The sequence below is a fragment of the Kitasatospora sp. NPDC091207 genome, assembly GCF_044768625.1.
GTDB lineage: Bacteria > Actinomycetota > Actinomycetes > Streptomycetales > Streptomycetaceae > Kitasatospora.
On the sequence record NZ_JBIVVS010000002.1, the window covers coordinates 550654 to 606578 of the forward strand.

The 55925-nt window shown below is 72.2% G+C and carries 54 protein-coding genes and 1 pseudogene (1 of these 55 running past the window's edge); 24 read left to right on the top strand and 31 right to left on the bottom strand.

Annotated elements, in window-relative coordinates:
• Positions 1-47: 47 nt before the first annotated feature.
• Positions 48-1409 (bottom strand): glutamine synthetase family protein, encoded by a 1362-nt coding sequence (locus ACIQTO_RS07100; RefSeq protein WP_380576773.1) that lies wholly within the window; start codon positions 1407-1409, stop codon positions 48-50.
• Positions 1410-1560: 151 nt separating this feature from the next.
• Here ACIQTO_RS07100 and ACIQTO_RS07105 point away from each other — a divergent pair, with 151 nt between their 5' ends.
• A complete protein-coding gene (locus ACIQTO_RS07105; protein ID WP_402383962.1) occupies positions 1561-3315 on the top strand; it encodes an NAD+ synthase in 1755 nt (584 codons plus the stop codon).
• 53 nt (positions 3316-3368) lie between these two features.
• On the opposite strand, the gene ACIQTO_RS07110 is transcribed toward ACIQTO_RS07105, so the two are convergent.
• The 3 genes from ACIQTO_RS07110 to ACIQTO_RS07120 form a co-directional block, all read right to left on the bottom strand.
• Positions 3369-4508, bottom strand: a complete 1140-nt coding sequence (locus ACIQTO_RS07110) for an endonuclease/exonuclease/phosphatase family protein (RefSeq protein WP_402383965.1) — start codon at positions 4506-4508, stop codon at positions 3369-3371.
• A gap of 204 nt (positions 4509-4712) precedes the next feature.
• Entirely contained in the window at positions 4713-5354 is a 642-nt protein-coding gene (locus ACIQTO_RS07115; RefSeq protein WP_402383966.1) for a TetR/AcrR family transcriptional regulator, read from the bottom strand.
• A 182-nt stretch (positions 5355-5536) separates the two neighbouring features.
• Positions 5537-7198 carry an MFS transporter gene (locus ACIQTO_RS07120; RefSeq protein WP_402383968.1) on the bottom strand — a complete coding sequence of 554 codons (1662 nt, stop codon included), beginning with the start codon at positions 7196-7198 and terminating at the stop codon, positions 5537-5539.
• Between the two features lie 363 nt (positions 7199-7561).
• Here ACIQTO_RS07120 and panB point away from each other — a divergent pair, with 363 nt between their 5' ends.
• The 3 genes from panB to ACIQTO_RS07135 all read left to right on the top strand — a co-directional run bounded on the left by panB (position 7562) and on the right by ACIQTO_RS07135 (position 10442).
• The gene (gene panB / locus ACIQTO_RS07125; protein WP_402383970.1) at positions 7562-8431 is read left to right on the top strand and encodes a 3-methyl-2-oxobutanoate hydroxymethyltransferase; all 870 of its coding nucleotides are present in this window, start codon (positions 7562-7564) and stop codon (positions 8429-8431) included.
• Between the two features lie 179 nt (positions 8432-8610).
• Complete coding sequence (locus ACIQTO_RS07130) at positions 8611-9633, top strand: ATP-binding cassette domain-containing protein (protein ID WP_402383973.1); 1023 nt, start codon at positions 8611-8613, stop codon at positions 9631-9633.
• Positions 9630-10442, top strand: coding sequence for an ABC transporter permease (locus ACIQTO_RS07135; RefSeq protein WP_402383976.1), 813 nt, complete (start codon positions 9630-9632; stop codon positions 10440-10442). The genes ACIQTO_RS07130 and ACIQTO_RS07135 overlap by 4 nt, the downstream gene beginning before the upstream one ends.
• A 48-nt stretch (positions 10443-10490) precedes the next feature.
• On the opposite strand, the gene ACIQTO_RS07140 is transcribed toward ACIQTO_RS07135, so the two are convergent.
• Entirely contained in the window at positions 10491-13928 is a 3438-nt protein-coding gene (locus ACIQTO_RS07140) for an AfsR/SARP family transcriptional regulator (protein WP_402383978.1), read from the bottom strand.
• Between the two features lie 179 nt (positions 13929-14107).
• Between ACIQTO_RS07140 and ACIQTO_RS07145 the strand changes: the two genes are divergently transcribed.
• Entirely contained in the window at positions 14108-14923 is an 816-nt protein-coding gene (locus ACIQTO_RS07145; RefSeq protein ID WP_402383981.1) for a site-2 protease family protein, read from the top strand.
• Between the two features lie 13 nt (positions 14924-14936).
• On the opposite strand, the gene ACIQTO_RS07150 is transcribed toward ACIQTO_RS07145, so the two are convergent.
• Entirely contained in the window at positions 14937-15131 is a 195-nt protein-coding gene (locus tag ACIQTO_RS07150) for a hypothetical protein (protein WP_380576783.1), read from the bottom strand.
• A gap of 159 nt (positions 15132-15290) precedes the next feature.
• On the bottom strand, positions 15291-15983 hold the full coding sequence (gene npdG, locus ACIQTO_RS07155) for an NADPH-dependent F420 reductase (RefSeq protein ID WP_402383984.1): 693 nt from the start codon (positions 15981-15983) through the stop codon (positions 15291-15293).
• Positions 15984-16030: 47 nt separating this feature from the next.
• Between npdG and ACIQTO_RS07160 the strand changes: the two genes are divergently transcribed.
• The 3 genes from ACIQTO_RS07160 (at position 16031) to ACIQTO_RS07170 (ending at position 18880) form a co-directional block, all read left to right on the top strand.
• A complete protein-coding gene (locus ACIQTO_RS07160) occupies positions 16031-16630 on the top strand; it encodes a hypothetical protein (RefSeq protein ID WP_402383987.1) in 600 nt (199 codons plus the stop codon).
• 149 nt (positions 16631-16779) lie between these two features.
• Positions 16780-18111 carry an MFS transporter gene (locus ACIQTO_RS07165; protein WP_402383989.1) on the top strand — a complete coding sequence of 444 codons (1332 nt, stop codon included), beginning with the start codon at positions 16780-16782 and terminating at the stop codon, positions 18109-18111.
• A gap of 100 nt (positions 18112-18211) precedes the next feature.
• On the top strand, positions 18212-18880 hold the full coding sequence (locus tag ACIQTO_RS07170) for a GNAT family N-acetyltransferase (protein ID WP_402383992.1): 669 nt from the start codon (positions 18212-18214) through the stop codon (positions 18878-18880).
• 65 nt (positions 18881-18945) lie between these two features.
• Here the strand turns inward: ACIQTO_RS07170 and ACIQTO_RS07175 are convergent, their stop codons facing one another.
• Entirely contained in the window at positions 18946-19179 is a 234-nt protein-coding gene (locus ACIQTO_RS07175) for a hypothetical protein (RefSeq protein WP_402383994.1), read from the bottom strand.
• 105 nt (positions 19180-19284) lie between these two features.
• On the opposite strand from ACIQTO_RS07175, the gene map reads away from it, so the two are divergent.
• Positions 19285-20130: a type I methionyl aminopeptidase gene (gene map, locus ACIQTO_RS07180; RefSeq protein WP_402383997.1), complete on the top strand. Its 846-nt coding sequence runs from the start codon at positions 19285-19287 to the stop codon at positions 20128-20130.
• A 69-nt stretch (positions 20131-20199) separates the two neighbouring features.
• On the opposite strand, the gene ACIQTO_RS07185 is transcribed toward map, so the two are convergent.
• Complete coding sequence (locus ACIQTO_RS07185; RefSeq protein WP_402383999.1) at positions 20200-20901, bottom strand: bifunctional DNA primase/polymerase; 702 nt, start codon at positions 20899-20901, stop codon at positions 20200-20202.
• A 492-nt stretch (positions 20902-21393) separates the two neighbouring features.
• Between ACIQTO_RS07185 and ACIQTO_RS07190 the strand changes: the two genes are divergently transcribed.
• Together ACIQTO_RS07190 and ACIQTO_RS07195 are read left to right on the top strand one after the other, a co-directional pair.
• Positions 21394-21624 carry a hypothetical protein gene (locus tag ACIQTO_RS07190; RefSeq protein ID WP_402384002.1) on the top strand — a complete coding sequence of 77 codons (231 nt, stop codon included), beginning with the start codon at positions 21394-21396 and terminating at the stop codon, positions 21622-21624.
• A gap of 26 nt (positions 21625-21650) precedes the next feature.
• A complete protein-coding gene (locus tag ACIQTO_RS07195; RefSeq protein ID WP_402384004.1) occupies positions 21651-21851 on the top strand; it encodes a hypothetical protein in 201 nt (66 codons plus the stop codon).
• Between the two features lie 34 nt (positions 21852-21885).
• Here ACIQTO_RS07195 and ACIQTO_RS07200 read toward each other — a convergent pair whose 3' ends face one another.
• Complete coding sequence (locus ACIQTO_RS07200) at positions 21886-22557, bottom strand: PadR family transcriptional regulator (protein ID WP_402384007.1); 672 nt, start codon at positions 22555-22557, stop codon at positions 21886-21888.
• A gap of 268 nt (positions 22558-22825) precedes the next feature.
• On the opposite strand from ACIQTO_RS07200, the gene ACIQTO_RS07205 reads away from it, so the two are divergent.
• On the top strand, positions 22826-23302 hold the full coding sequence (locus tag ACIQTO_RS07205) for a DUF4265 domain-containing protein (protein WP_402384009.1): 477 nt from the start codon (positions 22826-22828) through the stop codon (positions 23300-23302).
• An 84-nt stretch (positions 23303-23386) separates the two neighbouring features.
• Positions 23387-24070: a hypothetical protein gene (locus ACIQTO_RS07210; RefSeq protein ID WP_402384011.1), complete on the top strand. Its 684-nt coding sequence runs from the start codon at positions 23387-23389 to the stop codon at positions 24068-24070.
• A 1066-nt stretch (positions 24071-25136) separates the two neighbouring features.
• Here the strand turns inward: ACIQTO_RS07210 and ACIQTO_RS07215 are convergent.
• Positions 25137-26156, bottom strand: a complete 1020-nt coding sequence (locus ACIQTO_RS07215; protein WP_402384013.1) for a TniB family NTP-binding protein — start codon at positions 26154-26156, stop codon at positions 25137-25139.
• A complete protein-coding gene (locus ACIQTO_RS07220; protein WP_402384016.1) occupies positions 26153-26809 on the bottom strand; it encodes a Mu transposase C-terminal domain-containing protein in 657 nt (218 codons plus the stop codon). Before ACIQTO_RS07220 ends, ACIQTO_RS07215 begins: the two co-directional genes overlap by 4 nt.
• Positions 26810-27016: 207 nt before the next feature.
• Here ACIQTO_RS07220 and ACIQTO_RS07225 point away from each other — a divergent pair, with 207 nt between their 5' ends.
• The 6 genes and pseudogenes from ACIQTO_RS07225 to ACIQTO_RS07250 form a co-directional block, all read left to right on the top strand.
• Positions 27017-28174, top strand: a complete 1158-nt coding sequence (locus ACIQTO_RS07225; protein ID WP_402384018.1) for an integrase — start codon at positions 27017-27019, stop codon at positions 28172-28174.
• Entirely contained in the window at positions 28171-30768 is a 2598-nt protein-coding gene (locus ACIQTO_RS07230) for a tyrosine-type recombinase/integrase (protein WP_402384021.1), read from the top strand. The genes ACIQTO_RS07225 and ACIQTO_RS07230 overlap by 4 nt, the downstream gene beginning before the upstream one ends.
• A complete protein-coding gene (locus ACIQTO_RS07235) occupies positions 30765-31361 on the top strand; it encodes a DUF6262 family protein (RefSeq protein ID WP_402384024.1) in 597 nt (198 codons plus the stop codon). The genes ACIQTO_RS07230 and ACIQTO_RS07235 overlap by 4 nt, the downstream gene beginning before the upstream one ends.
• Before the next feature lie 12 nt (positions 31362-31373).
• Positions 31374-31655 carry a hypothetical protein gene (locus ACIQTO_RS07240; protein ID WP_402384027.1) on the top strand — a complete coding sequence of 94 codons (282 nt, stop codon included), beginning with the start codon at positions 31374-31376 and terminating at the stop codon, positions 31653-31655.
• 5 nt (positions 31656-31660) lie between these two features.
• Entirely contained in the window at positions 31661-31846 is a 186-nt protein-coding gene (locus ACIQTO_RS07245) for a hypothetical protein (RefSeq protein WP_402384029.1), read from the top strand.
• A 14-nt stretch (positions 31847-31860) separates the two neighbouring features.
• A pseudogene (locus ACIQTO_RS07250) lies at positions 31861-31977 on the top strand (ATP-binding protein); the annotation flags it as partial.
• Positions 31978-32016: 39 nt separating this feature from the next.
• Here ACIQTO_RS07250 and ACIQTO_RS07255 read toward each other — a convergent pair.
• Complete coding sequence (locus tag ACIQTO_RS07255; protein ID WP_402384030.1) at positions 32017-32397, bottom strand: hypothetical protein; 381 nt, start codon at positions 32395-32397, stop codon at positions 32017-32019.
• A 210-nt stretch (positions 32398-32607) separates the two neighbouring features.
• On the opposite strand from ACIQTO_RS07255, the gene ACIQTO_RS07260 reads away from it, so the two are divergent.
• A complete protein-coding gene (locus ACIQTO_RS07260; protein WP_402384033.1) occupies positions 32608-33108 on the top strand; it encodes a hypothetical protein in 501 nt (166 codons plus the stop codon).
• Positions 33109-33269: 161 nt separating this feature from the next.
• On the opposite strand, the gene ACIQTO_RS07265 is transcribed toward ACIQTO_RS07260, so the two are convergent.
• The 3 genes from ACIQTO_RS07265 to ACIQTO_RS07275 are packed head-to-tail and all read right to left on the bottom strand — an operon-like array spanning position 33270 to position 36037.
• Positions 33270-34685 carry a transposase family protein gene (locus ACIQTO_RS07265; RefSeq protein WP_402384036.1) on the bottom strand — a complete coding sequence of 472 codons (1416 nt, stop codon included), beginning with the start codon at positions 34683-34685 and terminating at the stop codon, positions 33270-33272.
• Positions 34673-35416 (bottom strand): TnsA-like heteromeric transposase endonuclease subunit, encoded by a 744-nt coding sequence (locus tag ACIQTO_RS07270; protein WP_402384038.1) that lies wholly within the window; start codon positions 35414-35416, stop codon positions 34673-34675. The genes ACIQTO_RS07265 and ACIQTO_RS07270 overlap by 13 nt, the downstream gene beginning before the upstream one ends.
• 54 nt (positions 35417-35470) lie before the next feature.
• A complete protein-coding gene (locus tag ACIQTO_RS07275) occupies positions 35471-36037 on the bottom strand; it encodes a hypothetical protein (protein ID WP_402384041.1) in 567 nt (188 codons plus the stop codon).
• 221 nt (positions 36038-36258) lie between these two features.
• Between ACIQTO_RS07275 and ACIQTO_RS07280 the strand changes: the two genes are divergently transcribed.
• The 3 genes from ACIQTO_RS07280 to ACIQTO_RS07290 all read left to right on the top strand — a co-directional run bounded on the left by ACIQTO_RS07280 (position 36259) and on the right by ACIQTO_RS07290 (position 38388).
• Positions 36259-37554, top strand: coding sequence for a hypothetical protein (locus ACIQTO_RS07280; RefSeq protein WP_402384042.1), 1296 nt, complete (start codon positions 36259-36261; stop codon positions 37552-37554).
• A 77-nt stretch (positions 37555-37631) separates the two neighbouring features.
• Positions 37632-38030, top strand: coding sequence for an ACT domain-containing protein (locus ACIQTO_RS07285; protein WP_380576795.1), 399 nt, complete (start codon positions 37632-37634; stop codon positions 38028-38030).
• 100 nt (positions 38031-38130) lie between these two features.
• The gene (locus ACIQTO_RS07290; protein WP_380576796.1) at positions 38131-38388 is read left to right on the top strand and encodes a Prokaryotic metallothionein; all 258 of its coding nucleotides are present in this window, start codon (positions 38131-38133) and stop codon (positions 38386-38388) included.
• 6 nt (positions 38389-38394) lie between these two features.
• Here ACIQTO_RS07290 and ACIQTO_RS07295 read toward each other — a convergent pair whose 3' ends face one another.
• From ACIQTO_RS07295 to ACIQTO_RS07360, 14 genes are all read right to left on the bottom strand, one after another.
• Positions 38395-39636 (bottom strand): IS701 family transposase, encoded by a 1242-nt coding sequence (locus ACIQTO_RS07295; RefSeq protein ID WP_402384045.1) that lies wholly within the window; start codon positions 39634-39636, stop codon positions 38395-38397.
• A gap of 156 nt (positions 39637-39792) precedes the next feature.
• Positions 39793-41016, bottom strand: a complete 1224-nt coding sequence (locus ACIQTO_RS07300) for an MFS transporter (RefSeq protein ID WP_402384048.1) — start codon at positions 41014-41016, stop codon at positions 39793-39795.
• 44 nt (positions 41017-41060) lie between these two features.
• Entirely contained in the window at positions 41061-41864 is an 804-nt protein-coding gene (locus tag ACIQTO_RS07305) for a class I SAM-dependent methyltransferase (protein ID WP_402384049.1), read from the bottom strand.
• Between the two features lie 42 nt (positions 41865-41906).
• A complete protein-coding gene (locus ACIQTO_RS07310; protein ID WP_402384052.1) occupies positions 41907-42272 on the bottom strand; it encodes a YybH family protein in 366 nt (121 codons plus the stop codon).
• A 90-nt stretch (positions 42273-42362) separates the two neighbouring features.
• A complete protein-coding gene (locus ACIQTO_RS07315; protein WP_402384055.1) occupies positions 42363-42710 on the bottom strand; it encodes a nuclear transport factor 2 family protein in 348 nt (115 codons plus the stop codon).
• Between the two features lie 159 nt (positions 42711-42869).
• Complete coding sequence (gene phzG, locus ACIQTO_RS07320) at positions 42870-43505, bottom strand: phenazine biosynthesis FMN-dependent oxidase PhzG (RefSeq protein ID WP_402384058.1); 636 nt, start codon at positions 43503-43505, stop codon at positions 42870-42872.
• Positions 43506-43626: 121 nt separating this feature from the next.
• Positions 43627-44463 carry a PhzF family phenazine biosynthesis protein gene (locus ACIQTO_RS07325; RefSeq protein ID WP_402384061.1) on the bottom strand — a complete coding sequence of 279 codons (837 nt, stop codon included), beginning with the start codon at positions 44461-44463 and terminating at the stop codon, positions 43627-43629.
• A 90-nt stretch (positions 44464-44553) separates the two neighbouring features.
• A complete protein-coding gene (locus ACIQTO_RS07330) occupies positions 44554-46485 on the bottom strand; it encodes an anthranilate synthase family protein (RefSeq protein WP_402384064.1) in 1932 nt (643 codons plus the stop codon).
• Complete coding sequence (locus ACIQTO_RS07335; RefSeq protein ID WP_380576805.1) at positions 46482-47105, bottom strand: isochorismatase family protein; 624 nt, start codon at positions 47103-47105, stop codon at positions 46482-46484. Before ACIQTO_RS07335 ends, ACIQTO_RS07330 begins: the two co-directional genes overlap by 4 nt.
• A 54-nt stretch (positions 47106-47159) precedes the next feature.
• Positions 47160-48332, bottom strand: coding sequence for a 3-deoxy-7-phosphoheptulonate synthase (locus ACIQTO_RS07340; protein ID WP_402384067.1), 1173 nt, complete (start codon positions 48330-48332; stop codon positions 47160-47162).
• A gap of 28 nt (positions 48333-48360) precedes the next feature.
• Positions 48361-48849: a phenazine biosynthesis protein gene (locus ACIQTO_RS07345; RefSeq protein WP_380576807.1), complete on the bottom strand. Its 489-nt coding sequence runs from the start codon at positions 48847-48849 to the stop codon at positions 48361-48363.
• Between the two features lie 271 nt (positions 48850-49120).
• Positions 49121-50137 carry a ParB N-terminal domain-containing protein gene (locus tag ACIQTO_RS07350; RefSeq protein ID WP_402384070.1) on the bottom strand — a complete coding sequence of 339 codons (1017 nt, stop codon included), beginning with the start codon at positions 50135-50137 and terminating at the stop codon, positions 49121-49123.
• Between the two features lie 216 nt (positions 50138-50353).
• Complete coding sequence (gene pabB, locus ACIQTO_RS07355; RefSeq protein ID WP_402384073.1) at positions 50354-52468, bottom strand: aminodeoxychorismate synthase component I; 2115 nt, start codon at positions 52466-52468, stop codon at positions 50354-50356.
• 69 nt (positions 52469-52537) lie between these two features.
• Entirely contained in the window at positions 52538-53254 is a 717-nt protein-coding gene (locus tag ACIQTO_RS07360) for a 50S ribosomal protein L11 methyltransferase (RefSeq protein ID WP_402384077.1), read from the bottom strand.
• 226 nt (positions 53255-53480) lie between these two features.
• Here ACIQTO_RS07360 and ACIQTO_RS07365 point away from each other — a divergent pair, with 226 nt between their 5' ends.
• Positions 53481-55400 (top strand): helix-turn-helix domain-containing protein, encoded by a 1920-nt coding sequence (locus ACIQTO_RS07365; protein ID WP_402384078.1) that lies wholly within the window; start codon positions 53481-53483, stop codon positions 55398-55400.
• A 63-nt stretch (positions 55401-55463) separates the two neighbouring features.
• Here the strand turns inward: ACIQTO_RS07365 and ACIQTO_RS07370 are convergent, their stop codons facing one another.
• Positions 55464-55925 carry the end of an IS701 family transposase gene (locus ACIQTO_RS07370; protein WP_402384080.1) on the bottom strand. The gene runs 795 nt beyond the window's last position, so the window shows 462 of its 1257 coding nt (coding positions 796-1257); the start codon falls outside the window, past its right edge; the stop codon is at positions 55464-55466.

Below are 55925 nucleotides of genomic sequence, written 5' to 3' on the forward strand. Positions count from 1 at the left end.
CATTCGAACGACGGCGGGCCCGAAGGTCCTTGACGTGACGTCAGGCGTCAGAGCACCTGGAGGTTCTTCCGCAGCTCGAACGGGGTGACCTCGGAGCGGTACTCCTCCCACTCCTGGCGCTTGTTGCGCAGGAAGAAGTCGAACACGTGCTCGCCGAGGGTCTCGGCGACCAGCTCGCTGCGCTGCATCAGGTCGATCGCCTCGCCGAGGTTCTGCGGCATCGGCTGGATGCCGAGGGCGCGGCGCTCCGCGTCGGTGAGCGCCCAGACGTCGTCGTCCGCGCCGGGCGGGAGTTCGAGGCCCTCCTCGATGCCCTTGAGACCGGCCGCGAGGGTGACGGCGTAGGCGAGGTAGGGGTTGCAGCCGGTGTCCAGCGAGCGGACCTCGATCCGGGTGGAGCCCTGCTTGCCGGGCTTGTACATCGGGACGCGGATCAGGGCCGAGCGGTTGTTGTGGCCCCAGCAGATGTACGAGGGCGCCTCCCCGCCGGCGCCGGCGGTGCGCTGCGAGCCGCCCCAGATCCGCTTGTAGGAGTTCACCCACTGGTTGGTGACGGCGGCCGTCTCGGCGGCGTACTTCAGCAGGCCCGCGATGAAGGAGCGGCCGACCTTGGAGAGCTGGTACTCCGCGCCGGACTCGTGGAAGGCGTTGCGGTCGCCCTCGAAGAGCGAGAGGTGGGTGTGCATCCCGGAGCCCGGGTGGTCGGAGAACGGCTTCGGCATGAAGCTGGCGTGCACGCCCTGCTCCAGCGCGACCTCCTTCATGACCAGGCGGAAGGTCATGATGTTGTCGGCGGTGGACAGCGCGTCGGCGTAGCGCAGGTCGATCTCCTGCTGGCCGGGGGCGCCCTCGTGGTGGGAGAACTCGACCGAGATCCCCATCGACTCCAGCATGGTGATCGCCTGCCGGCGGAAGTCGTGGCCCACCCCGCGCGGGGTGTGGTCGAAGTAGCCGGACTGGTCGGCCGGGATCGGCGCGGTGCCGTCGCCGGGCAGGTTCTTCAGCAGGAAGAACTCGATCTCGGGGTGGGTGTAGAAGGTGAACCCGAGCTCGGAGGCCCGCTCCAGGGTGCGCTTCAGCACGAACCGCGGGTCGGCGAAGGACGGCGAGCCGTCCGGCATCAGGATGTCGCAGAACATCCGGGCCGTCCCGGGCGTCTCCGAACGCCACGGCAGGATCTGGAAGGTGGTCGGGTCCGGCTTGGCGATCATGTCCGACTCGTAGACGCGGGCGAAACCCTCGATCGCCGACCCGTCGAAGCCGATGCCCTCCTCGAAGGCCTGCTCCAGCTCCGCCGGTGCCACCGCGACCGACTTCAGGAACCCGAGCACGTCGGTGAACCACAGCCGGACGAAACGGATGTCACGCTCTTCGAGCGTCCGGAGCACGAACTCCTGCTGCTTGCCCATGGGGACAGTCTCACCTCTGCTCTTTACGTTCGTGTTACGCCCGGAAACCACCCCAAAGCGACTGTCCCCATCATGGCGGATCGCGGCCCCCGAGGGCAGTGGCAACCCCCTGGACGCGACATCGCGTCAGATCGACGATTAGACTCGTGGCATGCCCAATCTGCGTCTCGCCCTGTGCCAGACAGACCCCTGGGTCGGTGACCTCGCCCGCAACGCGGACGAGGTGGTGCGCCGGACGGCGCAGGCCGTCGGGGCCGGAGCCCAGCTGATCGCCTTCCCCGAGATGGCCCTGACCGGGTACCCGGTGGAGGACCTCGCGCTGCGCGGTTCGTTCGTCGAGGCGTCCCGGTCCGCGCTGGTCGCGCTGGCCGCGCGGCTGGCCGCGGAGGGGCTGGGCGGGGTACCGGTCGTGGTCGGCTACCTCGGCCGTTCCGACCGGGCCTCGCCGCGGTTCGGCCGGCCGGCCGGGTCGCCGCAGAACTGCGCCGCGGTGCTGCACCGCGGCGAGGTGGTCACCCGGTTCGCCAAGCACCACCTGCCCAACTACGGGGTGTTCGACGAGTACCGCTGGTTCGTCCCCGGCGACCAGTTGCCGGTGCTGCGGCTGCACGGGGTGGACGTGGCGCTCGCGATCTGCGAGGACATCTGGCAGGACGGCGGCCGGGTGAGCGCCGCCCGGGAGGCCGGCGCGGGCCTGTTGCTGGTGGTCAACGGCTCGCCGTACGAGCGGAACAAGGACGACGTCCGGCTGGAGCTGGTCCGGCGGCGCGCGGCCGAGGCGGGCTGCCCGCTGGCCTACGTCAACATGGTCGGCGGCCAGGACGAGCTGGTCTTCGACGGCGACTCGATCGTGGTCGGCGCGGACGGCGAGGTGCTGGGCCGCTCGCCGCAGTTCGAGGAGCACCTGCTCGTCCTGGACCTCGACCTGCCGGCCGCCAGCAGCGACCACACCGACGGGCTGCTGCTGGCCGACGGCCTGCACCTGGTCCGCCGCGAGCTGGGTGGCGAGCCGCTGCCCGCGCCGGCCGTGCCGCTCCGGGCAGCGGTGGCGCCCAGGATCTCGGACGAGGCCGAGATCTGGGCCGCGCTGGTCGCCGGCACCGCCGCGTACGTGCACAAGAACGGCTTCCGCTCGGTGCTGATCGGCCTCTCCGGCGGCATCGACTCCGCGCTGGTGGCGGCCATCGCGGTGGACGCGGTCGGCGCGGAGAACGTGCACTGCGTCTCGATGCCGAGCCGGTACTCCTCGCAGCACTCCCGGGACGACGCCGCCGAGCTGGCCCGCCGGACCGGGCTGCGCTTCCGGACGGTGTCGATCGCCCCGATGTTCGACGCCTATCTGGCGGCCACCGAGCTGACCGGCCTGGCCGAGGAGAACCTGCAGTCCCGACTGCGCGGCACGCTGCTGATGGCGATCTCCAACCAGGAGGGGCACCTCGTGCTCGCGCCGGGCAACAAGAGCGAGCTGGCGGTCGGCTACTCCACGCTGTACGGCGACTCGGTCGGCGCGTTCGGGCCGGTCAAGGACGTCTACAAGTCGCTGATCTTCCGGCTAGCCCGCTGGCGCAACGAGGAGGCCGGGCGGCGCGGCGAGCCGGCGCCGATCCCGGAGCACACCATCGACAAGCCGCCGTCCGCCGAGCTGCGGCCGGACCAGGTGGACACCGACTCGCTGCCCGACTACGACCTGCTGGACACCGTGCTGAGCCGGTACGTCGAGGGCGACCAGGGCCGGGACGCGATCGTGGCGGCCGGCTTCGACCCCGCGCTGGTCGACCGGGTCGTCCGGCTGGTCGACACCGCCGAGTACAAGCGCCGGCAGTACCCGCCGGGCCCGAAGATCTCCGCCAAGGGCTTCGGGCGGGACCGCCGGCTGCCGATCACCAACCGGTGGCACCGGGGCTGATCACCCACCGGTGGCACCGGCTGCCGATCACCCACCAGTGGCACCGGGGCCGGTCACCCCTGGTAGCGGTAGCCGGCGGCGATCGCGAGGTGGTCGCTGCCGTCCCGCTCCAGGGTGCGGGAGTCGGTGGGCTTGAGGCCGCCCTTGCTCATGATCTGGTCGATCCGGGCCATCGGGAATGAGGCCGGCCAGCTGAAGCCGAAGCCGTCGCCGGCCGCACCCTGGGCCGAGCGCATCTGCGAGGTGATCGGCGCCAGGCTCCGGTCGTTCATGGTGCCGTTGAGGTCGCCGAGCAGCAGCACCTTCTTCAACGGCTCGGCCTGGATCGCGTCACCGAGCGCCTGGGCGCTGGCGTCCCGCTGGTCGACGGTGAAACCGCCCTCGGCCTTCAGCCGGACGGACGGCAGGTGCGCGACGTACACCGCGACCGGGCCCTGCGGGGTGGTGACCTGGGCGCGGAAGGCCCTGGTCCAGCCCATCTTGATGCCCACCACCGAGACGCCGCTGATCGGGTACTTGGACCAGAGCCCGACCGTGCCCTCCACCGTGTGGTACGGGTAGCTGTCGGCCAGCCCGGACTCGATCACCCGCAGCGGCCGTCCGGCCAGCTCCTGGAGCGCGACGATCTGGGCGCCCGAGTCCTTCAGCAGCTTCACCGTGGACTCCGGGTCGGCGTTGAGGGCGGCCACGTTGTGGCTGACCACCGTCCAGTCGCCGGTGCCGCCGCTCTTGTCGCTGAGCAGCCCGCCGAACATGTTGAACCAGATCACCACCGGCAGCAGCAGCGCGATCAGCGCGGTGGCGGAGCGGCGCAGCAGCGCGGCCACCAGCAGGACCGGGACGGTCAGGCCGAGCCAGGGCAGGAAGGTCTCCAGCAGGCTGCCGAGGTTGCCGACGGTGTTGGGCACCTCGGCGTGGAAGGCCAGCAGGGCGGCGGTGAGCAGGGCGAGGACGGCGAGCAGCAGGCCGCGCCGCCAGGTGGTGGCGCCCCGGGCGTCCCGGCCCCAGCCGCGCAGCCCCAGGAAGCCGGCCCCCGGGCCACCGGACCCGCCCGGACCGCCGGAGCGGCCCGCGCCGTCCGGGCGGCCGAGGCCGGCGGAGCCGTCCGGGCCGGTGCCGGTACCCCCGGCGGTGGCCGGTGCGCCGCCCCCCGCCTCCGGTGCCGCCCGGTCCGTCCAGTCCGCCTGCGCCATCCTGTGGCTCCCGTTCGTTCGTGCCGTCTGCCGGTCCGACGCGCGACGCCGCCGGAGAGCGGGCACGGTGCCGGACTGGTGCCGGTTTGATCGGATTCCCGGCTCAGCCTATGCCGGGACAGACGCGGGCCCGGTGGAGCGGGTTCCGGCGTGGCCCGGTTTGGTGAGCCAGGCCACGCCGCGGCCGGACGGACGGGTGGCCGCTCAGGCCCGGGCCGGACGCCAGAGCGGACCACCGAGCCCCTGGAGCAGGGCGTCGACCATCCGGACCGGCAGCCCCGGGTCGTCCAGGTCGGAGTCCTCCCAGAGGACGGTGCGGGCCAGGATCGGGCCGAGCAGCAGGTCGGCGAGCAGTTCCTCGTCGAGGTCGGAGCGGAGTTCGCCCGCGGCGACACCCCGGCGGACCACCTCGCGGGCCATCATCCGGCGCGGCAGGATCACCCGCTCCCGGTAGGCGGCGTGCAGCTCGGGCCAGCTGTGCATCTGGCCGAGCGCGGCCCGCAGCACCCAGCGGGAGCGCTTGGCCAGGCCGCGGATGCGCATGTACTCGACCATCGCGATCAGGTCGTCCCGGACGGTGCCGCCGGTGGTCTCCGGGACGGGGGCCTCCAGCCGGCTGACCATGTCGATCAGCAGGGCCTCCTTGTTGGGCCAGCGCCGGTAGATGGTCGCCTTGCCGACACCGGCGGCGGTGGCGATGCCCTCGATGGTCAGCTCGGGCAGCGTGGTGCCGCCCGCCATGAGCTCCTCGACCGCGGCGAAGATGGCCTGCTCGGCCGCCTCGCTGCGCGGGCGGCCCCGACGCGGGCCGGTGCAGGTCGACGCGGCCGTGGTGTCCGTCTTCATCCCCGCTTCTCTCCCTGGATGTTCGCGGGCGCGCGGCGCCGTTCCCTCTCCGATTGTCGTCCGTGGGCGGGCCCGGTGGAAGCCGCGGCACGAACGGTGGCCCTGCCCGTCCGGACTCGTCCGGCCGGGCAGGGCCCCATTGTCGCTCAGCACCGCCGTCGGCCGTGCCGCGCGAGCGCAGGTCAGGCGCCCGCGGCCTCGGTGCTGCGGGCCGGCTCGGTGAGCCCGGACGGCTTCGCGGTGTCCACCGGGCGCTCCTCCCGGGCGGCGGTCGGGCCGCCCGGGGCACCGCCGGGGCCGCCGGCGGCCGCCCGGCCGGGGAGCAGGAACCAGGCCAGCAGCGCGCCGATCGCGGTGACGCCGGCCGAGAGGCCGGCCACCACGTGCATCGCGTCGATGAACGAGGCGTTGGCCGGACCGATCAGCCCGGCACCCTGCGGGCCGAGCTTGCCGGCGACCGCCAGGGTGGCCTCCAGGGACTCGCCCGCCTTCTCCCGCAGCGCCTCGGTCGGCAGCTTGTCCAGCTGCTCGGCCATGCCGTCGCGGTAGACGGTGGAGAGCACCGCGCCGAGCACGGCGACTCCGAGCGAGCCGCCGACCTGACGGAAGGTGTTGTTGATCGCCGAGCCGGCGCCGGCCTTCTCGCGCGGCAGCGAGCCCATGATGGCGACGGTGACCGGCGGCATCACGTGCGCCATGCCGCTGCCCATCAGCAGGCCGAGGACCACCAGCACCCAGATCGGCGTGTCGACGTCCAGCAGCAGGTAGCCGAGGAAGCCGATCGCGATCAGCGCCATGCCGCCGGCGCAGGTGGCGCGGACACCGAAGCGGTCCACCACCAACCGGGCCCGCGGTGCGAACAGCAGCTGGGCGACGGCGAGCGGCAGCATCAGCACACCGGCCTGCAGGGCGCTGTAGCCGCGCACGCTCTGGATGTAGAAGACGCCGAAGAAGGAGACGCCCATCAGGGCGAAGAACACCACGCCGACGACGACCACGGAGGCGCTGAACACCTTGTTGCGGAACCACGTGACGTCCAGCGCCGGGTACGCGGTGCGGCGCTCGAACCAGACGAAGGCGACCAGCGCGACCACGCCGACCAGCACCGGCACCCAGGCCTCGGGGGAGGTGAAGTCGGCCAGCTCGCCGCCCTTGATGATGCCGAAGATCAGCGCGACCAGGCCGATGATCGAGAGCAGCACACCGATCGGGTCGAGCCGGCCCGGGTTCGGGTCCTTGGACTCCGGCACCAGCAGCACCATGGCGATCAGGGCGACCACCACGATCGGGACGTTGATCAGGAAGACCGAGCCCCACCAGAAGTGCTCGATCAGCAGGCCGCCGGTGATCGGGCCGATCGCGATGGCCAGGCCGACCGCGCCGGCCCAGATGCCGATCGCCTTGGGCTGCTCGGCACGCTCGAAGACGTTCATGATGATGGCGAGCGTGGCCGGCATCGCCAGCGCGCCGCCGACCCCCATCAGCGCGCGGTAGCCGATGAGTTCACCCGGCGAGGCGGCCAGCGAGGAGAGCAGCGAGGCTATCCCGAAGACCAGCATGCCGGCCAGCAGGGCGCGCTTGCGGCCGAACCGGTCACCGAGCAGGCCCGCCGTGAACAGCAGTCCGGCGAAGACCAGGGTGTACGAGTTGATCGACCATTCCAGGTCGCTCTGGCTGGCGCCGAGCCCGGTGGGCGCCGGGGACGCGATGGTCTTCATCGCGACGTTCAGGATCGAGTTGTCGAGAACGACGACGAGCAGGGCGAGCACCAGGGTGCACAGGATCGCCCAGCGTCGGCGGTGGATGGCTTCCGGCACGCGAGGTGGCGCGGCTGCGGTGGTCATTGCGGCTTTCCCGTCCGTGGTGGCGTGTCACTGGCGGGCAATTCCGAGTCGTGAGCGTCTCGTAACCCCCGGGTCAGCGTAGCGCGACTTTCGATACGAGACGAATCCGTTTCGTAAAGTTCGGGCAAAGGGTCACCACCGGGTCCGGGGCGCCACCGGGTCCGGGTCGCCACCGGGTCCGGGTCGCCGCGGCCCGCCGGGGCACCCGGCACTCGTCGGGGCGCCGCGGCCCGCCGGTGTGCCGCAGATCGCAGCGCGGCCGTGGCACGCCTCTTTGCGCCCGGGCCGGGGCGTGCAAGCATGGAGGTGATCCGGGGACGCCGCACGGCGCCACGAGACGACAACCCTTCAGGAGCCTGTTCGATGAACGCTTCTTCGCCTTCGCCTGCCCAGAACCAGGCGTCGACCGCCACCCTCTACGGTGGGGTCACCAACCGCCGCGTCACCGTACGCGATCTCGCCGCCGCCAAGCAGCGCGGCGAGAAGTGGTCGATGCTCACCGCCTACGACGCCCTCACCGCGGGCGTCTTCGACGAGGCGGGCACCCCCGTCCTGCTGGTCGGCGACTCGGCGGGCAACTGCCACCTCGGCTACGAGACCACCGTGCCGGTGACCATGGATCAGATGGTGATGCTCTCCGCCGCCGTGGTCCGCGGCACCGAGCGGGCGATGATCGTCGCCGACCTGCCCTTCGGCTCCTACCAGGAGTCCCCCGCGCAGGCGATGCACAACGCCGCCCGGCTGATGAAGGAGGCCGGGGTCGGTGCGGTCAAGCTGGAGGGCGGCGAGCGCAGCGCCCGTTCGATCGAACTGCTGGTCGAGGCCGGCATCCCGGTGATGGCGCACGTCGGCCTCACCCCGCAGTCCGTGCACGCCTTCGGCGGCTACCCCGTCCAGGGCCGCGGCGACGAGGCGGCGCACCAGCTGCTGCGCGACGCCAAGGCCGTCCAGCAGGCCGGCGCCTTCTCGGTCGTCCTGGAGGCGGTCCCCGCCGAGCTGGCCGCCCAGGTCACCGAGCAGCTGTCGATCCCCACCGTCGGCATCGGCGCGGGCGTGGACACCGACGCCCAGGTGCTGGTCTGGACGGACATGGCCGGGATGACGGCGGGCCGGGTGCCGAAGTTCGTCAGGCAGTACGCCAACCTGCGGGCCGTCCTCGGCGAGGCCGCCCGCGAGTTCGCCGCGGACGTGCAGTCCGGCGCCTTCCCGGCCCCGGAGCACACCTTCCACTGACCGGCCGGCCAGGGCCCCGCTCCCCGCGAGCGGGGCCCTGGCCGTACCCGTACCCGCCGGCGTCCGGGCCGGGTGCCCGGGACGCCCGCGACAGCGGCGCGACAGCGCGATGACAGCGACGCACCGGGCCGCTCCCCCGGTGACAGCGGGCCGACAGCCCGGTCGGTCAGCCTGGGGGCATGACACGAATCGCCACCGCCCCGAACGACCGGGGGCCCGCCGCGGGGAACGCCGTCGAGGTCCGCGGCATCGTCAAGCACTACGGCGCGACCAAGGCACTCGACGGTGTCGACCTCACCGTCCGCGAGGGCACCGTCCTCGGGGTGCTCGGCCCCAACGGAGCCGGCAAGACCACGCTCGTCCGGGTCCTCTCCACCCTGATCAAGCCGGACGCCGGCACCGCCTTCGTCGGCGGCTACGACGTCCTGCGCCAGCCCAAGCAGCTGCGCCGCACCATCGGCCTGACCGGCCAGTACGCCTCCGTCGACGAGATGCTCTCCGGCTACGAGAACCTCTACCTGATCGGCCGGCTGCTGGACCTCTCCCGCAAGGACGCCAAGGCCCGCGCCACCGAGCTGCTGGAGCGCTTCTCGCTCACCGAGGCCGCCAAGCGCGTCGCCAAGACCTACTCCGGCGGCATGCGCCGCCGCCTCGACCTGGCCGCCAGCATGATCGGCCGGCCCCGGGTCCTCTACTTGGACGAGCCCACCACCGGCCTGGACCCGCGCACCCGCAACGAGGTCTGGGACGAGGTGCAGCGGATGGTCGGCGAGGGCACCACGGTGCTGCTCACCACCCAGTACATGGAGGAGGCCGAGCAGCTCGCGAACGAGCTGACCGTGATCGACCGCGGCCGGGTGATCGCCTCCGGCGGAGTGGCCGAACTCAAGGCCCAGGTCGGCGGCCGGACGCTGCAGGTCCGCCCGGCGCGCCCGGCCGAGCTGCCCGAGATGGCCCGCTGCCTGCACGAGACCGGTATCGCCGAGGCCACCGTCTCCACCGACGCCGGCCTGCTCTCGATACCGATCACCGACGAGGCGCAACTGACCGCCGTGGTCGGGGTGCTCGGGACCCGCGGCTTCGCCATCGCCGGGATCGACACCCGGGTACCCAGCCTGGACGAGGTCTTCCTCACCATCACCGGCAAGCCCGCGACCGCCGCGTCCCCCGCCCCGAGCCTCGCCAAGGAGCCCGTCGCATGACCACCGCAACGCTCGCCCCCACCCGGGTGGAGGACACCCGGATCGGCGTCGCCGGCACCTTCCGCCACATCGGGGCGCTGACCCGCCGCAACCTGATGCGGATCAAGGCGGACCCGGAGTCGATGTTCGACGCGGTGCTGATGCCGATCATCTTCACCGTGCTCTTCGTCTACGTCTTCGGCGGCGCGATCTCCGGCGGCCAGGACGCCTACAAGCAGTACATGATCCCGGGCCTGCTCGGGCAGACCGGCCTGACCCTGGCGATGGCCGTCGGCACCGGGCTGAACAGCGACTTCCAGACCGGGGTGATGGACCGCTTCCGCACCCTGCCGATCGGCCGCTCCGCCGTCCTGCTCTCCAAGATCGCCGCGGAGATCTGCCGGTCCCTGGTCTCCTTCACCATCCTGATCGGCTTCGCGCTGATCCTCGGCTTCGAGGTGAGGACCGGGCCGCTGGAGGTGCTGGCCGCGGTCGGCCTCTCGCTGGTCTTCGGCATGTCGATCGTCTGGATCTCGATGCTGCTCGGCATGGCGATGAAGAGCGCCCAGGCCGTCCAGGGGGTCTCCATGCTCGTCCTGATGCCCATGCAGTTCGGCAGCTCGATCTTCGCGCCGACCGACACCATGCCGGGCTGGCTGCAGTCCTTCACCAAGGTGAACCCGCTCTCGGCACTCGCCGACGCCTGCCGGGCGCTGCTCAACGGTGAGGGCGCGGTGGCCCACCCGGTGCTCATCGTGCTCGGCTGGTCGATCGGCATCACCGCGGTCTTCGCGCCGCTCGCGGTGGCCCGCTTCCGCAAGCGGACCTGACGGTCCGCCCCCTGATCCGGCCGGCCGGCCGACCCCTGGGACGGGGGGTCAGCCGGCCGGCCAGTCGGTCAGCAGGTCGAGCAGGGCGCTCGCCTGGGTGATCGACAGGCCGGCGCCCTCCTCCTGGGCGGCGGCGAAACCGGTATCGCCGAGCAGGCCGCGCAGACTCGTCTCGGCCCGCTCGGTCTCCATCCGGTCCAGATAGCCGCCCTTCGGCCCGTTCAGACCGGCGTGCGCGCCGAGCAGGACGGCCGCCCGGCGGGCCGCCTCCAGGTCGTCGTCGCGTTCGGCGAAGGCGCGCAGCACACCGATCGCCGGCGGCACCAGCATCACCGACATCTGCTCCACGAAACCGCTCGCCGACTCCGGTACGTCACGCAGCCGCCGCCGGCCCTCGTGCAGCAGGTCCATGCCGGCGTCCGGATCCCCGGAGCGGGCGACGATCCAGCCCCGGGTGACCGTCAGCATCCCGCCGACCAGACCGGGGGCGAAGGGGCCCACCCTGGTGGCGCTCAGTTCGTCCAGCTGGCGCAGCGCCTCCTCGTACTCCCCGCGCTGGGCGTGGATGCCGCAGAGCATCAGACGCCCGAAGAGCAGCGCGCCGGTGGAGGCCTGGCTCTCGCCCGGCTCGATCCCGGCCAGGGCGTCCCGGATGTGCCGCTCGCCCTCGGCGAGGTCACGGCCGAGCATCGCGCTGCCGAGCTGCACCCGCAGCATCGGCACCTCCTGCGGGGCACCCAGCAGCTCGGCCAGCTCGATCGCCTGCCGGTACGCGGCGACGGCCTCCTCGGCCCGGCCCTGGTTGGCCATCGACTCGCCGCGGGCCGCGTAGGCCTGGGACATCCCCCAGCGGTCGCCGGAGCGCCGGAACAGCTCCAGGGACTCCTCGCCGTCCAGGAGGGACTGCTCCATCCCACCGGGCCAGTCGTTCATCATCTTGGCCCGGATCTGCAGGACGAACGCCAGGTCGTTGTCGCTGCCGTGCCGGCGGCAGCCCCGCACCGCGTCGTCCAGCAGGTCGGTCAGCAGCTCCAGCCGGCCGGCCAGGAAGGCCCCGAACACCCGCATCAGGCCCGGGAACCGGTAGGCCTGCGGGAGGTCCGGGGTGTAGACCGCCAGCAGCTGCTGGGAGAGCCCGAGCGCCTCGCGGTCCGCCAGCACCTCCAGATTGCCCTCGAAGAGCCCGACCAGCCGGTACATCACCAGCTCACGGCGGGCCTCCGCCGCCACCTCGGGCGGCAGCGGCATGCCGTACTCCAGCACCGGCCGGCTCAGCGGCACCACCGGCAGGGAGTCCGGACCGAACGGGTCCGGGCCGATCGCGCCCACCGCCTCGTACCACTCCCGGGCCTCCAGCCCGAAGCCGCGCAGCGACCAGTACCAGCTCATCCCGAGCACCAGGACCAGCGCCTCGTGCTCGTCGCCGCGGTCCACCGCCCGCCGCAGCGCCGCCCGGATGTTGTCCTGCTCGCGTTCCAGCACCGCCAGCCAGGCCAGTTGCTCCGGGCCGTGCAGGTGCAGCTCGGCGGTGCGGACCAGCTCGCGGAAGTGCTCGACGTGCCGGCGCCCGGTCTCGCCGCGCTCGGCCGCCTCGGCCAGCCGCTCGACGGCGTACTCGTGGATGGTCTCCAGCATCCGGTAGCGCGGCAGGCCCTCGCCGCCCAGGTCGGCCACCAGCAGCGACTTGTCGACCAGGGAGAGCAGGACGTCCGCGACCTCCTCGCGGGGCACCTCGGCCTCGTCGGCGCAGACCGCCTCGGCGTCCTCCAACCGCCAGCCGCCGGCGAAGACCGAGAGCCGGCGCAGCACCGCCCGCTCCTGGGTGCCGAGCAGGTCCCAGCTCCAGTCGACCACCGCCCGCAGGGTCTGCTGGCGCGGCAGCAGGGTCCGGCTGCCGGCGGTGAGCAGCGCGAACCGGCCGTCCAGGCGGTCGGCGATCTGGCGGGCCGTCATCACCCGCAGCCGGGCGGCAGCCAGTTCGATGGCGAGCGGCAGGCCGTCCAGCCGGCGGCAGATCTCCGCGCAGGCGGCCGGATCGCTCTGCGGGTCGAATCCGGGCCGGGCCGCGGCGGCGCGCTCCGCGAGCAGGCGCAGCGCCACCGGGTCGGGCAGCGGCTCGACCGGCAGCACGCTCTCGCCGGGAACGCCGAGCGGCTCGCGGCTGGTGGCGAGGACGGTGAGGCCGGGACACTCGGCGAGCAACTGGTCGGTGAGGTCGGCGGCGGCCTGGACCAGGTGCTCGCAGTTGTCCAGGACGAGCAGCATCCGGCGGTGTCCGCAGTACTCGACCAGCCGGCGGACCGGGTCGTCGGCGCGGTTCTCCAGCGCCTCGACGACCATGCCGCCGGTGTGCAGCACGGTCTCGCGCAGACCGAGCGCGGAGACCACTGCGGCCGGCACGGCCAGCGGGCTCTCCAGCGGGGCGAGTTCGGCCAGCCACACCCCGTCCGGCCAGCGGCCCGCGCCCTGTTCGGCGCGGCCGGCCTCGACCGAGAGCCTGGTCTTGCCGGAGCCGCCGGGGCCGGTCAGGGTGACCAGCCGGCTGCCGGTCAGTGCGGCGCGCAGCGCGCCGAGGTCGTCCTCCCGGCCGACGAAGCTGGTGAGCCGGCCGCGCAGGTTGCCCGCGCCGCGGGGCGGCTGGGGCGCCCGCGCCGGGGCCTGCTCAGGGGTCGGGACCTGTTCACCCGCCCTTGCCTGGTCCCGGGCCGGGGCCTGATCGCGGACGGGTGCCTGATCGCGGACCGGCGGCGGCCCGGGCGGCCGGGGCGCCCCGACCGGGGCCAGCAGCTCGGCGTGGAGGTCCTGGAGCCGGCGGCCCGGATCCGCGCCGAGCTCGTCCGCCAGGGCGCGTCTGGTCCGCTCGTAGTGGCGCAGTGCCTCGGCGGTGCGCCCGCTCTCGTGCAGCGCCCGGACCATCAGGTACTGCAGGGACTCGTCCAGCGGCTGCCGTTCGCAGAGTTCGGCGAGCTCGGCGGTGAGCTCGGCGGCCCGGCCGAGGCCGAGGTCGGCGGTGATCCGGTGCCGGCGGGCCTCGTCCCGCTGGGCCTCCAGCCGGGTGGCGGGGCCGCCGGGGTCGGGCAGGTCGGCCAGGGCCGGTCCGCGCCAGAGCGCCAGGGCGGCGCGCAGCCGCTCGGCGGCCAGCGCGTGGTCGGCCTCCTCCAGTGCCCGGCGGCCCTCGCCCGCCAACCGCTGGAAGTCGCCGAGGTCCGTCCGCGGCTCGGTCAGCCAGTAGCCGGCCGGGCCGGAGCCGACCCGGTCCCGGCCGATGGTGCGGCGCAGCCGGCCGACCAGGGTCTGCAGCGCGGCGGAGGAGTCCTGCGGTGGTTCGGTGTCCCACACCTCGTCCACCAGGAGGTCGGCGGGCACCGGCCGCCCCTGCCGCAGGACCAGCGCGGCGAGCAGTGCCCGCAGCCGGGCACCGCCCAGCGCGACCGGCGTGCCGTCGTCGTGGTGGGCGGTGGTGGTACCGAGGATGCCGTAGTGCACCCGCCCATTCTGGTCGATGGCCGGTGGTGTGACGTACCCGGTTTCCGCGGCCGGGCCCGGGAGGCCGGAACCGGAACCCGGGCGCCGTACGTTCACCGGGGACGGCTTGTCCGGCAACGGGCCCGCCGGGCATGATCGGTCCCCTGCCCGCACCCCAGACCCTCCGGAGCAACCACGCCATGACCTTCGCCGCAACGCAGCGCTCGCGCAGCGAGGACCGACGGATCAGCCCGGTGTTCTGGGCCATGCTGGCGACCCTCGTGACCTCCGGCTGGGCGGTCTACGCGGGCTACGGCAACGCCCGGTTCGGGATCTTCCTGTTCGTGGTGGCGGGCTGGATGGTCTCGCTCTGCCTGCACGAGTACGCCCACGCCCGGACCGCGCTGCACGGCGGCGACATCACCATCGGGGCCAAGGGCTACCTCACGCTCAACCCGCTCAAGTACACCAACGCCCTGCTGAGCTTCGTCCTGCCGATCGTCTTCGTGCTGCTCGGCGGCATCGGCCTGCCCGGCGGCGCGGTCTGGATCGAACGGCACCGGATCAACGGGCGGCTCAAGCACAGCCTGATCTCGGCGGCCGGCCCGCTGGTGAACCTGCTCGCCGCGGTGCTGCTCCTGGTCCCGGTCGGCGCCGGCTGGCTGGACGGCAGCGAGGTGCACGCGGTCTGGAACGGCTACGAGCTGAGCGTGGCGCCGCTGGCCCTGGCGCTGGGCTTCCTCGGCATGCTGCAGCTCAGCGCGACGCTGCTGAACCTGCTGCCGGTGCCGGGCCTGGACGGCTACGGGATCATCGAGCCCTGGCTGTCCCACAAGGCCCGCCGGGCGGTCGAGCCGTTCGCCCCGTACGGGATGCTGGCGGTCTTCGCGCTGCTCTGGCAGCCCGAGGTGAACCACTACTTCTTCGAGGCCGTCTACGGCGTGATGGACCTGCTCGGCGTCGACCGGGCGTACGCCCAGGTCGGCCGCGACCTCTTCAGCTTCTGGAAGAACTAGCGGAACCGGCCGGTCAGGAGGCCTCGGCCCGCTCGGCGGCGGCCTTCGCCAGCTTCTCGCGGCGCAGGTTCAGCCAGAGGACGTTGCTCGCCACGCCGGCCAGCGGGATCCAGACCAGGCCCACCCAGTTGCCCCGCACCACGGAGACCACGGCGGCGGCCAGGGCGAGGACAACGACGATCGAGGCGAAGAGGGACGTGCGGGGCATGGCGGGGGGCTCCTAAGGCCGGGTGACGGTCGGCCCCCATTCTCGCCGACCTCACCCCCGGCCCGGGCCGGGGGTGAGGTCGGCGCGCCCGCCGCCGGTTCGGGCGGCCGGCCGGACGTCGGTTCGGACGCCCGGCCGGATGTCGCTTCGGGCGTCGGTTCAGACGTCGGTGATCCGCAGGCCCGCGTGCGCCTTGTAGCGGCGGTTGACCGAGATCAGGTTGGCCACCAGCGACTCCACCTGGTGCGCGTTGCGCAGCCGGCCCGCGAAGATGCCCCGCATCCCCGGGATCCGGGCGGCCAGCGCCTGGACGATGTCGGTGGCGGCGCGCTCGTCGCCGAGCACCATCACGTCGGTGTCGATCCGCTCGACCGACTCGTCCTGGAGCAGCACCGCCGAGAGGTGGTGGAAGGCGGCGGTGACCCGGGAGTCCGGCAGCAGCCCGGCGGCCTGCTGGGCGGCGCTGCCCTCCTCCGGTACCAGCGCGTACGCGCCCTGCTTGTCGAAGCCGAGCGGGTTGACGCAGTCCACCACGATCTTGCCGGCCAGCTCCTCGCGGAGGGCGGAGAGGGTGGCGGCGTGCCCGTCCCAGGGCACCGCGACGATCACGATGTCGCTCTCGCGCGCGGTGGTCGCGTTGTCGGCGCCGCGCACGCCGAGGCCGAGTTCGGCCGCCGAGGCCTCGGCGCGGGCCGCGTCGCGCGAGCCGATGATCACCTGCTGGCCGGCCTTGGCGAGCCGGTGGGCGAGCCCCCGCCCCTGGTCGCCGGTGCCACCGAGGACACCGACCACCAGCTGCGAGACGTCCGGCAGCTCGTGGGCCGGGTTTGTCGCTGAATCGAGGGAAGTCATGGGCAGATCCTGCCAAACACCCGGCCCCCCGCGACATTCTGTGGCGTATGGACGCGGTGAGAGTTTCGGCACTCCGGAAACAGCTGACCGGCACGGGCTGGCTGGAGGCGGTCGGCGGCTTCGCCGGCTCCCTGCGGCGCGCGGTCTCCCGACGCGGGGCCGGCGACCTGCTGCTGGTCGGCACCGAGGGGTACGAGCCCTGGCACCTGGCCGCCCACCTGGACGACGAGGCGGCCTGGTCCGACGTCCCCCGGTTGGCGCCGACCCTGCTGCGCCACCGGGTGCCCGCGCGGGCACCGGCCCACCTGGCGCACGGCCTGCGGCGGCTGACCGAGGCCGGGCGCGGGACGACCGTGCTGGTGGTGGCGCCGACGGCGGCCGGGGCGCCGCTGCTCGAACGGGTCCACGACGCCCGGCACGGCGGGGCGACGGTGCTCGCCCTGGACGGCCCCGCCGAGCCGGACGGGCTGGCGGGTCTCGCGCACGAGCGGCTGGCGGTCGGCACCGCCGAGGAGGAGCCGTTCGACCTCGCGCAGCACCTGGTCAGCGCCGCTGCCGGGCAGGCGCCGGGCCGGCGCGGCCCGCTCGACCGGCTGGCGGCGCTCGCCGGGCGGCTGACCGAGGGGCCGGGGCTCAGCCGCTGGTAGCCGGGACCCGGCGGGCGGCACGGGCGGCACGCGGGCGACGCGGGCGGCAGGCGGGCGACGCGGGCGGCAGGCGGCACGCGGGCGGCAGGCGCCGGCACGGGCGAAAATCCGTTGCGGCCCGGCGCGGCGGCCGCCGAGGATGGTCGTTCGTGACCGAAGCCGAACCACCTCCGAACGGACGACTGCGCACGCTGCTGAGCTCGCTGCGCCCCGACCTGGCCCCCTGGCACTCCTCCCGGGACTTCCGGCTGCTCTGGCTCTCGGGCTGCGTGACCAGCCTCGGCAGCTACCTGACGTACGTCGCCGTGCCGATGCAGATCAAGGACCTCACCGGTTCCTCCTTCGCGGTCGGGCTGGTCGGCGCCTTCGAGCTGGTACCGCTGATCGTCTTCGGCCTCTGGGGCGGCGCCCTCGCCGACGCGCTGGACCGCCGCAAGCTGGTGCTGTTCTCGGAGGCCGGGCTCGGCGTGCTGACCGGCCTGCTGCTGCTCAACGCGCTGCTGCCGACGCCGGTGCTCTGGCCGGTCTACCTGGTGGCCGCCCTGGTCGCCGCCACCGACGGTCTGCAGCGCCCGGCGCTGGACTCGCTGACCCCGCGGATCGTCCCGCACGACCAGCTGACCGCCGCCTTCGCCCTCAACTCCCTCTACCGCAACGCCGGTTCGGTGGCCGGCCCGGCGCTGGCCGGGATCATCGTGGCCTTCGCCGGGGTGCAGACCGCGTACGCGCTGGATGTGCTCACCTTCGGCGCCTCGCTGCTGCTGCTCGCCCGGATCCGCGCGGTGCCGCCGCCCACCGGCGCCGAGAAGCCGTCCGTCCGGGCCGTGCTGACCGGGGTCCGCTACGCCTGGAGCCGCAAGGACCTGCTGGGCACCTACGCCATCGACACCTGCGCGATGCTGTTCGCCTTCCCAGTGGCGATCTTCCCCTTCCTGGCCTCGGAGCTGGGCGCCGACTGGGCGCTCGGCCCGATGTACGCGGCCTCCGCGGTCGGCGCGCTGGCGGTCTCGGCCACCAGCGGCTGGACCTCCCGGGTCCACCGGCACGGCCGGCTGCTGGTGGTGGCCGCGCTCGGCTGGGGCGCGGCGATGGCCCTGGCCGGGCTCTGCGGCAACGTCTGGCCGGTCCTGCTCTGCCTGGCCCTGGCCGGCGGCGCCGACCAGATCAGCGGGATCGCCCGCTCGACCATGTGGAACCAGTCCATCCCGGACGAGGTGCGCGGCCGGATGGCCGGTGTCGAGCTGCTCAGCTACTCGGTCGGCCCGCAGCTCGGCCAGGTCCGGGCTGGCGGGATGGCCGGCCTCGTCGGCGTCCGGGCCTCGGTCTGGGCGGGCGGCGTGGCGTGCGTGGTCGGGGTGGTGGCCCTGGCCACCGCCCTGCCCAGCCTGCTCTCGTACGACGACCGCACCGACCCGCACGCGGCGGCGGTGCGCGCCGAGCACGCGAAGGCCGAGGCGGAGCGGGCCCGGGCGGTGGCCTGACCGGCCGGCCCGGCGCCGCCTCACGAGAAAGTAAGTGACACAGCACGACTGAGCCTATTACCCTGGCCTTCGTCGGCGTGCGGCGAGCGAAGGGGTGGCCATGCTGGAGACCACGACGGAGAACGTCGTACGGAGCTGGGTGGACGGGTGGGTCGTGTCGCGGTCGGCGGCGCCGCCGGTCGTGGAGCCCTGGGGGTACACCGTCGACGTCGGCATCACCGGCCAGGTGACCAGGCACGTCCTGGACGCCACGGGCGACGCCGTCCGGGAGGCCGACGTCCGCAAGGTCGCCGGCGCGGTCCGCGCCCCGGGGGTGTGGCTCAAGGTCTTCGCGGAGCCGGCGGTCGTCGCCCCCTGGCTCGGGCCGCACTGGTGGGTCGACGACGAGCCGGCCTTCCTGATGACCGTCCCGCTCGCCCCCGCCCACGGGCTCACCGCCCCCGCGGGCTACCGCCTGCGCACCTGGTCCCGCGGCGGCGTCGTCCGCGCCCTGGTCACCGCGGAGGACGGCGCACTGGCAGCCCGCGGCCAGATCGCCGCCACCGGCGCGACCGCCGTCGCCGACCAGATCGAGACCGCCGCCGAGCACCGTCGCAAGGGCCTCGGCTCCCTGGTCGTGCGGACCCTGGCGGGCGCGGCGTACGACCAGGGTGCCCAGACCGGCGTCCTGGCCGGGACGCCCGACGGGCACGCGCTGTACACCACGCTCGGCTGGCGGGTGCTCGCACCGCTGACCAGCGCCAAGTACGTGGGCCCGCAGGGCGGCTGACACCGCGCCACCGACGACGGCCCAGGGCCCGCCACGGCCGGCGGGCCCTGGCGCCGGACCGGGGGTCAGCTCCCGCCGCCCTCCGCCGGCCGGTCGTTCCAGCGCTCGTCGTCCTTCTTCCACTCGCGGTTGCGCTCCTCCGCGGTGTCCAGCGCGTGGGCCGCCTCCTCACGGGTGGCGTACGGGCCGAGGCGGTCCTTGGCGGGGCACTCCGGCCCCTCCTCCACCTTGGCGTGCTTGATGCAGTAGAACCACTCGCCCGGCAGTCCGGTCGGCTTGCGGTGGAATCCCAAGGGCATGGCGGTCACTCCCGTTCGACGAACCTGTCGTACTGATCATTCCCCGCGACCGCCCGCCCCGCACACCCCCCGGGCGGCCGGGGGCCGGCGGATAGACTCGCGACCATGGCTCTCGTACCCGGCATCCAGTCCCCCACCCGCAAGGTCCCGGCGCACATCGCGCGCCCCGAGTACGTCGGGCGGCCCGCGCCGACGCCGTACACCGGGCCCGAGGTGCAGACCGCCGAGACCATCGAGAAGATGCGGATCGCGAGCCGGATCGCCGCCCGGGCGATGGAGGAGGCCGCCAAGCTGATCGCGCCGGGCGTCACCACCGACGCGCTGGACGCCGTCGCCCACGCCTACATGTGCGACCACGGCGCCTACCCGTCCGACCTGGGCTACCGGGGCTTCCCCAAGTCGATCTGCACCTCGGTCAACGAGGTGATCTGCCACGGCATCCCGGACTCGACCGTGCTGCGGGACGGCGACATCGTCAACATCGACGCCACCGCGTACATCCACGGGGTGCACGGCGACCTCAACGCCACCTACCTCTGCGGCGACGTGAACGAGGAGTCCCGGCTGCTGGTCGAGCGCACCCGGGAGTCGCTCAACCGGGCGATCAAGGCGGTCAAGCCGGGCCGGCAGATCAATGTGATCGGCCGGGTGATCGAGTCCTACGCGAAGCGCTTCGACTACGGCGTGGTGCGGGACTTCACCGGGCACGGCATCAACACGTCGTTCCACTCCGGCCTGATCATCCCGCACTACGACAGCGAGCGGGCCACCGAGGTGATCAAGCCGGGGATGACCTTCACCATCGAGCCGATGCTGACCCTGGGCACCTACGACTACGAGATCTGGGCCGACGGCTGGACGGTCGTCACCAAGGACGGCAAGCGCACCGCCCAGTTCGAGCACACGCTGGTCGTCACCGCCGACGGCGCGGAGATCCTGACCCTGCCGTAGCCCGCTCCCCCGGCGGACGCCTCGGGGCGCCTTCTCGGACTCCCGTGCGCGGGGGTTCGAGGACGGGTCCTAACCGATCAGCCACTGCTCCTCGGCGACCGCGCCCACCTCGGTGCAGGCGTCGGTGAGCACGTCCAGGACGCGCAGCGGATCCGGCAGGGCCTGCTCGGGCCCGCGGAGCCAGCGCACCTGCGAGCCGTCCGGCAGCGCGGCCGGGGGCAGCAGGGTGTACGAGCCGCGGCAGTGCCAGCGCAGGCCGGGGTGCTCGGACATGGTGTCCGGCGTGGAGTCCAGCGCGCTGGGCCACCACTCGTCCTCGTCCACCGGGGTACCCCTGGTGGCGGTGAAGAAGAGGTAGCGGTCCTCGCCGACGGCGGCCACCGGGCCCTCGACGCCCAGCGCGGCCAGGCGGTCGAGCGCCAGCCGGCCGGCCTCGGCCGGTACGTCCAGGACGTCGTGGGCGCGGCCGGTGGCGGTGATGAAGTTGGCCCGGGGATCCCGGGACAGCCAGCGGGCGACCTGCTCCGGGTCGACGGTCGCCTGGGTCTGCCAGGCGAAGGAGACCGGGTGCTGCGCGGGGGCCGGACAGGCGACCCGGTCACAGGAACAGCGGTAACCGGCCGGATGGGCGGCGGGTGCGAGCGGGAAACCGGCGCGCACGGCGCCGAGCAGCTGATCCAGTCGGGCGGCGGGACTGTCCGCATCGGCCGACCTGGCCCGCTCACGATCACGCTTCTGCCACCAGGTCGTCCACCTGCTGCCGGCTTCCATCGGGCCCCTTCCGCGCACTGCCGTGCCTGGTGTGACACAGCATTCGACGTACCACTCCGACGCAACGCACAGCGCCCCCCGCTGCTTCCCGGGACGGTGCTCGGCCCTGCTGTCCGCGCCCCGCCGACCGGAGCCGGGGTTGCCGGACGGCCGACGCGCGGGCCACGGCACGGAGTCGCGGCAGTACAGGAACTGCGGCTCGGCGGCCCGGCGGGCACACCGCTGTGTGCCGCACCCGGCCCGTACGGGGCCCGCTGACCCGGGTGAACCCCAGGGGCGTAACAGGAAGGATAAGGGTGCGCGGGCCCTCCGGATGACCGGGGGCGGTGCCTCTCCGGTCACACTCCCGGCACCCGACCCTCACAGCCCCTCCCCCGCGCCGGCTCCGCGCACGCCCTTCGACACCCCCGCGCACGCCCCTCGCGACCTCCGACCGCTGGTCGGCGCCCGGTCGGCCGTCGAACGACCACGGCGAGGTGAGACCCTGGTGGGGTGAAGAGCGCGGACACCGAATTCGTCGGCGGCCCCCTGGACGGCCGGATCCTCCCGATCCCGTTGGGGCCGATGTACGGCGTGCCCAAGACCTACAAGGTGCCGGTCCCCGCGCACGGGGAGTCCCCCGCGCGCACACTGGTGTACGTCCGGGCCAAGCAGCAGCGGGGCACCCGCTGGTTCTGGCGCTACGAGTACGACGAGACGGCCACCGCCCGCACCTCCGGGTGACGGCCGCTCCCCTCGGGAGGACGGCCATGGCGAAGACCGTACGGCACCGCCCCGGGAACAGGCCGCGGGCGGTCACGCAGCACAACCGGCAGGTCGCGGCGGTCACCGCTGGACTGCTGGTCGTGGTCAGCCTCTACAGCGCGGCGCTCGGCCCGAACGGCTGGCTCTGGTTCGGCTGGACGGTGCTGCTGCTCGCCTGCGTGGGCCTGTTCGCCGTCCGCGGCTGAGCGGCGGCACCGCCGGTCACGCCCGGCCCCGCGGTCAGGCATCCTCGGCGAGGATCAGGTAGAGCTTCTTGCGGGCCTCGTTGAGCACCGCGAGGCCCTTGGCGCGCTGCGCCTCCGTCCCCGTCGCCATCACCTGCCGGATCGCCTGGTCGACCGCGCCGAGCGCCTGGCCGACCTCCTGGACGGCCTCCCAGTCGACCTCGCGGCCGGCCTCCGCCCACGGCTCCGCAGGCCCGGCCTCGGCCTCGGCCCGGCCCGCCTCGGTGAGCGAGACCAGTCGCTTGCCGCCCACCTCCTCGGCGGTGATCAGACCCTCCTCCTCCAGCAGTTGGAGGTTGGGGTAGACCGACCCCGGGCTCGGCCGCCAGGCCCCGCCCGTCCGCTCGGTGATCTCCGCGATCATCTCGTAGCCGTGCATCGGCCGTTCCTTGAGCAGCGCGAGCAGCGAGGCCCGCACGTCCCCGCGCCGGGCCCGCCCGCCGCGCCGGCCGCGCGGACCGTGCCCGCGACCGCCGTGCCCGCCGAAGCCGTGGCCGAACGGTCCGCCGAACGGCCCACCGCCCGGCCGCCCGGGGCCTCCGAACGGCGGCCCGAAGGCCCCGCGGCTCTCGAACCCCTCACCGGGGAACTCCCCGGACTCCGGGCCCCGTCCACGACGCCGACCGCCGCGCGGGCCCCCCTCACCGAATCGCGTTCCGGAGCGCATCGCGCTCACCTCCTGATGACTCGGACAGTGCTTCCGTCACTGTCTCAATAGTTCGACGATATATCGGTGACTGTCGCTCGTCAATCGTTTCCGACGGCCCGGCCCGTGACCTGTCTCAGCGAAGATTGGCTGCGTCTCATCGAAGCTGGATCGTCACTCGCCCGTCTCAGCGAAGGTTGACGGCCTGCCGATCTGTCTCAACGAGGCTTGACCGCCCAGCTCAACCCCGGTGCAAGATGCCGTCGGCGGTCCGAGCATGATTGGCGCCGTGGAGAACGCGGTCGAGAAGGTCAAGGTCTGGTTCCGGTTCGTCCCTCGCGAGGGCTGGTTCCCTCAGGACATCGAGGGCCTGTGGGCGACAAGACTCAGTGCTGACACGGCCGTGATCGAGAACGTCCCGTTCCTGCAGGACGGTGTGGCCGAGGGGGACGTCGTGCAGTTCCAGACCGACTCAGATGGGCTGCACTGGGCTGTCGGGCGGGTCAGTTCAGCCGGCAACTGCACGGTTCGCGTCGTGCCCGTCCCCTCGGGGCCGCTGGGCCGCAGCCCCCAGGCGGTGCATCAACGCCTGGCTGTCTTCCACCTTGGCGGTGAGGTCATGAGCGCGGACTTCCCCATGGTGGCCTTCAACGTCCCAGCCGACGCGGACTTCGCCGGGATCAAGGCATTGCTGAGTCAAGGACAAGACGAGGGCTGGTGGCACTACGAGGTCGGCTGCGGCACTGACGAATGGTGGAACGCCTGACCCAGTGCATCCGCTGACGCAGTTGCTCTTGCCGAGAGCGGCCCGAACCCGCCGCCCCTCCAACTACTGGGTAGCGTCACCCTGGTGAATCTCAACCTCTTCAACGATGTCCCTGACGGCCTGACTCAACGAGCCCGATCGTTCGTCCGCGCGCACGGCGTCAGGGTCGACGTCCAGTCGGTCGAGGAGCACAGACAGTGGTGGCTTGAGCGAGACATCCCTGCGGCGGTCATCGACCGGATGGCGGCATACCAAGAGCGATGGGGCGGCTTGGTCCTGCCGCCCGCACCCAAGTACGACGGCGGACCCAGGTACCTCGAAGCGGACTCGCCGGAGGGCTCGCCCTCCGAAGGGTGGTGGTTTGAAGCCGGGATGCAGCGGACCGCGGTCCCTTTCTCGTTCATGATCGGGCCGTCCGGTGAATTCGGCATTCACGCAGGTCAGTGGGCGCCCCTCCATGCCACCGTCGAGGGCTGGGTGGAATCGCTCGCCCTGGCTCATCACGCGTCCATGTGGGCAAAGAAGATCGTCATGGTCAACGGCGACGATGTGGACGGCATCGTGCTGGATGGGTATGAGCCAGTGCACGAAGTGATGGGCGTGGCCGACACCTGGTGGCGAGGGGCTGACTCATTGGTAGCGATCTATTCAGGGGAGGCCGAGGCTGTCTCCTTTCCGCAGGGCCGCACTGCGAGGATCTACTCCGGCTTGGATGAGTGGGGCCTGCGGGGAGGCGTCAAGGGCGGCGTCAACGAGGCGCCGCTGTAGCGATTCCGGTTCAGGGTTTGGCGTGCCTGGCGGGACAGTGGCAGCAGTGGGAGAAGCGATCGATCGCGGAACTCTGCCCGCCAACGAAAGGCTTGATGGCAGCAGTTGGGCGAGCACCACTGGCGAGTCCTGCCGCCCACGCTGCGAGGGCGACTAGCTATCGACGTCCCGCAAACTGGACATTCCTTCGGGTCGTTGCGGCACTGATCGATGTGCGTGTTAAGACATGCTTCCGAGCACCATGGGTTGAGCCGCCGGGGCTTGTAGCGATCGCCGCAGCCTCTGCAGGTCTGTGTTCCTTCGGCGAGGGCTTCAGCGATGGCTCTTTCGCGTTCGGCCTCTTCGGCCTGGTGCCGGCACTTGTCCGAGCACAGGGTTCGAGGGCGGCCGTCCGCGAGGGCGAACGCCAGGCCGCCGCACTGGGTGCAGGAGGTCGGTGGGGGCATCGGGGTTCGGATCCAGCGGCGGGTTCTCCGAGTGCAGCGTCTTGAGCAGGCTCGCCGTTTTCTCGGCTGCGGCAGATATTCGCCGCAGCCGGGGCAGATCTCCGCCGGTGGGTCTTCACCGTCCGCATCGCTCTCGCTTCTACGTGGCAGCGGCTGACCGCGGCGGCGGCACTCGAACGCGAAGCGTCGACAATCGCTGGAGCACAGGTATCGTCGCTGCCCGATCCGGTAGTCCATGGGCTTGCCGCAGACGTGGCAGGGCGTCGTCCGCCGGTAATGCGAGTTGGTGAGGCGGCTGCGCTGGCGGCAGTTCGTCGAGCAGGTCCTGGGTTTGACGCCGAAGCTGGACATCGGGGTCATCGGTGCCCCGCACTCGGAGCATTGCGTCGTCTCCAGGATTCGCCGGAGCTGGACCGGGTCGCGCCCGGTGACAGCGGCGAGGCGCTCCCAGGACGGCGTCCCTCTGCGTTGTGGGGGGTCTGTCAGGAATGCGCGCAGGTAGCCGGGCTTCAGGTGGTTCGCCTCGGCCAGGCGGGTGATGAACGTGCGGCCGCCCTCGCCGCTTCGCGGGCGGACTTGGAACGGCAGCTGACGGATGGGCACCTCGGAAGTCGGCCTGGTCACTGTTCTGTGTCCCGGCGCTTGCGGCGGGAGGCGATGTCCAGGTCGACGGCCAGCAGGCCCGCCTTGGTGATCTTCTCGGTGCCGGTGAGGATGGCGTCGACCGCAGCCCCGCGGATCTGGTGGGACAAGGTGCCGATCATGCCGCCGGTGCGGGTATGGAGGAAGCGGTCCAGGCGGGTCAGGGTGCCCTTCTGGTACTCGTGCAGCACGAGGTTGGCCTCCATCTGCGCGACCAGCGCCTTCCATTCGGCGTTGTAGGGGAAGGCATGGGTGGCCGTGGAGGTGAAGCGGGCGGCGATCTGGTCTCCTCGGGTGCCCGACAGCAGGTCGCCACCCTCGATGTCGATGCCCGCGTAGGCGAATGTGGCTGGGATGCGTTCGGAGAAGTACTTCAATGTGTCCGAGACATCGGCCCCGTGACGTGTGGTCAGGGATATGTTGTGGATCTCGTCAACCAGGATCAGGCCGGTCCGGGCCTTGGTACAGACGCCGACGACGGCCTCGGTGAGGTCGGTGATGTTCGCACGTCTCAGCACTGGCAGGCCCAGGAAGCGGGAGAACTCGGCGGCGATCATGCGAGGCGTCGCGGCGGGCGGGACGGTGATGTAGACGACCGGTATTCGGCTGTCCTGTTCGGGGTGGCGACGGCGGTCATGCAGCTCGTGGGCCAGGCCGAGCTGGGTCAGGGCGATCGTCTTGCCGGTGTTGGCTGGCCCGGAGACGATCAGGCCCCGGCGGGCGCTGACCGCCCCGCGGTTGAGGATGACCAGGCGCCGTCCGCAGGTCACGGTGGAGCGGACCGTGGAGGTTGCGACCACCTGGAGCCGGGCATGGTGGTCGAGCCGGTCGTCGTCGTAGGCGTCCTGGTCTGCTGTGTCCAGCGCGGTGTACTCGGCCTTCGTCAGCGCGACCATGGGTTTGTTCAGGGACGCTTCGACGAATGCGCGCCAGCCCGGCAGGCTGGTCAGCTGCCGCCCGAAGTCCTCTCCGGAATCGTCGATGGGCAGCGCGGTCACGAGCGTCTCCAGGGGTCTTCGAGCGGGTTGAACAGTCCCAGTGGGATCACCTCGGCGAGTTCGCCGTCGTCTTCGGACCCTTCGGGTCCGTGCTGCTGCGGCACCTCCAGTGCTGGGGAGGGGACGGTGGGCGGGGCGGCCTTTGTCCGGGCGGCGACCCGCCGCTCGGCCTTGGCCGCCCCCGGCCTCCGGTCCTTCTTGCTCGCAGCGGGCCGGTCGGGGCCGGCGTGGGCGCGGGTCAGCAGGTCGGTGACGGCCTGGGCAAGCTCCTCCTCGGTGGCCCTGGGCAGTTGGTGGCTGACGTGGTCCCAGGCCAGGTCTCCGAAGGGAACTGGTGCCCGGTTCAAGTACTTCCAGGTCGCCTGGACCCACCCGCCGTCCCCGCGGTGGTCGCGGACCCAGACCCGGGAGGCGTCGTAGGGGTCGCGGTGGACTTCCCAAAGCCCGCGCTTCGCAGTGACGCCGGAATCGCGCAGGCGCATCGGACCCAGCTCAGGACTGTCGTAGGTGCGGTTGTTGATCCGGACGCCGTAGGAATTGACGGCCCGCCAGGCCGCAGGCAGCAGCTCAACGTAGTCCAAGCCGCTCAGCGCGACTGGAACGTAGCCGCAGGACTCGACCAGGGCGGCGTACTTCTGATTCGGCGTGAACAACCGCCCCGGGTGGTCGGGATCGCGTAGGCCCTCGTGCGGGCGGTTCTGCCAGTGCGCTTTACCGACCGTGAGTTGTGCTGCCCGTGATGTCCGTCTGGGCCTGTGACATGGACGTCGCGGGCTCGTTTACCGACCGGGACCGGGACGTCCGTCATGTTCCGAAGTCGGTACGGAGGGCAAGTGGCACGACACGTCATCATCGGGGACTTGAGGGTCCAACAGATCGAGCGGAAGTGCGGGCGGAGGTCGTGGACGATCCTCTGGCCCGAGGGCACGGTGCACGTTGAGGCGGACCGGTTCCTGCGGCAGCACGACGGCTCGGGCACGCAGCGGACCTACGCGTATCTGCTGGTGGACCATCTGCGCTGGCTGGAGCGTGAGTGCCTGGCGTTCAGCGCGGTTCAACTGCGGGATCTGGAGCGGTACATGGGCATGGTCGGGGCTGAGGTCCGCATGCCGCTCGGGGAGCCGTGGCGGGTGGGCAAGCGCCCCTACGGCCGGTCCGCGCTGTCGGCGACGGCCTCCTGCGTGAAGGGCTTCTACCTGCACCAAGCCTCTCTCGGCGTCAACGTCGAGCTCGGTGGGAAGCTCGACGGCACTCGGCTGCCGTCGCGGGTGGACCGTCACCGCTCGCTCCTGGGGCACGTGAAGACGGCCATGCCCGCGAACCCGCTCGCGCCGAAGGGACCGCACCGCCGGCATCCGAAGATGCTGCCGGACGGGGCTCGCGAGCGACTGTTGGAGACGGTGAACTCGGCCCGGGACCGGCTGCTGGTGACCTGGCTGGCCGACGGAGGGCTTCGGATCGGCGAGCTCTGCGGGCTGCACCTGGTGGACCTGCACCTGCGCGAGAACGCGGCCTGCGGCGAGTGCCGCAGCCCTCACCTGCACGTCTGCCACCGGCCGGACAATCCGAACCGGGCTGAGGCGAAGACCAAGCACCCCTGGCGGATCGAGCACGGCACGGTGACCGGCGGGCTGATCAAGCGGGTCAGCCCGGCGATGGTGCACACCTACTTCGAGTACCTCACCGGCGGTGAGTATCCGCGCGGTGCCGCCGGGCACGGGATGCTCCTGGTCCAGCTCCACGGCCCCGGGACCGGGCAGCCGTGGGCACCGGTCGGGGCCCGCCGGATGCTCGGCCGCGCCGGGAAACGCTCCGGCCTGGGCCTGGTGAAACCCCATGCCTTCCGCCACAGCTTCACCAGCGCGGTTCTCGACGCATCGGACGGCAACCTGCTGATCGCCCGCGACGCCGGCGGCTGGGCGTCGGCCGCCACGGTCGACGAGGTTTACGGCCACGTCGACATCCACGATCCCGCTTTCGACGCGGCCCTGCGCACGGTCTGGGGTGAGCCGAAGTGACCGTGACGACCCTGTTGCCGCAGCAGGACACCCGCACCGGCCGGGACCGGCTGGAAGTCCTGACCGCGCTGATCAGCAGCCCGTCGTTCGACCAGCTGTTCCGCCCCGACATCGTCAAGGTCCCGCCGAACCACCCGGTCTACCGGTGGAACTGCCTGACGGCGGAGTGCGAGAGGTCCACGATGGGGCATGGCGACCTGTGCTCAACCCACGAGATGCTCTGGCGCGAGCACCGCGACCAGGGAGGAACACGAGCCGAGTTCCTCCGCACCGCGCCGCCCGTCGGCCCCGGGGATGGGGTCGAGCAACGCTCCTGCCAGATCTGCCCGGGGCGGCCCGCCCGTCACCTCACTCTGGAGCTCTGCCACTACCACGAGTTCCGTTGGTACAACCATCGCGGCCGCCGCAGCGGCGACGCCGACTTCGACGCCTGGCTCCTCGATCAGCACGCGCTGCCCGGCTTCGGCAGTTGCCGGGTCCAGGTCTGCCCGGAACTGGCGGACTCCCCGCTCGGGCTGTGTTTCCGGCACGAGCGCCGCTACGGCAGAGACGGCAGACCTGGTGGAGCGGCCCTGCCATCGCAGTGGGGTAACCGCTACGGGCGCCGAGGGCTGGTCGCGCCGGTCAGCTACCAGGACGAGCACGCCTTCCACCGCTGGTGCGCGACCGCCCCGGCCGTGCTCCGCCCCGCACAGGTCAACCTCCGGGGCCTGCACCCGCTGCTGCGGGCCGAGATCAAGTGGGGCATGTTCGTTTACACCCAGAAGGCCCACGGCCGCTGGGAACTGGTCACCTGGCAGGGCCTGGCGAACTTCGCCCGCGAGCACGGCCTGCGGTCGCTGACCGACATTGGCTCGGAGGAGGAACGGCTCCTGCAGAAGGCGGTCAGCCGCGAGGCGGTCCACATCGTCCGGGCCGTGACCGACTGGCTGCACCCCCTCTACGTGACGCCGACCGAGACGCGCGAACTCGGATACATCCTCACCGAGCACTTCGGACGGAAGCTCACCGGCCGCTCGGTCCACATGGACCTCACCGGCGTTTCCCAGCGATGGCTGCGCGACCTGATCTGGGACCACCTGGTCGCAATCCTGCGTTCTCCCAGCTGCCCGCGCAGCGGAGGCACCTTCGACGACATGCGCCGAGCCGGCCTGGAACTGAGCACCTTCCTGGAACTCCACGCTCCCGCCGGCGGCCACGACCCGCGGGCGCTGACCGCAGAGCACATGCACCAGTTCGTCGCCGACCAGCGGCAACGCGAGCGGGACGGCCTCGCCTCGCTGGCGGCCAGAGGCGTCCACGGCAAGCCGTCGATCGTGACCGCCAACACCCGACAGCGCGTCTTCCACCGCACCCGGCGGCTCCTGCGCGGGGCACTGGAGTCGGGGGAGGCCGAACGCCTCGGCCTCGACCGGGCCTTCATCGCGGCCATGCCCGCCCCAGGGCGGATGATCAGCCGCTCTCGGCAGCCGTTCTCCGACGATGTCGCCCGCGCGCTCGCCGACGAGACCAACCTGAGCCGGCTCGCCGAGACCCACGACCCGTTCGACCGCGGCCTGAGGGACGCCTGGGAGACCATCCTCGTCACTGGCCGCCGCTGCGGCGAGGTCCTCCAGCTCCGCCTGGACTGCCTCGGCCGCTACGGCGGACTGCCGATGCTCTGGCACGACCAGACCAAAGTCGGCAACTACGACCAGGCCCTGCGGATCCCCGAGCGCGTCCACCAGCTCCTGGAAGTCCGCCAGCAAAAGTCCCTGACCTTGTTCGAGGCCCGGAACAACCGGCCGCCCACGGCCGAGGAACGCGACCACATGGCGCTGTTCCCCACCAACATCCGCAACCGCGACGGACGCCGGCCGCTGAGCTACAAGTGGTTCCACAAGGGCTTCAAGCCCTGGATCGACGACCTCGACATCGGCCGCGGGGTTCCCCACCAGGCCCGCCACTCGCTGGCGACCAGCCTACTGCGGGCCGGCGCGACGTTGACCCACGTCCGCCGCTACCTCGGCCACGTCTCGGAGCGGATGGCCGAGCACTACATCCACCTGACCCAGTCCGACCTGGAGGACGTCCTGCAGCACGTCTGGGTCGCCGGGCCCGGCACCGCCAAGCCCGGCGAACTCCTCACCGAACCGACAACCCCGCTCACCCGCGAGCAGGCCCAGGCCATCGCCGTCGACCTGTCCCGCCGCAGCACCCCGGCCGAGGGCGGCTTCTGCACCTTCCAACCCGTCGTCGACGGCGGCGCCTGCCCCTGGAACCTTGACTGCCACAACTGCGACAAGTTCGTACTCTCCGGCGCCGACCTCCTCTACTGGCGACGCAAGCGCGAGCAGTGGCGGCTGCTGGCCGAAGGAGCCCCAGACGACACCACCGCCGACTACCTCCACCACTACTTCGAGCCCACCGCCCGCGCCATCGACGGCCTTGAGAAAGCCCTCGCAGGACTGGGCCTCCTCGACGACGCGCTCGCCCTAGACCTGCGCAAACCCCAGGACTACTTCCAGCGGATCTGGTCCACCGCATTCCGCGCGGCCGACCTCGCCGAGGCTGGTTCCGAGGGCGCGGACGACATGGCAGGGCAGGTCGCATGAACACCCACAGCATCCCCCAGACCCGCACCGCTGCGGCCCTCGCCGCCCGGCACCGCAAGACACAGACCGCGCTCGGACGCGTCCACGAGGCCATTACCCGCCTCCGCCGGGAAAAAGCCCCGGTCAGCGTCGCCGCTGTCGCCCGCCGCGCGGACGTCTCCCGCACCTTCCTCTATGACAACCCTGAAGCCAGAACCGCCGTCGCTGCAGTGCTGGCCGAGGCCGGCGGCCAGCGCCACCGAAGCCTCGCCGAGCAGGAGGACGAGCGCGAGGCGACCTGGCGTGAACGCGCGCTGAACGCCGAGGAAGCACTCAAGGCCGCCCACGCCGAGATCCAGTCCCAGCGCACCCGAATCGGCGAACTCCTCGGCCAGGTCCGCGACTTGCAAGCCGAGTGGACAGAAGAGACCCTCCAGCGGATCACCACGGAGAACACCACCCTCAAGCAGCGCGTCCGCCAGCTCACCACCGACAACCGCACCCTCGACGAACGCCTCAAGGCCGCCCGCACCAACCTCCGCTTCCAGGACCGCCGCGTCGCCGACCTCGAAGCCCGCATCGCAGGCCCTCCGGCCGACCGAAACGCGCCATGACACGATGCGCACATGCATTTCGAGCTCGCCCCGCCCACAGGCGTCGGCCCCCTCCGGATCGGCATGTCGCGCCAGGATGCCAACAGCGCGCTGGAATCGCTGCGGGAACCCACGACAGCCTCCCCATCCGACCGGGCGGGTCAGCACATCTTCCGGCCGAGCGGCCTGATGATCAGCATCGGATGCGCACGCGACCTCCTGGAAGCCGTCGAACTGGGACGCCCCTGCGAGCCGGCCGACGCCGTTGTCTTCCGAGGCATCGACGTCTTCGCGCTGCGGCCCGCGACGTCGTGACACGCATGTCCGAGATCACCACGATTGTCGCGGCGGAGGACGATCCCGCGTCCTTCGTCGCGCCGGACCTACTCCTCAGCTTCTGGCGCCCGTTCCAGGGTGACGACGACCCCGAAGACGAACAGGGCTACTACTTCAACTCAGTCCTGCTGGCTCGCCCGGGCTACTACGACGGCCCCGGCCAGCGATGAACCCCGGATTGCCGGCCACCGCGATCCTCGACCGGCTTCTCCACCACTGCGACGTCGTCCCGATCAACGGGCCCAGCTACCAGCTGAAGAACCGGCTCAGCGCCATCGAAGGCGACGCCGAAGTCGCCTGACGACCGGACACGTCACTCCCCACGAGGGCGGGTCGGCAGTCACCCGAAGATGAGCTCGACGCCCTTCTCCACACAGAGCCGCAACACGACCACCAGCTCGCGGCCGTATTCGACGTGCTGCCGCAACAGCACGTCCCCGCCCTCGGCCGCCCACCGCGCGATGATCTCCTCCAACCGAGGAAGGACAGCATCGCACTCGGCAACCGAGAGTTCACCATCGTCATCCGGATGATCGAGCAACGGCGCCAGCGACGTCGAGACGTCACCCCATGACCGATCTCCGCCGAACCCTCGCATCTCGGGAAGCTCAAAGCCCTCGGCCCGCGCCAACCGCTGACGAAACCTGTTGAAGCCACTGCACGACAGACTCAGGTCCGGCGAGCTGACATCTCCATCATTGGCAAACAGACACAGCCCCATGCCGCCCCCTCTTCATCAGGCCACATGATCAGCTGTCGGAGCTTCCCCCGCAAGCGACTTCAAGGCCGAGCCAGGACCTGACGACTGAGCACGTCACTTCGCACCCCTACCTGGGCACGTGAGTCAGTACCCCGGCACTCGCTTCCCGCAGCCTCACCCTGCCCAAAGCCGTTGGACAGCCCGTCGCCGCAGATGACAGGCTCCTGCCCCATGGAGCTTCTCGACGTCCTGACGGAACTCGCCCAGTCGGGACGGCTGGGTCCGGTCTCGAACGGTGCCACCTGGGACGAGGTCACTGCGGCCCTCGGTGAGCCCTTTGAAGTGGTCATCGGGAAGCGTCGATCATGGCCGCGTCTGTTCGCCTACGGCGACCTTGAGCTGAGTGTCTGCCGCTGCCAGAAGATCATCCTGATCTGTCTCCAGACCTGGCGTGATGTCATCGATCTCCCCATCGGCCTGGTCGGCAGAGAGACATTCCCCGGCAAGATCAAGTACGCCGACGTGATCGAATCTCTCGACCGCACCGGTTGCGCCTGGCAGCCCTACACACCGCTGACCTTCGACAACCAGTGCTCGGTCCAGGCCACGGCCTCCGGCGTCGTCTTCGTCTTCGAAATCCCCGAAGGAGAAGACCCCGTCCTTAACATCGCAGGACCCCAGCCCGACCAGCACGACTGCCCCGCGAACACCGGAAACCCGGTGACACCCTGAGCATGAAGCCGACGCCGTGTTCACCGAGCCTCGTCGGCAACGACAACGTCACCTGCATGCACATCCCCAACGTCGCGCAACAGACGGGCCGACACACGAGACCACCCAGATGAGCTACGGAAACGGCCTCACCTGACCGTCGCGGACATGTAGTCTATGAATCACCGCAGGTCAGAGCCGGAACATGAGCTCCCGCGGTCGGTAAATTGGTCGACGATCCACTCGTCCAGCAGGTCCTGCAGTTCGGGCAGCGACCACAGATTCTCTCGCTCCAGGTGACGGCCGCGCCGGTCGGTGTTGCGGCCGGTGTAGCCCGGGAGAAACTGGGCGAACATCGTGGCCACTGAGCCGAGCATCTTCTCGATGTGGCCCTTCTCGAAGGGCGATCCCTTGTGGGTGGGCTGGCAGTCGATCTCCAGGAACCGGCAGGAGGACCGGAAGTTGCGGGAGACGAACACCTTGCCGTGGTCGTAGACGATCATCTCCGGGACGATCACTGGCTTGGCCGCCGCGTGCTCCAGGCGCTCGTCCAGGGTCAGCAGCCGCCGGTGCGGCAGCACCGAGCGGGACATCTTCAGCGCGTCCACCCAGCCTGGCCGCATCAGCTCAGGGGTGACCGTGCGGGCCAGCAGCACGCTCGCGTCCACCGACTTCGTCGACGGCCGCAGCACCGCCGCCGACAACGTCCTCGTCGCGACGTCGATCATCCCCGTCAGCTCGACCTTGCCCACCACCCCGTTGTCCAGCCGGACCAGCACGTCCAACGGTGTGGAGTCCATCTGCATCACCTCGCCCGGCGCCGACACCGTCAACTCACCGAACGGCGCGTTCGCCCCATGGGCCTTCGACCGGCGCGTGACCGCCGATCCGGTGGCATGGGTGCCGGCGGTGAGCTTCGCCAGGAGCCGGTAGAGGGTCGGCCTGGAGGGCCAGCCGACCGCGTCCCCACCAGGCGACTGGCGGAGAATCTCACGCGTGCGCCAGATCAGATAGGAGCCCGTCCGAGTGGAGGCGTCGACACCCTCCTTGATCGCCTGCCGCATCGCGTCGACCACAGCCGGATCCACCGACCCGAACTGCGGCATCTTGCGCGCCGAGCGGAGATCGGCCAGGCCCACGACCCCGTCGTGCAGGTAGCGGCGTCGCAACCGGGCGACGGTGCTGGCTGTGACCTGATGCCCGGCCCGCGTCAGCTCGGCCGCCTTGGCCTTCTCCCGGGCGGTCAGCGAGACTCCCGGACCGTACTCAGGACGCGGTTCAGTTCCAGGCGCCGCGTCGGGCGGCAGCCCGTGTAGCACCTCCAGGATGTGGCCCTCCCACCACATCGCCTGCCTGATCGTCTCCGCCGGGAGCGTCTCCAGCAGGGACGAAGCAGGCAGCGGCATCCGCTCGGGCTGGAAGAGGACCTCGAAGTCCTCCGCCTGGAACAGCTCGACCAAGGCCACCACGCAGTGCGGCTCGCCGGTGTCCTCCAGCACCACCGCCTGCGCGGTGACCTCCAGGACGCCCCTCACCTGCCCGGCGAACCTGATCCTGTCGCCGACCGCCAGGGCCGGCGGACGCTTCAGCCTGCCCACCGCTCTCCCTCCTCCACCCAGACCAAGCTGTCGGTCTGCATCAGGCCTCCCGCCAGGTCCGTGCCCAGGACTCCGGACCAGAGCATGTGGAACAGCACCGGCAGTACTTCCAGCCGGTCCCCGATCAGCTCGGCCCCTTCCCAGAGGCCCTTTGGCTCCCGGAACACCTCCACGAGCCGGTCGGTCATCGCCACCTGGCCACGACAACGCGCCCGCCGGTAACGGGCCAGCCAGCGGATGTTCGCCATGAAGACCGGCGCGGGCCGCCCCGCCCACTCGAACTCCCAGCCCACCGCCCGGCAGGCGCGATCAGTCGCCGCGAACGCCTCGTCGGTCTCCTCGTCCATGTCGTCCTCGGCGCGAACGTCCACGACCCGGGACCGCCCGTCGGCCAGCCGAACGAAGTAGTCGGGGGCATGGCGGCGTTTCCTCGTGCCGTCGTGCCAGTGGAGCCAGAACGGCTGCGACGCGATCCCCGCGACCTGCGGATCGCGGTCGAGCAAGATGAGCCGATCCCGTTCCAGCCACGACTCGTAGCCCACGTGGTCGCGCATCGTCACGGAGAAGTACCAGCCCGCGAAGCCCTGCCCGCCCTTGTCCCAGCGGAACGGCCGTACTGGCTCGACCGCCTCGAAGCGCGTCCGCCACCCCAACCCCAACGACATCCGGCGACGGCTTCCACCGTCGAAGAAGTCCAGCTCAAAGGCGTCTAACGCCTCGTCGCTGAACACGCTGGACAGAGCATTTGCCACGAACCCACCCCCATGTGCCTGAGACCGCCGGTTTCAGCGTCCGCCACCTGTGGTGCGGCTCAGCACCGCGCGGAATCGCTCCCGCCCAGCCGCCACACTCGCCTCCCACAGACCAGCGACGGTGTCGGACACCGAAAGAGATTGAAGTCGTCGCTCGTCAGCAGCAAAGGAGGCGCCCGCGGCGTTCTGGTCCAGCATGCCCATCGCGGTGAGCGCCGCGTGGCCGCACGACACCGCGTGATCGACCTCCCCGGAGCCGTTGGCCAGCAGGGCATACCGCAGGACGAGGGCGGCGAAGAACGTGTACGTGTCCGCGACGCCGGTGATCCCTTCCTCAGCTGGTTGAAGCTCGGGGAACCGCTCCAGCCGGCCTACACGATCAACGGCATCGGGCAGAGGGCGGTCGGCGAACCAAAGCCCGCCCACGGACTCCACGACGAAGTCCACGTCAGCCTTCCGTGCCGAATCGCCCGCGCGCAGACCGATGAACAAGGGAGCCATCCGCTCGGCACAGGCGGCGACGTACAGGCGAACCGCCTCGTCTCCCCCGGCTTGAAGTGCCTCTACAACGGCCTCTTCCACCAGCGTCTTCAACGCCATCCCTACCTCGCGAAGCAGCGATCAAACTTCGCTGAGACTAACGGGCAGCCGTCAACCTTCGCTGAGAATCACGGATTCTTCGCTGAGACAGGTCAGGTGAACCCGGGCCGGCACGAGGGCCGTCAACCCAGGTGTCGGCCCTCCGGGCCGGCCGGTTCGGCCCGCCCGAACCACGGCCCACCACGGTCAGCCGGCCTGACCGACGCCCAGGAGGTCCGCACATGGCCCCGAGAAAACCCGTGAAGGTCCTGCTCGGAAGCACGAGGCTGATCAGTCTCGGCGTCGGCGTGATCGTGATCGCCACCGTGGCGTCCGGACAGGAGGGGACGGGGGCGACCGCACCCGTGGCCGCGGCCCGCAGCAACCGCCCGGCCCTGACGTTCAGCAGCCTGGACGGCCCGGTCACCCCGGACGAGATCACGTCCTTCAAGTCCTACATCCAGACGCTGACCCCGGCCGCGGACAACATCGGCAACCAGTGGGCCCAGGGGCACAGCGGCGAGGACACCAAGGCGATGGGCCTGGTGTACGAGGTCTCCGCCGACCGCGCGGTCCTCGACCGGATGATCGGCTTCTGCGACGCCGTCCTCTCCGAGCGCAACGACCTGGCCAAGCCCCCGGTCGGGCAGCACGTGCTCTGGACCGGCAAGGTGGATCCCGCCTGGCCCAACGACGTCACCACCAAGCCCGTCGGCACCGGCGGCGAGCAGGGCGACCCGGTGGGCCACCTCGCCAACTGCGCCCGGCTGATCCTGCGGACGCCGGCCATCTGGCAGACCCCCGTGACGACCGGCGACCCGCACGGGTACGGCGCCACCTACCTCGACCGCGCCAAGAAGTTCGTCGCGGAGGCGGACACCGCCGTCGACCGGCACATCCTGGCCCGGCTGCTGGACGTCTCCAAGGGCAACCGCCAGTACTTCGCGGCCGACTCCCCCTACAAGGGCGGGCAGCCGGTGCCGTGGAACCAGCAGATGATGTTCGACTACGCCTTCCAGAACCTGGCGATCGCGCACCAGCTCCTCGGGGACGACCCGCAGCGGGTCAAGAAGTACGACGCGCTGGTGCAGACCAGCGTCGACTGGTTCTTCTCCTCGGTGCGCACCTACACCGACCACTCCGGCAAGCCGGCCTACGACTGGGGATACGCCCCGGCGACCAACGGCAAGGAGGACAACAACCACGGCAGCCTGGACTGCGCGGGGCTGTACCGGGCCTACCTGTCCGGCCGGTACAAGATCACCCCGGCCATGCTGGCCCCGCTGGCGAACACCTTCGTGGACGTGATGAGCAAGGCGCCGCGGCACTACGCGGGCCGGATCGACGGCGCCGACGGCGCCGGCAACAGCGCGCCCACCGACTACGTCCGCAGCGGCTGGCTCCTGATGGCCGAATTCCGGCCGGACGCCTACCAGAAGCTGATGAACGCCAACTTCCCCAAGAAGACCACGACGGCCGACGACCAGTTCTCGCGCGCCCTGATGCTGAAGAGCCGGCGCCACAAGACGCAGGGCTGACCGCCGGCCGGCGACACGCCGTGACGGCACGGCCGGGGGCGGGCCACCACCCGCCCCCAGCCGTTACGGTGGCGGGCATGGCCGGTGAAAGAGATCTTGCGACCCTGCTGCGCGGAATGCGCCCTCGGCTCAACCCGGGGCGCTACGTGTACTGCACGCTGCCCGCGAAGGTGCCCGCCGGGATGCGGCCGGTGGTGACCGTCGCCGAACCCGAGGGCGTGACGGTGGTGGTGGCCCAGGAGGAGGCCGACGCGCTCGGCCTGCGCTACGAGTACGTGGCGGCCTGGATCACCCTGCACATCCACTCGGCGCTGGAGGCCGTCGGCCTGACCGCCGCCGTGGCGGCCCGGCTGGCCGAGGAGGGGATCAGCTGCAACGTGGTGGCCGGCTTCCACCACGACCACCTGTTCGTCGGCGCCGACGACGCCGACCGGGCGGTGCGCGCCCTGGAGGAGCTGTCGGCCCGGTCCGCCTGACCGGGTGCGCCGGGTGGCCGCTCCCCCGGGGGGCTCCGAGACTGGGAGGACTGAGCGCCCGCCAGGTCGGTCAGCCCCCGACAGGAAGGGAGACGGCCCCATGGCGGTCTGCGACGTCTGTTCCAACGACTACTGGCTGTCCTTCGAGATCAAGACGATCACCGGCGACGTGTACACCTTCGACAGCTTCGAATGCGCGATGGAGAAGCTGGCCCCGCGCTGCGAACACTGCCAGGTCCGGATCGTCGGCCACGGCGTCGAGGTGGCCGGCCGGTTCTTCTGCTGCGCCCACTGCGCCCGCGTCAACGGCGGTCTGGGTGAGCAGATCCGCGACGCGGTCGGGGCGCACCCGTCCTAGCCCGTCCTAGCCCGCCGTCCCGGGCGGGCCTCCGTTCCCGGGACGGTCCGCGGCACCGGGGCGGGCCGGCCGCTCCCCCGCGAGCAGGGTGACGCAGTGCGCGGCCGAGGCCAGCGTCACATGGCGGTTCCAGCCGGGGTAGGTCCGTCCGGTGAAGTCCCGGACGCCGACCCGGTCGGTGATCCGGGCGAAGGAGTCGTCGACGGCGCCGAGCAGCGAGATCAGGCCGGTGAGTTCGGCGGCGTCCGCGTCGAGCAGATTGGTCAGCCAGACCTCCTCGGGCCGCCGGTGGGGATCGGCCCCGGTGCCGAGCAGCAGCAGGTCGTGGGCGTCGGGCAGGTGGTCCGCGCCGGCGTGCGCGAACGGCGACCGGACCCGGACGGCCGCCAGCGGGCCCAACCGTCCCGTGCGGTGCCCCGCGGCCCCCGGGTCGGCGCAGCGGCGCAGGCTCTCCGACGCGGTCAGGACGTGCGGGCCGGCCGGCCGGGCCGGGCCGCCGTCCGCCTCACGGGCCCCGACCACGGTGAGCGGCAGCGCGGCATCGGCCCGCACGACGAAGGGCACCCGGGCCGCCCGCAGCCGGTGGACGGCGCGGACCACCTCGGCGTCCCCCGCCATCACCAGCGGGCGGGCCCCGGGCCGCCCGGCCGGGTCGGTCACCGTCCCGTCGGCCCCGGCACCGGCCATCGCGAGGTAGGCCTCGATCGCGCAGTCCACCGGTGACTCCGGCAGCAGCCCGTCCGGGACGGCGGTCCGGGCCCGGGCCGCCTCGTCGTCGAGCCAGTCCCTGGTCAGCAGCAGCCGCCAGCCGACCGGGTGGGCCCGCTCCGGCTCCGCCGGGGAGGCGCCCCAGAGACCGGCGGCGAACTGGGCGTTCAGGAACTGGCCGAGGGCGGGGACGTAGCGCCGGTGCACCCCGACGGTGCTGTCCCCCTCCTTGGGGACGACCATCGGGCGCAGCACCCAGGCCGCCGGCGGCGCGGCGGCGGCCATGTACGCGGCCAGCGCCCGGCGCATCGGCATCCACTCCCAGGTGGAGCAGCTGACGAAGTGGTGCAGCCGCTGTTCCAGGGTGGCGTCGCCGCCCAGGCCCACCGCCATGTTGCGGAAGGACTTGCGCCCCTTCGTGGTCAGCAGGCCGCGGAGGTAGTCCCGGCCGGTCCTTCGCTGGTCGCTCCGCGGCAGTGACGCGAAGAGGTGGTCGCACAGGTCGGCGAGGACCTCGTGCCGGGCGGCGGTACCGGTCATGACACATCCCCCTGGTCGTGGGCGGTGGGGCGCCCCGGCGACGGCCCGGACACGGGATCCGGGCGGGTGGTGCGAACGCGTGCGAGCGGTGTGCTCCACCGCCGGGGGATGACGGAGCACACCGCTCGGATCAGGGGACCCGCACCTGTCGGGTCATCACGCGGGCTCGGCCTCGCGGACCCGGAAGGCGCCCGCCGCGGCGAAGATCGCGAAGGCGACCAGCAGGGCCAGCACCGTGAAGCCGGCGACGCCGTAGAAGCCGTCGAAGTCGGTCAGCAGGATGCCGCCGACGATGCCGCCGATGGTCGTCCCGGCGTACAGCGCCGTGGTGGCCAGCGAGGAGACCGTGCCGCGCGCGGCGGTGGTCTGGGAGAGCAGCATGGCCATGAAGATCGGGTAGTTCATGCCCAGGACGGCGGAGCCGAGGGCCAGCAGGACGATCGCCACGGCCAGGTCGGGCGCGAAGGGCACCGCGCCGTAGATCACGACCAGCGCGGCGAGCGCGATGGCGAGCGTGCGCTCCTGGCCCAGTCGCTTGATGATGTGACTGCCGAACAGCGAGGTGATCGCCATGCCGGTGCCCAGCGCCATCATCGCGGCGCCGATCGCCGAGACGCCCAGCCCGAAGTCCTTGCCCAGCCAGGACCCGATGAACGAGAAGGTCTCGAACACGCCGGTCTGGTAGGCGAGATAGGCGACCAGGTACCAGGTGAAGGTGCGGGACCGGAACAGCGAGGCGTAGGTGCCGAAGAAGCTGCTCGTCGCCGACGCGGGCGGGGCGGGCACCGACGGGAAGACCCGCCAGAGGACCAGCCAGGCCACGGCGGCCAGGCCGGCCACCGCCACGAACGGCACGTGCCAGGACGACGCGGCCAGCCAGCCGCCGATCGGCACGCCGACGACCTGGGAGATGGACATGCCGGCCCCGGCGAAGCCCATCGTCCGCACCACCGCGCCGCCCGGCACCAGGACCGGGATCGAGGCCCAGATCTGCGGGGTCACCAGGGCGGCGGACATCCCGGCCAGCAGCCGGAAGAGGATCATCGTCCAGAAGCCCTGGGCGACGGCGCACAGCCCGGTGGCCACCGTGAAGCCGGCGAAGCCGAGCAGCAGCACGCCGCGCCGGTCCCGGCCGTCCGACAGCGGGCCGGCCACCAGGGCGAAGAGCGCGAAGCCGAGGGCGTAGGCGCTGACCATCCAGCCCGAGACACCGGTGGAGACGTCGAAGCTGTCGGCGAGCGTGGGGAGCATGGGGGCGACGAGGAACGTGTCGGTCCCGATCACGAACATGGTCGCGAACGACAACCATGCGATGACGCCGCTCGATCCCGGTGGAGCAGGGGACTTGGTGGCACTGCTCAGGGGCTCGGTCGTGGTCATGGATTACACCGCCGGGGAGATCAGGGGGTCGGGTTGGAACTCGGCTACCGGGCGGGCTTCTGGCCCCACCCCGAGTAGACGAGGGTCGAGACGTCCGGCGCGGGGTGGCTCTCCACCAGCAGCCGGGCCTGGTCGATCTGTTCGGCGGTCGCCAGACCGGCGCCGACGAGCCGGTCACCGCTCTGCAACAGCCGGATGCGCAGCAGCTCGTCCTGGTCGTCGTCCACGCCCAGGCCGCCGGGGGTGACCGAGACGCCCACCGAGACGCAGCCGGCGTCGGTGAGCGCCGCCGGGATCCGGCGGGCCCAGGCCAGGTCGATGCCCTGCGCCGCGAGCGCCGTCGTCCACGCCCCGTTGGCCTGCCGCCACTGCGGGTACGGCGAGTCCTCGGCGGGCAGGAAGTAGACGTCCTCCACCACCAGCCAGCCCCCGGGGGCGAGCCAGCGCACCGCGCGCCGGAGGACCTCCTCGCGCTGCGGCAGGTGCATGAACACCGCCCGGGCGTGCACCAGGTCGAACGAGCCTTCCGGGAAGTCCTCGGTGGTGATGTCCGCGCACTGGACGGTCAGGTTGGCCGCCCGGCCGGCGTCGATGAACCGCGGGTCGATGTCGGCGGCGACCACGCTGCCGGCGGGCACCCGGTCGGCCATCCAGTACGCGACGGACCCGGCGCCGGCGCCCAGCTCCAGGCAGCGCCAGGTGGGCTCCGGCCGGAGCCGCTCCAGGACCTTCACCGTGCCCGGGTCGTAGGTCTTCTCCAGCAGCTGGAGCCGGGTGAGCTCGGTCGGCAGGTCCTTGCTCAGGAGCCCGGTGGTGTATGCGTCGGCGTGTACGAGGTTTCCGCTCATCGCGTGGTGCCCTTTCCTGGGGATGGCCGGCCGGGTGGTGGGTCAGGACTCGACGACGTAGCCGGACGAGTGGAGGACCCGCAGCCAGGTACCGTCCGGCTGGCGCCGCGCGACCTGGTACCGGCCCGTGCTGTCGTCGGCCGGGACGGTCGAGGTGAGGGCGAGGTCGCCGCTGCGCAGCGTGGGCACCGTCTCCTCCGGCGCGAAGGCGGAGAACCGGGTCAGCATCTCCGCGAAGGCCGCCCGGATGGCGTCCCGGCCGACGTGCAGGCGGCCGATCGGGAAGGCCATCACGGCGTCCGGCTCGTAGAGTTCGGCGAGGCCCTCGGCGTCGCCGGCGTTCGCCAGCTCGACCCAGATCCGGGCCAGGTCCTCGGGCTCGGTGGCCTTCTCGCGTACAGCGGTCATGGAGTCCGCCCTTTCCTCGGTCGTCGACGACCGGTCTCGGTGACCGGCCTTCGGCGGCCGGTCGTCAGGGGGTCGAGCCCTCGGGGGAGCTCACGCGCTCGTCAACCCGCGAGGGTCGTAGACGGCGCGCAGTCTGGTGATCTTTCCGTTCTCGACCCGCATCAGATTCGCGACCGGGGTCGGTTCCGCGATCGTGGTGTGCAGGACGAACCAGGTCAGTACGGAGCCGTCGTCCACGAAGGTCCGCTCGACGACCAGGTCGACGGTGATGCCCGCCATGCCCTCCAGCGCCCCGGCGACCGCGTCGCCGCTGCCGTGCCGCGCCAGCGGGCCCTCGTACTCGACGTCGTCGGCGAGCAGCCGGCGCAGTGTCGTGAATTCCTTGTTCCGCCAGCTACTGAAGTAGGCGGCGGCCACCTGCTCGGCGTCATCGGCCATGGGATCTCCCAGCGTTGTGCGCGAGGCCGGCTGCCCCGGGGGCCGCCCGGCGGCCCCGCACCGAGAGTCTGCTCGCGCCGCCGCCGGCCGGGCGACGCCCGGCGGAGGACTATGTCAGGTCGGCCCGCCGACGGCTCCGCGCCGCAGGCCGGAGGGGGTTCAGGGCTGCAGCCGCCGGGTCGTCCACCCCGTGCCGGTCCGGTCGTAGCGCAGTCGCTCGTGCACCCGGTCGGCGCCGTTGGCCCAGAACTCGACGCCGTCGAACCGCAGCAGGTAGGCCACGTAGCTCGCCGGACGCGGCTGGGGGCCGAACTCGGCGACCCGGGAGACCTCGGCCTTGAACGCGGCCATGTCCCGCAGTTCCTCGCTCTGCCGGGAGGTCACCGAGGCGGCGTGGGTGAACAGCGGCCGCTCCAGCCACTTGGCGTCGGCCACGTCGGGGCCGAGCAGCTCCACCGCGCCGCTGACCGAGATCTGCTGGCTGGTCTCGCGCCAGTACAGGACGCCCGAGGCGAAGGGGTTCTCGGTCATCTCCCGGCCCTTCTGGCTGCCCAGGTGGGTCGCGAAGACGAGGCCCTCGTCCGTGATCTCGTTCACGGCGACGATCCGGGTCGAGGGGCGGCCCCGCTCGTCCGCGGTGGCCAGGGCGAGCGCCCTGGGCTCGCGCACCCCCAGCCGCTGGGCCCGCTCGTACCAGCTACGGACCAGGCCGGCCGGTCCGGGCGGCGGGTTGTCGTACTCCGGGAAGTCGGTGTCGACCGTCCCGGTCATGGTCTCGGACCTGCCTGCGCTCATCTGCTCCTCCGTCGATGTGTCGTCATGGGGTGGTTCGGGCGCCGCCGCGGGCCCGGGCACCGGGTGGGCTCGGGCACCGGATGGGCCAAGGCCCCGCCGCGTACCCGGGCACCGGGTGGGCTCAGACGGTGGCCGTGCCGTGGGCGAAGACCGCGCCGCTGCCGCCGACCTCGACGAAGTCGATCACCCCGTCGGTGGCCTCGGCCCGCGCCAACATCAGCGACGGACGGCCCATCTCGACGCCCTGGAGGATCTCGATCGGCTTGCCGTGCTCGATCAGTCCGTGCCGGGCCAGGTGGATCGCGAGCGGCCCCGCCGCCGAACCGGTGGCGGCGTCCTCGACCACGCCGTAGGCCGGCGAGAACATCCGGCTGCGCCAGTGACTGCCGGAGCCGGCGAAGCAGTTGGTCGCCATGTCCTCGAAGCGGGCCAGCGCCCGGTGGTCGGGGTCGACCGCCGACAGCGCCTCGACGCTCTCGAAGCCGACGAAGACGTGCCGCGGCCCGTTGCGGTAGATCTCCACCGGCAGGGTCGAGCCCGCCACGCCCAGGGCGGCCAGCAGTTCGTCGGCCCGTGCGAAGGGCTCCCAGGTGGGGACCGGCTGCCGCATCCGGGTGCCGACCACCTTGCCGTCGACCCGGTCCAGCTCGAAGGGGATCGAGCCCATCCAGGTCTCCAGGCGCAGCCCGTCGCACTCCCGCTCGTTGCCGAGGGCGATCGCCGTCCCGATCAACGGGTGTCCGGCGAAGGGGAGTTCGTTGACCGGCGTGAAGATGCGGATGCGCGCGTCACCGCCCTTCTCGGGCGAGAGCACGAACGTGGTCTCGGAGAGGTTCATCTCCCTCGCGATGCGCTGCATGCGCTCGGCCGAGAGGTCGTCGGCCCCGAAGAACACGGCCACGGGGTTGCCCCGCAGCGGCTCCTCGGCAAAGGCGTCCACCACCGCGTATCGGTGCATTCTTCTGCTCTCCAACTGGTCTGGGGGCCCGCCCGGTCGGCGGGCGGGTGTCGGACGGGGCCGACCGGGGTCGGGTGCGGCCGGCGGCGGTCACGCGGGGCTGACGGCGGTCGACCGCAGGACGTCGCGGACAGCGGCGGCGACGATCCGCGGCCCGTCCTGGGTGAGCACCGACTCGGCGTGGAACTGCATGGAGGCGAAGTGCGGGCCGCGCAGCGCGTGCACCTCACCGCTCTCGGCGTCCCGGCTCACCTCCACCGCGCCGACGCCCTCGATCTCCACCTCGTCCTGGTGGCCGCGGGCGGCGAACGAGTTGTAGAAGCCGACGCGTTCCCGGGCGCCGAAGAGGTCGATCTCCTTCTGGACACCCTGGTTGGGCACCGCGCGGCGCTCCAGCCGGAAGCCGAGCCGGAGACTGAGCACCTGGTGGCTGAGGCAGACGGCGAGGAACGGCCGCCGCTCCCGGAGCAGGGTGCCCACCGCCTCGCGCAGGTGCGCCATCTTCGGGTTGCCGGCCTCGCCCGGGTCCCCGGGGCCCGGCCCCATCACCACCAGGTCGTACCCGTCGAAGGAGTACGCCTCGTCGAAGCGCCGCACGGTGACCGACAGCCCGATGGACCGGAGCTGGTGGGCGATCATCGAGGTGAAGGTGTCCTCGGCGTCCACCACCAGGGCCTCGCGGCCGAGCAGTTCGGGCAGCGGGCGGTCGCGCTCCGCCCGCTCGCGGAGCCAGAAGTCCGCGATGGTGTCGTTGCGGCTGGCCAGGGCGGCCCGCACCCTCGGGTGGGTGCCGAAGCGGGTGCCCGTGCCGTCCTCCAGCGCCGCGATCAGACCGGCCGCCTTCGCCCTGGTCTCGGCGGCCTCGGCCGCCGGGTCGGAGTGGCGGACCAGGGTGGCGCCCACGCCGATCCGCACCCGGCCGGTGGCGTCGATGTCGGCGGTCCGGATGAGGATCGCCGAGTCCAGCCCCCGACCGCCCCGCTCGTCCCGGCTGATCAGGGCCGCGACGCCGCTGTAGTAGCCGCGGCCCTGCGGCTCGAAGCGGTCGATCACCCGGCAGGCGCTCTCCAGCGGGCTGCCGGTGACGGTCGGGGCGAACAGCGTCTCGCGCAGGATCTCGCGCGGGTCGCGGTCGGTGCGCCCCTCGATGAAGTACTCGGTGTGGGCGAGCCGGGCCATCTCCTTGAGGTAGGGGCCGGTGACCCGGCCGCCCTCCTCGCAGATCCGGGCCATCATCTTCAGTTCCTCGTCCACCACCATGTACAGCTCGTCGGCCTCCTTGCGGTCGGCGAGGAAGTCCATCACCTCGGGGAGGGTCGGACCGGTCGGCGGGTACCGGTAGGTGCCGCTGATCGGGTTCATCACGGCGACGCCGTCGCTGACGCTGATGTGCCGCTCGGGCGAGGCCCCGACCAGGGTCCGGGTGCCGGTGTGGATGACGAACGTCCAGTACGCGCCGCTCTCGCGGCGCAGCAGGCGCCCGAAGAACGCCAGCGCGCTGTGCAGTCCGTAGTCGGTGATGTCGGCGACGAACGAGCGCTTCAGGACGAAGTTGGCGCCCTCGCCCTCGCCGATGACCTCCGTGACGATCCGGCGCACGGTGTCCGCGTAGGCCTCGTCGTCCAGGTCGAAGTGCCCGCCGGTCAGGTCGGTGGCCACGTCCGGGAGCCGGCTCAGCACCTCGGTGACGCGCACCGTCCGCTGGTCCGTCACCGTCATCGCGATCAGCGGTGCGCCGTCGTCCGGGGCGGCGAAGCCGCGCTCGGTGATCTGGCGGTAGGGGATGACCGTGAGCACCTCGTGCCGGGCCGGGGCGCCGGCGTCCACCGGCCCGCCGGACAGCGGGAGGTCCGCCAGGGCGGCCGGGTGGGACACCTCACCGACGAGCACGTCCAGGAGGTCCGGACCGGTCGCCTCGGGCCGGTGGACCAGGGCGAAGGACCCGGGGTCGTCGCCCAGGATCCGCCCCAGCAGGTCGTCGGCCGGGGCGCCGTTCATCCCGTGGGCGGGGCCGCCGTTCATCCGACGACCTCCTTGGTGGTGACGACCATCGCGCAGCGGTCGGCGGCGTAGCGCAGCGCGAGCTCGTGGAACTCCCGGGAGAAGTCGGCGGTCGCGTCGGCGACCAGGAACGGCTGGATGTCGTTGGTGAACGCCTCGACCGCGGACATCAGCACACCGACGTGCGCGTAGACACCGCAGACGACCAGCTGGTCCCGGCCCGCGGCGCGCATCCGCGCCAGCAGGTCGGAGCGGAAGAAGGCGCTGTAGCGCCACTTGGTGAACACCCAGTCGGACGGGTCCGGCGCCAGCTCGTCGACGACCTCGCGGTCCACCGGGTCGGTCCGCATGCCGGGCCCCCAGAAGTCCTTGAGCAGACCGCGCTCCTGCTCGGTCATGCCGCCGGGCTGGGCGGTGTAGGCCACCGGGACCCCGCGCGCGACGCACCAGGCGCGCAGCGACGCCGCGTTGCGCACCAGCTCGGCGCGCACGGTGTCCGGGAAGGGCTTCAGGAAGTACCGCTGCATGTCGTGGACGAGCAGGACCGCGCGGTCCGGGTCGACGTCCCACTGCGCGGTGTTGACCGGCAATTCGCCTGCCGTGGGCAGCGGATACGGGGTGATGGGCGGTATGCCGGCCATGCCATGGCCTCCAGTTCGCGGATGCTCCGGGTGGACGGGGGGGGGTGGGCCGGCTCAGCCGTTCCAGGCCGAGACGACGGTGAGCGCCTGCCGCGGGTTCAGCCGCGGGTCGCACAGGCTCGTGTAGGTGTCGCCGACGTGGTCGAGGGCGGCGTGGTCGGACGCGCACTCGGTGACGTCGTCGGGGGTGGTCTCCAGGTGCAGCCCGCCGGCCACCCCGCCCGCGGCGGTGACGGCCCGCACGAAGCCGCGGACCTCGCGGGCCACCGTCTCCACCATCCGGGTCTTGTTCCCGTCGGGCGCCGAGACGGTGTTGCCGTGCATCGGGTCGCCGAGCCAGATGACCGGGTGGCCCGCGGCCCTGACCGCCTCGACGAGCGGGGGCAGCCGGTCGGCCACGGCGTCGGCGCCCATCCGGGCGACCAGGGTGAGCCGGCCCGGCTCGCGGCCCGGGTCCAGCCGGGCGCACAGGGCCAGCAGCTCGGCCGGGGACATGCTCGGGCCGACCTTGCACGAGACCGGGTTGAACACCTCGGCGAGCAGGGCCACATGGGCGCCCTCGACCTGCCGGGTGCGCTCGCCGATCCACGGCCAGTGCGCGGAGCCGAGGAAGAGCCGGCCCAGGTCGTCCTGGCGGAGCATCGGGATCTCGTAGTCCAGCAGCAGCGCCTCGTGGCTGGTCCAGACCGGGAGTTCGATGCCGGTGCCGGCGGCCCGGCCCTTCCAGCCCAGGTGCTCCATGATCTCGTTCGCGGCCATGTAGCCCGCCAGGATGCGCAGCGGGTCGGGGCGCCGGCTCTCCGCCTCCGGCTCCGGCCCGTTGACCATGTCCCCGCGGTACGACGGGATCTCGACGCCCCGGTGGTGCTCGGTCCCGCTGGAGCGGGGCTTGGCGAACTGCCCGGCGATCCGGCCGACCCGCACCACCGGCTGGTGGGTCGCCAGCCGGAGGGCGCCGGCCAGCAGGTCGAGCACCGCCGTCTTGCGGGCCACGTAACCGGGGGTGTGCTCGTTCACGTCCTCGGCGCAGTCGCCGGCCTGGATGATCTTGGCCTCGCCGGCGGCGACGCGGGCCAGGACGGCCCGCAGGGAACGGATGTCCTCGGCCCGGGCGAGCGGCGGACGGGCCGCCAGGGTCTCGTGGACGCGCCGGACCTGGGACGCGTCGCTCCAGGTCGGCTGTTGCAGGGCCTCACGGAAGCGGATGTCACGCAGAACGTCTTCCATGCTGAGCCTCCAATCCGGGAGAACCCGGTCAGGTGGGTATTCCCTCGCGCTTGATCTCCGGCACCGGAATGCTCAGTGCGCGCAGCTGCTCGAAGGGGTTCATGAACTCGCGGTTCTGCTTGATCTTTCCGTCGTCGAGCGTGAAGGAGTGGAGGAAGTGGTTTTCGTAGTAACCCTCCGGGTAACCGGGGAAGAGGATCTTCCCGTGCCCGTCGCACTCGACCCAGAAATGGTTCGGGTCGTCCGTGCCGAAGATCTGGATGTTGTACCACTCCCAGTCCGGGAAGCACTTCAGCGACCAGACGGCGTGCTCGGCCAGCCGGTCCCGGCCGTTGATGGCGATCGGGGAGCCGGTGTCGGTGGTCCACAGGCCACCGCTGCCGTCCTCGGTGAAGAGCTCGTGCCGCTTCAGCCGGTCCTCGCCCCGGGTGTGCATGTACCGCTCCACGGTGGCGCGGTTCTTGGCGCGCAGCTCCGCCGCGTCGGCGAACCCCTGGGGGCTGGTGAAATCGGACATGGGTATCCCCTCGAAGTGAATGGCGGAGGTCTTCCGAATCGGACTTCGTGCAGCCTAGGGCGACGGCCGGTGTGCAGGGAATGTCCTGCCGGGGTTTCCGGCCCGGCCCGCACCTCCCGAATTCGGGCATGCCGAAGGCCCGCACACGCGGCGTGCGCGGTGCGGGTGGGGGAAACGAAAGGGGCATTGCAGCGGAATTCGGGGACGGCCGGACGTCGCCCCCCCGGGCCCGGCTAGCGGACGGTCAGGTTGTCCATGGTCGTCGTGCGGCTCAGGCCGCGCCGCGGGCCCGCCGCGCCAGCACATCGGCGAGCGCGCTCCACTCCGCGCTGCGGCGGGCGGCCGCGACGTGCACCAGCGGGACGCTGTGCGGCGGGAGCGCGTCGGCGATCCGCTCCCACTGGTCGGGCGTCAGTTCCGTGGTGAGCAGGGCGCGCAGCAGCAGCCGGCCGGAGTCGGTCGCCTTCAGGGCCGGATCCCTGATCAGCTTCCGCAGCGCCGCGCTCGCGAGGTCCGCCGCGACGTCCCCCGGCGGTGCCTCTCCCGGCGGCCGCTCCGCCGTCCGCTGCCGGGGCACCTGCGGGGGCACCACCGCGGGCCCGGCGCCGTCGCGCCGCCCCTGCGGCACCGGGCTCTCGCCGCGGCGCAGCCGGTCCCGGACGTCACGGACCGTACCGGTGGACACCCCGGCGCCCCGGGCCAGTTCGCGCAGCGAGGCGCCCGGGTCCTCCGCCAGCAGGGCGGCGGCGAGCCGGCGCCCCTCGGCGCTGCTGAGCGGGCGCACGGTACCGTCGCGGCCGGTCCGGGTGTGCGACTGCGGAATCTCCGCACTCGCACCGCGCCGCAGCTTGCCCACGGTCTTGCCGCTCAGGCCGGTGCGCTCCGCGATGGCCCGGTCGGACCAGTGCGGGTGGGAGCGCAGGATGCGGCCCGCGGCGAGCCGGCGCTCGGCCGGGGTCAGCGGGAGCCCGTGCCGGACGTTCAGCTGGACGGACATGACGTACGCGTCGGCCTCGCTGCCGTCGAAGAAGCGGACCGCGATCTCCCGGCGGCCGCGCAGGGCGGTGGCCGAGAGCCGGTGCGTGCCGTCGATCACCCGCATCGTGCCGCGGTGGACCAGGATCGGTTCGAACTCCCAATCGGAGTCGGCGAGTTTGCGGACGTGCTCCTCGTCCAGGCGCCGGGCGCGCGGCGAGTCCGACGGCTTCAGCGCGTCGAGCGGCACCCGTCTGGGACCGGAGGGGTCGACGCCGGGCATGGCGGGCGTCGAGTTACCGGTGACCGTCACGAAAGCGCTCCCCCCGTTGGCCGACCACTGGTCGGCACGAATCGCTGTCCGGAAGATCGTGCGGCAGGCCGGGCGACCGGGCCAACCGTGATCAAGCACTCCGTCAGGTACGGCGGAGTCCGTCAAGTCGTGCTCCGACCAGGGCGGTTCGCCTGCCGTGAGACCGGTCCGGGGGGACGGCGGGCGGCCCGGGCCGCCCGCCGTCCCCCCGGTCGCTCAGAGCACCGCCGGATCCGGGTGGCGCCCGGGGAACGTGGCCCCGACCGCCTCCAGCAGCGGACCCGCCTTCACGGCGGTCTCCTCGAACTCCTCCGCCGGGTCGGACAGCGCGATGACGGCGCCGCCGACCCCGTAGCGGATCCGGCCCGGGGTGATCAGCACGGTCCGGATGACCACGCTCAGGTCGGCCGCCCCGGTCAGCGAGAAGTACCCGAGGGCACCCGAGTAGACACCGCGCGGACCGGCCTCCAGTTCGTCGATGATCCGCATCGTCCGGACCTTGGGCGCTCCGGTCATGGAGCCCGGCGGGAACGCGGCCCGGACGCAGTCCACCGCGCCGCGCCCCGCGCGCAGCCGCGCCCGGACCGGGCTGACCAGTTGGTGCACGGTCGCGTAGGTCTCCACCTCGAAGATGCTGTCGGCCCGCACCGAGCCGATCTCGGCATGGCGGCCGAGGTCGTTGCGGACCAGGTCGACGATCATCAGGTTCTCGGCCCGGTCCTTCCGGTCCGAGCGCAGCTGCGCCACCAGCTCGGCGTCCCGCGCCGCGGTCGCCCCGCGCGGCCTGGTGCCCTTGATCGGGCGGGACTCCACGCCGCCGTCCGCCTCGATCCGCAGGAAGCGCTCGGGCGAGGTGCTGAGCACCGAGAGCCGGCCGAAGCTCAGCAGTGCCGCGTACGGCGCCGGGCTGCCGCGGCGCAGCGCGCGGTAGCCGTCCCAGGGGTCGAGGTGGCCCCGGGCCTCGATCATGTTGGTCAGGCACACCTCGTAGGTCTCGCCGGCGGCGATCCGCTCCTGGCAGTCGTCGATCAGCCGCAGGTAGGCGTCTCGGTCGTGCCGCAGCCGCAGACCGCCCACGTCCGGGAGTTCGGGACACTCCCCCGCCGCCAGGCCGGCCACCGACTCCAGCGCGTCCCCGGCCGTGCGCAGCCACGCCCGGGCCGCCTCCTCCTCGCCCCCCTCCGCCAGGGCGAGCAGGTAGGTGGTGCGGGTGGCGTGGTCCAGCACCACCGCGCGGTCGGCGAAGACCGTCACCGCGTCGGCGTCCGGCGACCGGTGGACGGTCCCGCCGCCGCACTCGGCCTTCAGCTCGTAGCCGAGGTAGCCGACCCAGCCCAGCGCGAACGCGAAGGGCAGCGGCGGCACTTCGGCCCGGTTCGCCCGCAGGTCCTGGTCCAGCCAGTCCAGGAAGTCCGCCGACAGCACCTCGGTCTCCCCGGCCGAACGGACGGTCACCGTCCGGCTCGCCACGTCGGCCTCGGCGACCCGGGCGAGCGGCCCCGAGCCGTCGCCCATGATCGAGAAGCGGCCGCCGGCCGCGTCGGGCCGGCTGCTGTCCAGCCAGAAGGCGTACGCGCCGGTGCGGAACAGCCGGTCGTAGGCGACCTCGTCCTCCCAGCGGGTGGGCAGCCGCTCCACCAGGACCCGCAGGGAGCGCGGCCGCGGCCCGTCGCCCCCGGTGGCGGACTCCGCGCCCGCCCGGGCGAGCGGCCCGAGGGCCACCGACTCCACCCGCTCCCGGCCGCGTTCGGCCCGCCAGGTCTTGCTGAGCCGGGTGAAGTTGGCGAGCAGGTCGTGGCCGTGCCGGGTGAGGACGGACTCGGGGTGGAACTGCAGCCCCCACATCGGGCGGTGCCGGTGCTCGACGCCCATCAGGACGCCGTCCGGGGTCCACGCGACGGCCTCCAGCTCCGCCGGGAGGTCCGTCACGGCCAGCGAGTGGTACCGGACCGCCTCGAACGGCGAGGGCAGGCCCTCGAACAGGCCGGTACCGGTGTGCAGCACGGGCGAGACGAGGCCGTGCCGCGGCTCGCGGGCCCGCCCGACGGTGGCGCCGTGCGCCAGGGCCAGCCCCTGGTGCCCCAGGCAGACCCCGAGCAGCGGAAGGTCCGCGTGCTCGACGATCTCGCGGCAGATCCCGAAGTCGGCCGCGACCGCGGGGTTTCCGGGCCCCGGCGAGAGCACCACGTTGTCGAAGGCGTCGAGCAGCCCGCGGTGCCACCGCGGATCGTCGTTGCGGAGCACCACCGGCTCGTGGCCGCCCACTTCGGCGAGGTAGTGGAACAGGTTGTAGGTGAAGGAGTCGTAGTTGTCGATGAGCAGCGTACGCAAGGTACCTCCGTGGCCCCGGGCGGGCGCTCCCGCCCGATCGGCGGACAGTCGGCCGCGCGAACGGCGGATTCAGTCCGCCGCGCGGATCTCGAAGAGGATGTGCTCGATCGTCTCGCTTCCCTCGAGGAAGTCCTGCCGGTGCCGGACCAGCAGTTCCCGGCCGCAGTCGGCGGCTATCGCGTGGAGCCGCTCGACGTCGCCCCGGTCGCTGAACTGCAGCAGGGCGCAGCCGCCCTCGGTCAGCCGCAGCGGCGCCTCGGCCAGGTAGCCGCGGTGCGCCCGGTAGCCCGGGTCGACGTAGGCACGCTCGTGGTCGCTGGCGTACCTGTACTCCGTCGGGGCAAGGACGAAGTTGGAGTGCCAGTAGACGGTGTCGAACCGCTCACCGCCGTCCAGGGCGGAGAACAGGTCGCTGTGCACGGCGCTCACCCGGTCGGTGACGCCGTGCCGCAGCGCGTTCAGCCGGGTGTTCTCCACCGCGAGCGGGTTGATGTCGGAGGCGACCACGCGGCCACTGCCCGCCAGGGCCGCGGTGATCGCGATGATGCCGGTCCCGGCGCCGATCTCCAGGAACGATCCGTACCGCCGGTACGGCGTCTCCCGTGCGCCGACCAGCCCCAGGATCTCCATGGCCGTCCCGGTGGTCGCCGAGAACGGTGGCGCGAAGACCCCGGGCAGCAGGTCCCACTCCCGGCCCGCCATGGTGAACCGGTCCGGCCGGTCCTCCCGGGTCAGCGCCGACCGGCTGCGTTCCAGAGATCTCGCGTAACTCTTCAGATCTGTCATCCCCCGCCCCTTGCCTTTTCGAGGAAGGCCGCTGTCCGACTTCCGAGGTCATCGTTTCGAAACCGCGGGGCGCCCCGTAAGGTGCTCCGATGACACCTCGGGCCCTTCGCCGAGGTGTTCGGAGCACACCGCGCCCGGCCGGCCCGGCCGCTCTCGCTTGACCAGCACAAACGCACAACCTAGGCTCCACCAACGATCTCGTGGGTCTTGCGTGGGGGGACGCTTCTTGAACTCGGGCGACGCGTCGATGGACGCCCATACACCGGTCGTTCTCGAACTTCTCGTGCAGGAGGCACCCCCCGGCCGCTTCGAGGAGCTGCTGTGGACGGCCCGTCAGGACGACCTCACCGCCGCACAGTTCGGCCGGCTCGAACACGCCGTCCGGCTGGCCCTGGAGGTGCGGGCCGCCGCCGACCAACGGCGCAGGCGGGAGGCGTCGCTGGCGTCCCTGGTCGCCACCGCCCGCGACCTGGCCTACCAGCCCGACCTGGACTCCCTGCTGAACGTCATCACCGGCCATTCGCGGCGGCTGCTCGACTTCGACATGGCGTACGTCAGCCTGCGGCTGCCCCAGGGCGGCTCCTACGTCCACCGCTCGGACGGTGAGACCACCGCGCTCAGCGAGGGATTGTCGCTCGGCCAGGGCCTGGGCCTCGGTGAGCAGGCGCAGGGCCGCCAGGCGCCGTTCTGGACCTCCGACTACCTCACCGACGACCGCTTCCCGCACTCCGCGGAGATCGACGCGGTGGTGGGGGCCGAGGGCCTGCGCGCGATCCTCGCGGTGCCGATGACCCACGGCGACGTGGTGGTCGGCGCGCTCTACGGCGCCGCCCGCCAGCGCCGCCACTTCACCCCGGACGAGGTCGGCCTGCTCCGCTCGTTCGCCGACATGGCCGCCGCGGCGATCGAGGCCACCCGGCGGGCGGACCGCCTGCGGGCCGAACTGGCCGACGCGCGGGAGGCCGCCGCCCGCACCGACACCGCCCTGGCCTGCACCCGCCTGGTCGCCCGGACCCAGAGCGAGTTCGCCGACCGGGTGCTCGGCGGCGCCGAGCCGCACGACATCGTCCGGGCCGTCGGGGACGCCCTCGACGGCACCCTCGTCCTGCGGGACGCGTCCGGGCAGATCCTGGCCTGCACCGGAGAACTCCCCCGCCTGGACGAGGCGGTGGCGGTCAAGGCGCTCGTGGACTCGCACGCCGCCGGCGCGCCGATCGCGGTGACCGACACCGTCTGGGCGACCCACGTCACCACCGGGGTCGCGGGCCCGTGCGTGCTGCTGTTCCAGGCGAGGTCCCCGCTGACCGAGGAGGGCAGACAGCTGCTCTACTCCACCGGGCAGGCCGTCGCGCTCGTCCTGCTGCTGCGGCACAGCGTGTCGGCCGCGGCCGGGCCCGCCCGTGACGAGTACCTGGACGACCTGCTGGCCAGCACACCGCAGTCGAGCCGGCGCCTGAGCGCGCGCGCCCGCCGGCTCGGCATCGACCCGGCCGGCCGGCACGTCGTGGTGGTGCTGCGTCCCGAGGGCGGCAGACAGGGCGAGGCCGCCGTCTGGGCCTCCTCCTACGCCTACCGGCACGGCGGGCTCAAGACCGTCAGCGGGGAACTGCTGGTGCTGCTCCTGCCGGGCACGGACGCCTCGGCCGCCGCCCGCGCGGCCTCCAACGAGCTGTCACCCCTGCTCGGCCACGCCGTCTCGGCGGGGGCGGCGGGGCCGGCCCAGGACCTGGTGTCGGTCGGCAAGCTCTACCAGGAGGCCCGGCGCTGCCTCGACACCCTGATCGCCCTCGGGGGCATCGGCGGCACGGCGTCGGCATCGGACCTGGGCTTCCTCGGGCTGCTGCTCTCCGACGAACGCGACGCCGGCGCCTTCATCACCTCGGCGGTCGGCGCCGTCATCGACTACGACACCCAGCGGGGCACCGACCTCGTGCAGACCCTGGAGGCCTACTTCACCTCGGGGGGCAGCCCGACCCGGGCCGCCCAGCAGCTGCACGTGCACACCAACACCGTCTCCCGGCGGCTGGACCGGATCACCGAACTGCTCGGCCCGGACTGGCAGCAGCCCGGCGGCGCGCTGGAGATCCAGCTGGCCCTGCGCCTCCACCGGGCCCGCGGCGCGGTCTACCCGGGAACGGAACGGTAGGACCCGCCCGCCGGGACCGGCGCGGTGGACCGGACCGCACCCGGTCCACCGGCCGTCGTGCGGTCAGGCCGAACGCGGGGCGGGGTACTCGGCCGGGCTCCCGCCGACCCCCGCCATCGCGGTGACCGCGTGGGCCGCGGAGGCGAGCGAGATGTGCCGGTGCCAGCCCCGGAACGAGCGGCCCTCGAAGTCCCGCAGGCCGACCTCCTCGCCGACCCCGGTCAGGTCCCGGCACGCCCGCCCGGCCAGCTTGGTCAGCCGCAGCAGCGCGCCCGCGGGGGCCGACGCCAGATTGGTGACCCACAGCGCCACCGGCGAGCTGTCCGGGTCCACCCACTCGCCGAGCAGCAGCAGGTCACGGTCGCGGTCGCCGTCACCGGAGCCGGGGCGGCGGGCCCGGCCGGAGCCGTCCGCCGGACCGACCCGGACCGCGACGGTGAGCGACCCGCCCGCCCCGGTCGGCCCGCCCCACGTACTGCGCCGGCGCAAGCCCTTGACCGAGGCCAGGATCCGCTGCGCGGCGAG

Coding starts and splice junctions, on each gene's coding strand:
- ACIQTO_RS07100 (WP_380576773.1), bottom strand. CDS start 1,409: ATGGGCAAGCAGCAGGAGTTCGTGCTCCGGACGCTCGAAGAGCGTGAC.
- ACIQTO_RS07105 (WP_402383962.1), top strand. CDS start 1,561: ATGCCCAATCTGCGTCTCGCCCTGTGCCAGACAGACCCCTGGGTCGGT.
- ACIQTO_RS07110 (WP_402383965.1), bottom strand. CDS start 4,508: ATGGCGCAGGCGGACTGGACGGACCGGGCGGCACCGGAGGCGGGGGGC.
- ACIQTO_RS07115 (WP_402383966.1), bottom strand. CDS start 5,354: ATGAAGACGGACACCACGGCCGCGTCGACCTGCACCGGCCCGCGTCGG.
- ACIQTO_RS07120 (WP_402383968.1), bottom strand. CDS start 7,198: ATGACCACCGCAGCCGCGCCACCTCGCGTGCCGGAAGCCATCCACCGC.
- panB (WP_402383970.1), top strand. CDS start 7,562: ATGAACGCTTCTTCGCCTTCGCCTGCCCAGAACCAGGCGTCGACCGCC.
- ACIQTO_RS07130 (WP_402383973.1), top strand. CDS start 8,611: ATGACACGAATCGCCACCGCCCCGAACGACCGGGGGCCCGCCGCGGGG.
- ACIQTO_RS07135 (WP_402383976.1), top strand. CDS start 9,630: ATGACCACCGCAACGCTCGCCCCCACCCGGGTGGAGGACACCCGGATC.
- ACIQTO_RS07145 (WP_402383981.1), top strand. CDS start 14,108: ATGACCTTCGCCGCAACGCAGCGCTCGCGCAGCGAGGACCGACGGATC.
- ACIQTO_RS07150 (WP_380576783.1), bottom strand. CDS start 15,131: ATGCCCCGCACGTCCCTCTTCGCCTCGATCGTCGTTGTCCTCGCCCTG.
- npdG (WP_402383984.1), bottom strand. CDS start 15,983: ATGACTTCCCTCGATTCAGCGACAAACCCGGCCCACGAGCTGCCGGAC.
- ACIQTO_RS07160 (WP_402383987.1), top strand. CDS start 16,031: ATGGACGCGGTGAGAGTTTCGGCACTCCGGAAACAGCTGACCGGCACG.
- ACIQTO_RS07170 (WP_402383992.1), top strand. CDS start 18,212: ATGCTGGAGACCACGACGGAGAACGTCGTACGGAGCTGGGTGGACGGG.
- ACIQTO_RS07175 (WP_402383994.1), bottom strand. CDS start 19,179: ATGCCCTTGGGATTCCACCGCAAGCCGACCGGACTGCCGGGCGAGTGG.
- map (WP_402383997.1), top strand. CDS start 19,285: ATGGCTCTCGTACCCGGCATCCAGTCCCCCACCCGCAAGGTCCCGGCG.
- ACIQTO_RS07185 (WP_402383999.1), bottom strand. CDS start 20,901: ATGGAAGCCGGCAGCAGGTGGACGACCTGGTGGCAGAAGCGTGATCGT.
- ACIQTO_RS07195 (WP_402384004.1), top strand. CDS start 21,651: ATGGCGAAGACCGTACGGCACCGCCCCGGGAACAGGCCGCGGGCGGTC.
- ACIQTO_RS07200 (WP_402384007.1), bottom strand. CDS start 22,557: ATGCGCTCCGGAACGCGATTCGGTGAGGGGGGCCCGCGCGGCGGTCGG.
- ACIQTO_RS07235 (WP_402384024.1), top strand. CDS start 30,765: ATGAACACCCACAGCATCCCCCAGACCCGCACCGCTGCGGCCCTCGCC.
- ACIQTO_RS07240 (WP_402384027.1), top strand. CDS start 31,374: ATGCATTTCGAGCTCGCCCCGCCCACAGGCGTCGGCCCCCTCCGGATC.
- ACIQTO_RS07245 (WP_402384029.1), top strand. CDS start 31,661: ATGTCCGAGATCACCACGATTGTCGCGGCGGAGGACGATCCCGCGTCC.
- ACIQTO_RS07255 (WP_402384030.1), bottom strand. CDS start 32,397: ATGGGGCTGTGTCTGTTTGCCAATGATGGAGATGTCAGCTCGCCGGAC.
- ACIQTO_RS07260 (WP_402384033.1), top strand. CDS start 32,608: ATGGAGCTTCTCGACGTCCTGACGGAACTCGCCCAGTCGGGACGGCTG.
- ACIQTO_RS07275 (WP_402384041.1), bottom strand. CDS start 36,037: ATGGCGTTGAAGACGCTGGTGGAAGAGGCCGTTGTAGAGGCACTTCAA.
- ACIQTO_RS07280 (WP_402384042.1), top strand. CDS start 36,259: ATGGCCCCGAGAAAACCCGTGAAGGTCCTGCTCGGAAGCACGAGGCTG.
- ACIQTO_RS07285 (WP_380576795.1), top strand. CDS start 37,632: ATGGCCGGTGAAAGAGATCTTGCGACCCTGCTGCGCGGAATGCGCCCT.
- ACIQTO_RS07290 (WP_380576796.1), top strand. CDS start 38,131: ATGGCGGTCTGCGACGTCTGTTCCAACGACTACTGGCTGTCCTTCGAG.
- ACIQTO_RS07295 (WP_402384045.1), bottom strand. CDS start 39,636: ATGACCGGTACCGCCGCCCGGCACGAGGTCCTCGCCGACCTGTGCGAC.
- ACIQTO_RS07300 (WP_402384048.1), bottom strand. CDS start 41,016: ATGACCACGACCGAGCCCCTGAGCAGTGCCACCAAGTCCCCTGCTCCA.
- ACIQTO_RS07305 (WP_402384049.1), bottom strand. CDS start 41,864: ATGAGCGGAAACCTCGTACACGCCGACGCATACACCACCGGGCTCCTG.
- ACIQTO_RS07310 (WP_402384052.1), bottom strand. CDS start 42,272: ATGACCGCTGTACGCGAGAAGGCCACCGAGCCCGAGGACCTGGCCCGG.
- ACIQTO_RS07315 (WP_402384055.1), bottom strand. CDS start 42,710: ATGGCCGATGACGCCGAGCAGGTGGCCGCCGCCTACTTCAGTAGCTGG.
- phzG (WP_402384058.1), bottom strand. CDS start 43,505: ATGAGCGCAGGCAGGTCCGAGACCATGACCGGGACGGTCGACACCGAC.
- ACIQTO_RS07325 (WP_402384061.1), bottom strand. CDS start 44,463: ATGCACCGATACGCGGTGGTGGACGCCTTTGCCGAGGAGCCGCTGCGG.
- ACIQTO_RS07330 (WP_402384064.1), bottom strand. CDS start 46,485: ATGAACGGCGGCCCCGCCCACGGGATGAACGGCGCCCCGGCCGACGAC.
- ACIQTO_RS07335 (WP_380576805.1), bottom strand. CDS start 47,105: ATGGCCGGCATACCGCCCATCACCCCGTATCCGCTGCCCACGGCAGGC.
- ACIQTO_RS07340 (WP_402384067.1), bottom strand. CDS start 48,332: ATGGAAGACGTTCTGCGTGACATCCGCTTCCGTGAGGCCCTGCAACAG.
- ACIQTO_RS07345 (WP_380576807.1), bottom strand. CDS start 48,849: ATGTCCGATTTCACCAGCCCCCAGGGGTTCGCCGACGCGGCGGAGCTG.
- ACIQTO_RS07360 (WP_402384077.1), bottom strand. CDS start 53,254: ATGACAGATCTGAAGAGTTACGCGAGATCTCTGGAACGCAGCCGGTCG.